At 71.1% G+C, this 57,671-nt stretch carries 48 protein-coding genes and 1 tRNA gene (1 of these 49 running past the window's edge); 24 read left to right on the forward strand and 25 right to left on the reverse strand.

The window, feature by feature from the left end; genetic code table 11:
* The first annotated feature begins 82 nt into the window (after positions 1-82).
* A complete protein-coding gene (locus ACZ53N_RS24640; RefSeq protein ID WP_469142959.1) occupies positions 83-721 on the forward strand; it encodes a hypothetical protein in 639 nt (212 codons plus the stop codon).
* 284 nt (positions 722-1,005) lie between these two features.
* A tRNA-Arg gene (locus tag ACZ53N_RS24645) sits at positions 1,006-1,124 on the forward strand.
* A gap of 540 nt (positions 1,125-1,664) precedes the next feature.
* On the opposite strand, the gene ACZ53N_RS24650 is transcribed toward ACZ53N_RS24645, so the two are convergent.
* The 7 genes from ACZ53N_RS24650 to ACZ53N_RS24680 form a co-directional block, all read right to left on the reverse strand.
* A complete protein-coding gene (locus tag ACZ53N_RS24650; RefSeq protein ID WP_469142960.1) occupies positions 1,665-2,489 on the reverse strand; it encodes an SLATT domain-containing protein in 825 nt (274 codons plus the stop codon).
* 666 nt (positions 2,490-3,155) lie between these two features.
* Positions 3,156-3,470 carry a MazG-like family protein gene (locus ACZ53N_RS24655; protein WP_469142961.1) on the reverse strand — a complete coding sequence of 105 codons (315 nt, stop codon included), beginning with the start codon at positions 3,468-3,470 and terminating at the stop codon, positions 3,156-3,158.
* Positions 3,471-3,504: 34 nt separating this feature from the next.
* Positions 3,505-4,146, reverse strand: a complete 642-nt coding sequence (gene tmk, locus ACZ53N_RS24660) for a dTMP kinase (protein ID WP_469142962.1) — start codon at positions 4,144-4,146, stop codon at positions 3,505-3,507.
* Complete coding sequence (locus tag ACZ53N_RS24665; protein ID WP_469142963.1) at positions 4,143-5,516, reverse strand: B12-binding domain-containing radical SAM protein; 1,374 nt, start codon at positions 5,514-5,516, stop codon at positions 4,143-4,145. Before ACZ53N_RS24665 ends, tmk begins: the two co-directional genes overlap by 4 nt.
* A gap of 85 nt (positions 5,517-5,601) precedes the next feature.
* The gene (locus ACZ53N_RS24670) at positions 5,602-6,222 is read right to left on the reverse strand and encodes a DNA glycosylase family protein (RefSeq protein WP_469142964.1); all 621 of its coding nucleotides are present in this window, start codon (positions 6,220-6,222) and stop codon (positions 5,602-5,604) included.
* Positions 6,223-6,875: 653 nt separating this feature from the next.
* A complete protein-coding gene (locus ACZ53N_RS24675; protein WP_469142965.1) occupies positions 6,876-7,415 on the reverse strand; it encodes a hypothetical protein in 540 nt (179 codons plus the stop codon).
* Positions 7,409-7,852 (reverse strand): ATP-binding protein, encoded by a 444-nt coding sequence (locus ACZ53N_RS24680; protein ID WP_469142966.1) that lies wholly within the window; start codon positions 7,850-7,852, stop codon positions 7,409-7,411. Before ACZ53N_RS24680 ends, ACZ53N_RS24675 begins: the two co-directional genes overlap by 7 nt.
* A 237-nt stretch (positions 7,853-8,089) precedes the next feature.
* Between ACZ53N_RS24680 and ACZ53N_RS24685 the strand changes: the two genes are divergently transcribed.
* From ACZ53N_RS24685 to recQ, 7 genes are all read left to right on the forward strand, one after another.
* Entirely contained in the window at positions 8,090-8,950 is an 861-nt protein-coding gene (locus ACZ53N_RS24685; RefSeq protein WP_469142967.1) for a helix-turn-helix domain-containing protein, read from the forward strand.
* Positions 8,947-9,159: a DUF397 domain-containing protein gene (locus ACZ53N_RS24690; RefSeq protein ID WP_365205351.1), complete on the forward strand. Its 213-nt coding sequence runs from the start codon at positions 8,947-8,949 to the stop codon at positions 9,157-9,159. The genes ACZ53N_RS24685 and ACZ53N_RS24690 overlap by 4 nt, the downstream gene beginning before the upstream one ends.
* Positions 9,160-9,259: 100 nt before the next feature.
* Entirely contained in the window at positions 9,260-9,649 is a 390-nt protein-coding gene (locus ACZ53N_RS24695; protein WP_469142968.1) for an MmcQ/YjbR family DNA-binding protein, read from the forward strand.
* Positions 9,650-9,710: 61 nt separating this feature from the next.
* Complete coding sequence (locus ACZ53N_RS24700; protein ID WP_469142969.1) at positions 9,711-9,950, forward strand: hypothetical protein; 240 nt, start codon at positions 9,711-9,713, stop codon at positions 9,948-9,950.
* Between the two features lie 85 nt (positions 9,951-10,035).
* A complete protein-coding gene (locus ACZ53N_RS24705; protein ID WP_469142970.1) occupies positions 10,036-10,350 on the forward strand; it encodes a 4a-hydroxytetrahydrobiopterin dehydratase in 315 nt (104 codons plus the stop codon).
* Between the two features lie 214 nt (positions 10,351-10,564).
* Positions 10,565-12,634, forward strand: a complete 2,070-nt coding sequence (locus tag ACZ53N_RS24710) for a restriction endonuclease (RefSeq protein ID WP_469142971.1) — start codon at positions 10,565-10,567, stop codon at positions 12,632-12,634.
* Positions 12,635-13,042: 408 nt separating this feature from the next.
* A complete protein-coding gene (recQ, locus tag ACZ53N_RS24715) occupies positions 13,043-15,112 on the forward strand; it encodes a DNA helicase RecQ (RefSeq protein ID WP_469142972.1) in 2,070 nt (689 codons plus the stop codon).
* Here recQ and ACZ53N_RS24720 read toward each other — a convergent pair.
* The 4 genes from ACZ53N_RS24720 to ACZ53N_RS24735 form a co-directional block, all read right to left on the reverse strand.
* A complete protein-coding gene (locus ACZ53N_RS24720) occupies positions 15,017-15,748 on the reverse strand; it encodes a class F sortase (protein WP_469142973.1) in 732 nt (243 codons plus the stop codon). The two genes, recQ and ACZ53N_RS24720, sit on opposite strands and share 96 nt — an antisense overlap.
* A gap of 424 nt (positions 15,749-16,172) precedes the next feature.
* Complete coding sequence (locus ACZ53N_RS24725; protein WP_469142974.1) at positions 16,173-16,724, reverse strand: hypothetical protein; 552 nt, start codon at positions 16,722-16,724, stop codon at positions 16,173-16,175.
* Positions 16,725-17,065: 341 nt separating this feature from the next.
* A complete protein-coding gene (locus tag ACZ53N_RS24730) occupies positions 17,066-18,934 on the reverse strand; it encodes an MFS transporter (protein WP_469142975.1) in 1,869 nt (622 codons plus the stop codon).
* A 205-nt stretch (positions 18,935-19,139) separates the two neighbouring features.
* Positions 19,140-21,365 carry a D-alanyl-D-alanine carboxypeptidase family protein gene (locus ACZ53N_RS24735; protein WP_469142976.1) on the reverse strand — a complete coding sequence of 742 codons (2,226 nt, stop codon included), beginning with the start codon at positions 21,363-21,365 and terminating at the stop codon, positions 19,140-19,142.
* A gap of 535 nt (positions 21,366-21,900) precedes the next feature.
* On the opposite strand from ACZ53N_RS24735, the gene ACZ53N_RS24740 reads away from it, so the two are divergent.
* From ACZ53N_RS24740 to ACZ53N_RS24750, 3 genes are all read left to right on the forward strand, one after another.
* Positions 21,901-22,692 carry a GOLPH3/VPS74 family protein gene (locus ACZ53N_RS24740; protein ID WP_469142977.1) on the forward strand — a complete coding sequence of 264 codons (792 nt, stop codon included), beginning with the start codon at positions 21,901-21,903 and terminating at the stop codon, positions 22,690-22,692.
* Positions 22,693-23,137: 445 nt separating this feature from the next.
* Positions 23,138-23,995 (forward strand): helix-turn-helix domain-containing protein, encoded by an 858-nt coding sequence (locus ACZ53N_RS24745; protein WP_469143026.1) that lies wholly within the window; start codon positions 23,138-23,140, stop codon positions 23,993-23,995.
* 259 nt (positions 23,996-24,254) lie between these two features.
* Positions 24,255-24,458 (forward strand): DUF397 domain-containing protein, encoded by a 204-nt coding sequence (locus ACZ53N_RS24750; RefSeq protein WP_130879085.1) that lies wholly within the window; start codon positions 24,255-24,257, stop codon positions 24,456-24,458.
* A gap of 150 nt (positions 24,459-24,608) precedes the next feature.
* Here ACZ53N_RS24750 and ACZ53N_RS24755 read toward each other — a convergent pair whose 3' ends face one another.
* The gene (locus tag ACZ53N_RS24755; protein ID WP_469142978.1) at positions 24,609-25,475 is read right to left on the reverse strand and encodes a hypothetical protein; all 867 of its coding nucleotides are present in this window, start codon (positions 25,473-25,475) and stop codon (positions 24,609-24,611) included.
* A 142-nt stretch (positions 25,476-25,617) separates the two neighbouring features.
* On the opposite strand from ACZ53N_RS24755, the gene ACZ53N_RS24760 reads away from it, so the two are divergent.
* Positions 25,618-26,400, forward strand: a complete 783-nt coding sequence (locus tag ACZ53N_RS24760) for an SDR family oxidoreductase (protein WP_469142979.1) — start codon at positions 25,618-25,620, stop codon at positions 26,398-26,400.
* A 73-nt stretch (positions 26,401-26,473) separates the two neighbouring features.
* Here the strand turns inward: ACZ53N_RS24760 and ACZ53N_RS24765 are convergent, their stop codons facing one another.
* The 3 genes from ACZ53N_RS24765 to ACZ53N_RS24775 form a co-directional block, all read right to left on the reverse strand.
* Complete coding sequence (locus ACZ53N_RS24765; protein ID WP_469142980.1) at positions 26,474-27,604, reverse strand: DUF8017 domain-containing protein; 1,131 nt, start codon at positions 27,602-27,604, stop codon at positions 26,474-26,476.
* 101 nt (positions 27,605-27,705) lie between these two features.
* On the reverse strand, positions 27,706-30,300 hold the full coding sequence (locus ACZ53N_RS24770) for a bifunctional FO biosynthesis protein CofGH (protein ID WP_469142981.1): 2,595 nt from the start codon (positions 30,298-30,300) through the stop codon (positions 27,706-27,708).
* A 169-nt stretch (positions 30,301-30,469) separates the two neighbouring features.
* Positions 30,470-31,327 (reverse strand): TIGR03619 family F420-dependent LLM class oxidoreductase, encoded by an 858-nt coding sequence (locus ACZ53N_RS24775; RefSeq protein ID WP_469142982.1) that lies wholly within the window; start codon positions 31,325-31,327, stop codon positions 30,470-30,472.
* A 228-nt stretch (positions 31,328-31,555) separates the two neighbouring features.
* Here ACZ53N_RS24775 and ACZ53N_RS24780 point away from each other — a divergent pair, with 228 nt between their 5' ends.
* Positions 31,556-33,076, forward strand: a complete 1,521-nt coding sequence (locus ACZ53N_RS24780; protein WP_469142983.1) for a CehA/McbA family metallohydrolase — start codon at positions 31,556-31,558, stop codon at positions 33,074-33,076.
* A 316-nt stretch (positions 33,077-33,392) separates the two neighbouring features.
* Here the strand turns inward: ACZ53N_RS24780 and ACZ53N_RS24785 are convergent, their stop codons facing one another.
* The 5 genes from ACZ53N_RS24785 to ACZ53N_RS24805 all read right to left on the reverse strand — a co-directional run bounded on the left by ACZ53N_RS24785 (position 33,393) and on the right by ACZ53N_RS24805 (position 39,870).
* On the reverse strand, positions 33,393-35,141 hold the full coding sequence (locus ACZ53N_RS24785; RefSeq protein ID WP_469142984.1) for an N-acyl-D-amino-acid deacylase family protein: 1,749 nt from the start codon (positions 35,139-35,141) through the stop codon (positions 33,393-33,395).
* A gap of 271 nt (positions 35,142-35,412) precedes the next feature.
* Complete coding sequence (locus ACZ53N_RS24790) at positions 35,413-36,540, reverse strand: LLM class flavin-dependent oxidoreductase (protein WP_469142985.1); 1,128 nt, start codon at positions 36,538-36,540, stop codon at positions 35,413-35,415.
* A gap of 157 nt (positions 36,541-36,697) precedes the next feature.
* Positions 36,698-37,459, reverse strand: coding sequence for an SDR family NAD(P)-dependent oxidoreductase (locus ACZ53N_RS24795; RefSeq protein WP_469142986.1), 762 nt, complete (start codon positions 37,457-37,459; stop codon positions 36,698-36,700).
* A gap of 193 nt (positions 37,460-37,652) precedes the next feature.
* On the reverse strand, positions 37,653-38,564 hold the full coding sequence (locus ACZ53N_RS24800) for a TIGR03619 family F420-dependent LLM class oxidoreductase (RefSeq protein ID WP_469143027.1): 912 nt from the start codon (positions 38,562-38,564) through the stop codon (positions 37,653-37,655).
* 76 nt (positions 38,565-38,640) lie between these two features.
* A complete protein-coding gene (locus ACZ53N_RS24805) occupies positions 38,641-39,870 on the reverse strand; it encodes an amidohydrolase family protein (RefSeq protein WP_469142987.1) in 1,230 nt (409 codons plus the stop codon).
* Between the two features lie 122 nt (positions 39,871-39,992).
* Between ACZ53N_RS24805 and afsR the strand changes: the two genes are divergently transcribed.
* From afsR to ACZ53N_RS24820, 3 genes are all read left to right on the forward strand, one after another.
* On the forward strand, positions 39,993-42,956 hold the full coding sequence (gene afsR, locus ACZ53N_RS24810; RefSeq protein ID WP_469142988.1) for an SARP-family global regulator AfsR: 2,964 nt from the start codon (positions 39,993-39,995) through the stop codon (positions 42,954-42,956).
* A gap of 479 nt (positions 42,957-43,435) precedes the next feature.
* Complete coding sequence (locus ACZ53N_RS24815) at positions 43,436-43,594, forward strand: hypothetical protein (RefSeq protein WP_469142989.1); 159 nt, start codon at positions 43,436-43,438, stop codon at positions 43,592-43,594.
* 454 nt (positions 43,595-44,048) lie between these two features.
* Positions 44,049-44,267: a hypothetical protein gene (locus ACZ53N_RS24820; RefSeq protein ID WP_469142990.1), complete on the forward strand. Its 219-nt coding sequence runs from the start codon at positions 44,049-44,051 to the stop codon at positions 44,265-44,267.
* A gap of 420 nt (positions 44,268-44,687) precedes the next feature.
* On the opposite strand, the gene ACZ53N_RS24825 is transcribed toward ACZ53N_RS24820, so the two are convergent.
* Positions 44,688-46,367: a FadD3 family acyl-CoA ligase gene (locus ACZ53N_RS24825; RefSeq protein ID WP_469142991.1), complete on the reverse strand. Its 1,680-nt coding sequence runs from the start codon at positions 46,365-46,367 to the stop codon at positions 44,688-44,690.
* Positions 46,368-46,520: 153 nt separating this feature from the next.
* Between ACZ53N_RS24825 and ACZ53N_RS24830 the strand changes: the two genes are divergently transcribed.
* From ACZ53N_RS24830 to ACZ53N_RS24845, 4 genes are all read left to right on the forward strand, one after another.
* On the forward strand, positions 46,521-47,672 hold the full coding sequence (locus ACZ53N_RS24830) for a lipid-transfer protein (protein WP_469142992.1): 1,152 nt from the start codon (positions 46,521-46,523) through the stop codon (positions 47,670-47,672).
* A 6-nt stretch (positions 47,673-47,678) separates the two neighbouring features.
* Positions 47,679-48,143: a Zn-ribbon domain-containing OB-fold protein gene (locus ACZ53N_RS24835; protein ID WP_469142993.1), complete on the forward strand. Its 465-nt coding sequence runs from the start codon at positions 47,679-47,681 to the stop codon at positions 48,141-48,143.
* Positions 48,140-48,907: an enoyl-CoA hydratase/isomerase family protein gene (locus ACZ53N_RS24840; protein WP_469142994.1), complete on the forward strand. Its 768-nt coding sequence runs from the start codon at positions 48,140-48,142 to the stop codon at positions 48,905-48,907. Before ACZ53N_RS24835 ends, ACZ53N_RS24840 begins: the two co-directional genes overlap by 4 nt.
* A gap of 63 nt (positions 48,908-48,970) precedes the next feature.
* Complete coding sequence (locus tag ACZ53N_RS24845) at positions 48,971-49,729, forward strand: hypothetical protein (protein ID WP_469142995.1); 759 nt, start codon at positions 48,971-48,973, stop codon at positions 49,727-49,729.
* Positions 49,730-49,798: 69 nt separating this feature from the next.
* On the opposite strand, the gene afsK is transcribed toward ACZ53N_RS24845, so the two are convergent.
* Both afsK and kbpA read right to left on the reverse strand, forming a co-directional pair.
* The gene (gene afsK, locus ACZ53N_RS24850) at positions 49,799-52,345 is read right to left on the reverse strand and encodes a protein serine/threonine kinase AfsK (protein WP_469142996.1); all 2,547 of its coding nucleotides are present in this window, start codon (positions 52,343-52,345) and stop codon (positions 49,799-49,801) included.
* A 235-nt stretch (positions 52,346-52,580) separates the two neighbouring features.
* Complete coding sequence (kbpA, locus tag ACZ53N_RS24855; protein ID WP_469142997.1) at positions 52,581-53,384, reverse strand: AfsK-binding protein KbpA; 804 nt, start codon at positions 53,382-53,384, stop codon at positions 52,581-52,583.
* Between the two features lie 282 nt (positions 53,385-53,666).
* Here kbpA and ACZ53N_RS24860 point away from each other — a divergent pair, with 282 nt between their 5' ends.
* The gene (locus tag ACZ53N_RS24860) at positions 53,667-54,314 is read left to right on the forward strand and encodes a TetR family transcriptional regulator (protein WP_184733958.1); all 648 of its coding nucleotides are present in this window, start codon (positions 53,667-53,669) and stop codon (positions 54,312-54,314) included.
* A 130-nt stretch (positions 54,315-54,444) separates the two neighbouring features.
* Here the strand turns inward: ACZ53N_RS24860 and ACZ53N_RS24865 are convergent, their stop codons facing one another.
* Positions 54,445-54,900: a nitroreductase family deazaflavin-dependent oxidoreductase gene (locus tag ACZ53N_RS24865; protein ID WP_469142998.1), complete on the reverse strand. Its 456-nt coding sequence runs from the start codon at positions 54,898-54,900 to the stop codon at positions 54,445-54,447.
* A gap of 20 nt (positions 54,901-54,920) precedes the next feature.
* The gene (locus ACZ53N_RS24870) at positions 54,921-56,234 is read right to left on the reverse strand and encodes an acyl-CoA dehydrogenase family protein (RefSeq protein ID WP_469142999.1); all 1,314 of its coding nucleotides are present in this window, start codon (positions 56,232-56,234) and stop codon (positions 54,921-54,923) included.
* An 88-nt stretch (positions 56,235-56,322) separates the two neighbouring features.
* Between ACZ53N_RS24870 and ACZ53N_RS24875 the strand changes: the two genes are divergently transcribed.
* Together ACZ53N_RS24875 and ACZ53N_RS24880 are read left to right on the forward strand one after the other, a co-directional pair.
* Positions 56,323-57,495 carry a thiolase C-terminal domain-containing protein gene (locus tag ACZ53N_RS24875; protein ID WP_469143000.1) on the forward strand — a complete coding sequence of 391 codons (1,173 nt, stop codon included), beginning with the start codon at positions 56,323-56,325 and terminating at the stop codon, positions 57,493-57,495.
* Between the two features lie 138 nt (positions 57,496-57,633).
* A protein-coding gene (locus ACZ53N_RS24880) for a pyridoxine/pyridoxamine 5'-phosphate oxidase (protein ID WP_469143001.1) crosses the window boundary here: on the forward strand, positions 57,634-57,671 show its start. The gene runs 646 nt beyond the window's last position; only the first 38 of its 684 coding nucleotides appear in the window; it begins with the start codon at positions 57,634-57,636; its stop codon lies off the right edge, out of view.

The following is a 57,671-nucleotide window of genomic DNA, read 5'->3' on the forward strand; positions in this document are numbered from 1 at the left end:
GCCGCCGCGATCTGGCACAACCACAAGACCGGCCAGCCCGTCATACGCTCCTTGATCGCTTATGACCACTGATCACATCGGAATGACTCGTCTAGCAAACCTCTACGCTGCCACCGGCCAAAGATGGCTGGAAAAGCACGGCCCAGCCATCACCGCACACACCACCAACCCCGCCATGCCCCTCCAGTTCTCCACCCGAATGCGCACCGGCCGCGCCTACACCCACCCCACCCGCGGCCTCGTCCTCCACTGGGCCACCGCACAACTGCCCACCCCCTGCCTCCGCGAGCTCATCCACCGCACCCTCGGCCTCCACAGCGTCATCAGCAAGGACACCTACGAACAGCAGCTCCGCGCCCTGTGGCTCGGCCACCTCACCACCACCGAGGACAGCACCCCCGCTGACGCCTGCCGCGCGTGCAGCGCCCCTCGCAACACCTTCCACGCCGAGAACTGCACCACCGCCCGCTGCGCCCTCACCGGCCGGCAGCGCCGCGACTGCGGCCACGAAGGGCACGCGTGCAACACCATCTGGACCGGCCAGCACCCCGGCCTCACCGAGTGCGCCGAGTACGGCTTCTTCTGCCGCCGTACCCCAGACCTGAGATACGAGCCGTGCAACGCCGACGACCCGTTCGCCGAGCCCGACCTCACCCGCCTCTACCGCGAATGCATCTGGGACATCCCATCCCAGCGCATGATCCTTCCCGCCTCACCCTGATCAGGAACACGACGCCCAGGCAGGTCCGGCACTGAAGTCGGCCTGCGGCGTCATGCCCCGTCGAAGGCGTCTATCTCCTGCGCTCGGCTGGGCGGTCTGAGAAAGATCGCGAACCTAGAGCGGTGGTCATCGGTTCGTTTCCCTGCCTGGCCTGCGGCTTCTTGTGCGGGGCCTCGTGAGCGCCTGCATTCGCCCTGGTCGTGAGGGGGCGGTGGGGACAGGATGGGGACAGCAAGAACGCGAAGGATGTCGACGGATCTCTACGGATGCCGGGCTCGGGTTTGGGCCTTATGGCGTCTGACCTGGGGTTATGGGACTACGACCGCACAAAGTCGACGCGATCACGAAAGTTCTCACCGCTCTCCTAAAGCGGGTGTCGGCAGTTCGAATCTGCCCGGGGGCACATTGCCTGACCAGGCAAAACGCCTGACGAAAGCCCCCCGGACCAAGTCCGGGGGGCTTTGTCGTCCCCCAAGGGGGACGCACTCATGACAGCCTTCGCTCTCTCGGCGCACTACCTGGGCATTCCCCCAGCGCGGGGAGCAGGCTTCACCTGGGGAAGGCGGGAGATCACCGCAGGGTCCATCCCCGCAGGCGTGGGGAGAGACACCGCAGGTCAAGGTCGTCGGCGCTCCGGAGGCGTCCTGCGTGCCGCCGGAGAGGATGGCTGCCGTCTCGGCTGGAGGCCCACTACGACGATCGTGGGCGGACGACTCTTCGTGCTCGACGAGCGAGAGGTGACCGAGGAGATCGAGCAGGTTGCTCCAGATGCGGCTGCCGAGGCAATGGACCGGGCCTTCGCGGGGGCCACTGAACGCGCGGCTGGGCCTGTTCCAACGGGAGCTGGAAAGGGCTGCCCCGCCTCAGCCCGGAGGCAGGCCTTCCGGCTACGGCTCCTCAGCGCGGATCAGGCACACATCACGCTACTGGCGCCTCCTCCGTCCTAGACAACCTCTGCGCTCCCTTCGTGCGGCTGGTCGAGCTGCTGCTCGCGCTTGCGCTGCTCGACTCTCAGGAGTTCGACCTCCTTGGCGAGCATGGCCAGCCTGGTGTGCTCGTCAGGGTGGTCGTAGGGGTAAATACCCAACTCGAAAGCAGTAGCGTGGCGTTCGATGTCGTCCGACGTCTGCTGGAGGTAGAACGCCCGCTCGCGCCACTTGTAGTAACCAGTGAAACCGGCCGCTGCACCTACGGAGAATGTGATGCCCACAGCCCAGTACTTGAGGGGAGGCGGCGTGTCGGCAAGGGCAGAGACAGCGGTTGCACTCAGCGACCCGACGATGATGATGAATTGGGCAACGTTGTGCTTTCTTCGGTATCGCTTTCCGTCTTTTCGCAGACTTTCAAGCTCTGCCGGGATTGAATCCTTGTATGAGTATTGGCGGTCTGGGACTGGAAGTCCGAGGCGAGCGGCGTCCAAGAGACGCAGTTCTTCCGCCGCTTCCAATTCGATCTTTAGATCACGTGCCGTCTTTCTGTAGTTCCCCGTTGCGCGTTCTTCCATGGAACGGACCGCCCAGAAGGTCCCGGCACTGAGCACAAAGACGGGGATGGCAAGCTTGTTCGCGAGGGCGATAGCGGACCATCCGACGGCCACGTTCGCGACAACGAAAGCGAAGAGCAGGACGACGGCAAGAACTCCGGATACCCAGCGGGCGGCCGTCTGAATTGTCCTAATCCGTAAGGCGACCCGGATTTCAGCCATTACCTTCTTGTGCTCAATTAGGGCATGCACCCTGTCCACAGTGTCCTGCGGAGCGGCCTCCATCGTCCCTAACCTTTCTCTCCGTGGGCGTTCAACTGCTGGGGACGGATGAGGCATAAGACTCTGCCTGCGGCTCGCCGATGCATCCGCCACTACGTCGCCAGGCAGGGCGCCGGAATCCCCTTCGCGCTGTACGCGACGAGCGCTTCGCTGGGCTGCAATGACGAGGAATGCTCCACCGGCGACACCGGCAAGCATGACCAAGGAGCCCACGCCGACAGCAGCGAGGAGCGGATAGGCGCCGTCCAAGACCTTCCCCGTTGATTCGCGATCACGCCGTCAGCTTCGTTGGCCGACCTGCAACGATCCCAACAACATAACGAACGCAAAGGGTAGTTGATGCCCGTTGCCGAGGAAGCTTGGATGCGGGATCCAGCCATGAGCGGCGAGATCTCTTCGGGACTGGAGTGCGCAAGCACTCGCCGTGAATGTGAGGGCACACGGGCGGAGCGCCCCAGCAGCACGATCCCCCCGCCTCGCCTGAATGACTCCCACGGAGATACTGCTGCCCCGCAGGTCAGCACTCTGAAGCGCGCGGATCGGGGCATCGAAGAGCGCCACCGACGCGGTGATGCCTCGATCTGAGATGGCAGACCCTGGACATCGGAGCGGCCCGACTTGTGATGGGCATCACAGGCCAGGCCGCCCGATCGGGAATGGGCACGCGGACTAACGGTTCAGAGACCGCTCAGCGACGCAGGCGAGCCGCTCTCCAAACACCTTCGCAGCGTCCGGCGTGATCGTCTTGAGCGCGACCATGCCTGTGAGAATCACGTCGCACAGTTCCGATTGCACGTCGTCCCACGTGTGGCTGTTGCCCTTACGGGGGTTGGAGCCGATGACGCCGTGGATCGCCTCGGCGACCTCGCCGGCCTCTTCGCTGATCTTCAGTACGCGAAGCAGGCGCGCCACTTCCGGCGACACAGTGCTTTCTGCGTCGAGCCAATCGACGAGCTGCTCGACGGTGTCCCAGGTCTCTTGCACGGTGGCGCTCCGGGGTTCTCTTCGGGGGATGCGATCAAGTGCGTTTGGTCAGGCTGACAGTGACGCTACCGGGGGATGCCCGCACTGCGGCGGCGATCCCGGCGGCTGCGTCCGACGGGGTGATCCCTGAGGTGTTGACGACCAGTACGGGCACCCCCATCCCCCGCAGTGTTTGTACGGCACGTTCGTAAAGCTCGACCTCGCGAGCCGGCGCCTCGGGATCTCGCTCGAACCGGTGGTGCGCCCCGCGAGCCGTGAGCCGGTGCGTGATCGTCTGCGGAGTGGCGGTGAGGATCACAGAGAGGTCGGGCAGCAGGATCTCGGCGTTCAGATCGAGCAGGAAGCGTTCCGGTACGCCGTCAAGGCGCTGCAAGACGAGTGTGGAAGCAAGGTAGCGGTCGCACAGGACAACTTCTCCACGGTCGATGTGCGGGCGTATCTCGGTGCGGATGTGCTCGTACCGGTCGGCGGCGACGAGGCAGGCGAGGGCACGCCCATGGATCTGGTCCGCGTTGGCCCGGGTAAAACGGCCGAGCGCGCTGTTCGACGGTTCCGTTGTGGTGTGGACCAGGTTGCCGCGTTGGCGTAGCAGGTCGGCGAGTGTGGCGAGCATGGTGGACTTCCCGACGCCTCCAGGGCCGTCGAGGCTGATGAGCCGACCGGTCTGTTGCGTCATGCCGAACCCTCCTTCCGGTGCGTGCGGGCATGTTGCTCGCGGGCGAGGCCGGCGAGGGTGGACCGAAGCACGGGCAGGGGAACGTCGCCGAATTGGATGCCGACTGAGAAGTTGAACTCATCGCGGTCGCGGAGGGACTCGTCGGCGCCTTGGTCGGTGAAGTCGACGTCGGCGTACGCAAGCAGGGCGTCGGGCGCGTAACCAGCGGCAGTGAGCTGCTGCCATACGGGCGTACCGGGGTAGGGCCGGAACTCGAAGACGGAAGCCCGGAACATACCCGGCAAGGTGTCGCCGAGGCTCCATAAGTTGTGGATGTGGCGAACGGTCGCGTTGAGGTCAGCAAGCCGTTCGCCGGGGTATCCGAGGATGAAGTATCCCTTGACACCGATGCCGCGTTGAAGGAGTCGGCGGGTGACGGTCTCAGTCATCTCGGCCGTGATGCGCTTGTCCATGGCCTTCAGCATGCGATTGCTGCCGGATTCGATACCGAGGGCGACTTCACGTAAGCCGTTGCGGGCGAGAGCGTCGAGCAGGTCATCGTCGGCGCGGTGCAGCACGTTAATGCGACCGGTTGCGTCCCAGACATACCGCTCGCCGATCCTGTGGGCGGTGAAAGCCCGCATGGTGGGGCGGATGACGCGGGCGGCGCCGAGAAACAGGTCGTCGACGAACCGGAAGGCTGTCGCGCCGTGGTCGGTGTGCAGGCGGTGCAGCTCTTCGACGATGTTCTCGGGCGTCCGGATGCGGATGGTGATGTCGGGGTTCGCGGAGACGGCGGCGCCGCAGAACCCGCAGTCGTACGGGCAGCCACGCGAACCGACAACGTTCGCCTCGGTCCGGCCGTCGTCGGCCCGGTAGGGGTCCTGCGTGAGATACACCCGGTCGACGAACGGCAGCTCGTTGATGTCGGGAGCGAGCCAGGGCGCGGCGTCCCTGCCGTGGGCGATGCCGGCGGCTGTGGTGCCGAGCAGTCGGTCTCGCCACATGACCCCGGGAAGCTCTGCGCGGCGGCTCACGTCGTCGAGCAAGGCGGCGACGCGGGTTTCCCCCTCACCCAGTACCAAGGCGCTCGTGCGGGCCAGGCGCGGGTCGGCGAGGATGCGCTGCGGCATCGCCTTGGCATGGTGTCCGCCGACCATGAGGGCGATGTTCTGGTCGAGGCCTTCCGCAATGCGCGCCGATAGTTCGTACGTGGGGGCGAGCAGGTTCATTCCGACCCAACGGGGCCGGGCGCGGTTGACGATGGCGAGGGCCTGGCTGACGCCGAGCCCATGGGCCTCGGCGTCGAGCACGCCTACGTTGTGCCCAGCACGGGCGGCATAGGTGGCGATGTACGCGAGGCCCAGCACGGGCAGGGTGTAGTCGTTCACCCGGGGACGCAGGGAGTAGTCCCGTAACGGGGCGTTGACGAACAGGGCGTCGAGGGGTCGGGAGGGGTCGGCGCCGGTGATCAGGTCAGGCGTGGTCTGCTGGTGCTCCGTCGTGCTCGGCTGTGCGGGCATGAATCCCCCAAGCGAGTGTGAAAAGCGTCAGGGCGTGGAGCTGTGCGCGGTCGGGCGCGAACCGCTGCCAGGCAGCAGCGAATGAACGGGCGTCATCAGGTAGGGATGCGTCTGGTGCTGCGCGTCGGGCCCAAGTCCGTACGGCGAGGTCGCCGTGCGGATACACGGAAAAGTCGCCGGTGAAGTCGGCGGCGGCGGCCGAGGCAGTCCATGGGCCCACGCGAGGGATGTCGTCGAGCGCCTTGACGAGGTCGTCGGCGTCGAGCGCACACCAGGCGTCGGCGTTCAGCAGGTACGCCGCAGCTGCGGCCTGCAAGGTGGTGCGGTGGAAGGCGGCGCCAATCTGACGGAACGCATCATCGGGCAGGCCGAGCACCACCTCGGGGGCAGGGGCGAACGCAACGGGGCCGCTAGGGGTGTCGAGCGTGCCGTAGGCGGTGCACCATCGGCGGTAGAGCGCGCGGGCCTGTGCGGCTCGTACAACCTGCCGCAAAATGGCGGTGGTGATTGCGTCCCACAAGGACGGGTTCGGCAGGCGCACAACGGCACCGAGGCCGAACAGAGCGCTCTGCAAGGGAGCGGGCAACGTCTTGGGTAGCTGTCCATCCGAAGTCCGGTCGACGCGAGGAGGAGCGCCCGTTGCTTCGCCTAGGGAGTCCAGTTCGAGGACGGCCCCAGCCCAACGGACGGACCATGGCTTGCCGTGAACCAGCACGGCACGAGCCATGGGCCCGCAGTCGGAAACTGCCCACGCCGGGTGATCAGTGATGAGCGTAGCCACGAGATTCCTCTGTTCCTCTGCACAGTGATGGCCCAGGAAGTTAGGGGCACGGCGGCTTCGCTGAGCTACACAGTGTGTCTCGGAATTGACCGGACCACCCTACGGATCCAGGAACGCCCGAGCTCCCAGAATCAGGAACCAGACGGCGCCCACGAGGAGAATAAGCGCTGCCAGCAGTGCACCCACATCGGTGCTCCTCGTGACAGGTCGGACCGGCAATGGCTGAGCACTCGGCCTCGGCGCTGGTTGGATGCGAGGTCCGTGCAGACAGGCGGCCTGCCTGCCCCTGTCCGCGACTCGCGTCATCTCATGGCCGCCCGTCTGCTGGGTACGACACACGGAACAGAGTGCCGCCGGACCCGAGGTATGAGGAAGGGATACGAGTCGGCCGCCCGTGGGCGTCGGCAGCACGGCTTGCTCCCGCAGATTCAATTCCTTCCATTTCCTCACCGCAGGCACGCCTCTTTTCTGGTCTCCGCCATCGTCGCGGCGTAGGCGAAGCGCAAATCATCCGCGCTGGTCAGCGCATACTCAGCGCTCGGGGCGACAACCCATGACTTCGCCCGCTGAATCCGCGGGGAAGTAAAGGAAGGGTGCGGAACGCCGATGAGATCCCCGGACTTGAGTACGGATACTCGCGGAGTGGTCCAGGCGTCTGCCGAGTCGATCGGCACGAAGACCTCGACGCTGATGCCGGTGTGCAGCACCGGTCCGACCGGAACGCGGCCCAAAAGGCCCATCACGGCCCGCCACCCGTCCGCCGCCGGGAGACGGACGACGTCCCACGCTCGCCCTACGGGAAGATGGGCGAGCTCGCCCACCCCCCAGGCGGGCAGTACTTCCTCCACCTTGGCGCCACTCTTGACGAACCAGCCGAGGCAGAGGTACCGGTCGTCGGACCCGCCCGCGACGTTGATCAGGTCAGTCCGGCGCACCAAGTGGGGTGAGCGGCTCAGAGACAGAGCCGCACCATCGACGGTCACCATGCCAGCACCGCCCAGACGATCTTCCCGAACGGTCTGTCGTCGACGCCCCAGCCGGTGGCGAGCTCGTCGACGATGAACAGGCCGCGTCCCCGCTGCCTCTCAGTGGACGCCGGCTTGAAGTATGGCCGTCGACGGCTGGGGTCGTGCACCTCGATACGCACCCTGTCAGGCGTGGCACCGACGGCCACGGCGAGGCTGTCCTCGGGCTCGGTGCCGTAGCGGACGCTATTGGTGACGAGCTCGGATACGACGAGTTGGACGTCGCTCATCCGACTAGGGGTGATGCCGGGCGCCTCGCGCCCGATGACCTCACGGACGTAGCCCCGGGCCGCCGCAGCCGACTCCGGAGTACTCGGGAACTTGACCTGCTGGAGTGCCGCACCCGCAGGGGGTTGACCTTGAGGCGGGTGCAACGGGCAAGACTGCGTGATCACCATGCAAATCCCCTCATGGACAGTGCTGACCAGCGCCGAATATCGTCACGGCAGTGATCGCACGGTGACTTTTCGTGACCCTAGAGTGCTTCCCAACTCCCTATGGCGCAAGCCGTCTCACGAACGAATGAGAATTTGCATCCTCTGGCGAGAGTGATGGCGAACAAGTGATCAGCACGCATGACACGGACGGCGGATAGGCGGCAGACTGGCCGTCAGAAGGCAATGACGGAGGGGCACGTGAGCACACCAACAGTGCGTCGGCGCAGGCTGGGGGCGAAACTGCGCGCGCTCCGAGATGCCTTGGGGCTCACCCTGGAAGACGTCGCGGAGAAGTCGGCGGGCAGGATCACCGTCGCCAAGTTGTCCCGACTGGAGACGGCGCGCAGCGCGGCAAAGTCCGGCGACGTCGAGATGCTACTCAGCCTGTACGAGGTTGACGACGGCGAACTTCGGGCTGCGTTGCTCGCCTTGGCGGCCGAGGGGGCGCGTCGCGGATGGTGGCAGTCGTACCGCGATGTTCTGTCACCGGTGCACGAGGATCTGATCTCTTTGGAAGCCGATGCCACGTCCGTGCGGTCGTGGCAGATGGGCGCGATCCCCGGCCTGCTCCAGACCGCCGACTACGCTCGCGAGATCATCGCGAGTACGGCGATGTCGGCTGCGGTCATGGAGAGAGCGGACGCATTGGTCGAGGTCCGGCTTGCGCGTCAGGCCGTCCTCACCTCGCGCGAACGACCGCTCGACCTTCAGGTGATCATCGCCGAGAGTGCACTTCGCACGCGATGCATGAGCGAGGACGTGATGCACGATCAGCTCACGCGCTTGCTCACCCTGGGCCGCCGACCCAACATCAACATCCAGGTGATGCCAGCGGGTTCCCCTCTCCACGCGGGGCAGATGGGATCGTTCTGGATCCTCGGTTTCGACGGCCACTCCGACCTCGACGTCGTCCACATCGAAAGCCTCACGTCAGCTCTTTACATCGAGGACGGCGAGCAGGTAGGCGTCTATCAAGGCGCCTTCGAACGTTTGCGCGCTGCCGCGCTCCCGGTCGAGGAGTCCGCAGATCGCATCGCAGAGATAAGGAAGACGACATGAGTCGTATAGACGATGCCTCGACTCTCCAGGTCAGATGGTGGAAGTCGCAGGCATCAGGCGCAGTGTCCGAGTGCGTCGAGTTCGGCATAGTGGACGAGGAGGTCGTCGCGGTGCGGGACAGCAAGAATCCGACGGGACCGGCCCTCCTCCTGAGCTACGGGCAGGTGCGTGGTCTCGTCACGGCGATCCGCACCGGCAGATTCAGATAACAGCGCGGGGCGTTCCGCTCGCTGCGTGGCGGAACGCAACCCGCCCGAGGTCAGGAACGCGCCGCCGCACCCCGCGACACAGCACCGGCATACTGACCCCATGACCCCGGACGAGCTCAGGGCGACGTGCCTGAACCTGAACGGCACGACGGCGGAATACCCCTTCCCGCGCCACCCCGAGGTCTGCACCTTCAAGGTCGGCGGCAAGATCTTCGCCCTGACGACGCTCACCGCTTCCCCACTGACCGTGAGCCTCAAATGCGACCCGGAACTCGCGGTGCGGCTCCGAGAGGCTCACCCGGAGATCGTTCCGGGCTACCACCTGAACAAGCGGCACTGGAACACAGTGACGCTGGAGGGCGGGTCGCTGCCGGACCTCTTCGTACGGGAAATGATCGAGGACTCCTACGACCTCATCGTCGCCGCCCTGCCCCGGGCGACACGGCTGGTGCTGGACTGGCCGGGAGAGCGGACCGAGCAGTCGGAGTAGCCTGGAATCACCGGCACCCACGCGCCCGGAGGCCGGTCCCTGCCCAAGGGATGTGAGAACCATGACGATCGTCATCAGCTTGGCCGTGATCGTCCTGATGGCCGCCGTAGTGGTCTTCGCGATCTACGCCCTGGAGGCCCGCCGCGACGAGCGCATCGTCGACTTCAAGTTCAGCAACGCCGTCCCCAACCTCCACGAGCGGCATGCGGACGAGGTCGACCACCCGGACCGCGTCCACGCCGCCCACCGGCATCACGGGCTCCACCTGCACGGCCCGTGGGGCGGCGGCCGACACGCGTAGCAAGCCACCGGGCTCGGACTATTGCGGTTCCGCCAGCCCTCGTATCGTCGACGAGTACTGACGTCTGTGACGAGTAGGGAATGACGTGGCGGAGGCAATCGTCCCACTGACGGACGCGGAGATCACGGAGCACCTACGGGAGCTTCCTGGCTGGCAGCGGTCGGGCGATGAGATCACCCGCACCTTCGGCATCCGCTATCACGGGGGCGTGGCGCTGATCGTGCACGTCGCTGACATCGAGCGGCTGATCGGCCACCACGCGGACATCGACCTCCGCTGGGACCACGTCCGCTTCGGCATCACCACCCATGACGCGGGCCACCGGCTCACTGTCGCGGACTTCGACCTGGCGGGGCGCATCGACGCAATCACGGCGGCCCACGGGGCGCGGCCCCTCTGAACGTCCGCACGGGGTGCTGTCGACCGCGCCCCGTGCTGCCAGTGCGTGGTCCTCCCGCACGAGCGCTCACCTGCCGCCGGGAACCGCATGCTCTCGCCAACCTGATGATCGCACCGCCCCAAACCGACTAAAGTCGGATCTCATTACCGCTGGTTGTGGGGCCAGTACGCGGTTCCGGGACGTCCCGCGTCCCGAGGGGAGGGCATGTTTCCGTATGAGTCGTCGCTCCAATGGACTGATCGGCGTCTGGGCCGAGGCGCAGCGGCAGCAGCAGCGGCAGGTGGAGGCTCGGCATCGGGCGGAGGTGCAGGAGCAGCGGCGGTTGGAGCGGGAGCGGCGGGCTTATGAGCGGGAGTCGGCTCGGCTCGACCGGGAGCAGCGGGCCGCCTATCGGCAGGCCCGGGAGGCCGAGGCGCGGCGGCGGACCGAGGAGATCGAGGCCCGGGTCGAGGAGCTGACCGGGCTGCTCGTGGTGGGGTGCCGGGCGCCGGGGTTCACCACGGGGGCGCTCGCGCGGGCGGAGCAGGTGGAGGCGTTCGCCCCCGGGCATCTCGCGCAGCCCGTGCCGATGCCGGATCCGGCGCAGTACCGGTTCGCACGGGCCGAGTTCGAGCGGGACTGGCACGCGGCGCAGGCCGCCGAGGCGCAGCGGCAGCAGCAGTTGGCCGCGTACCGGCGGCAGTACGACGCGTGGGCCGTGGCGCAGCTCGCGGAGATCCGGCGGTACAACGCCGGCATCGCGGAGATGGCGTCCGCGCTGCGCGAGGGGGATCCGGACGCGGTCGTCGAGTACTTCTCGGCGGCGCTGTACGCCTCGACCGCCTGGCCGGAGGACTTCCCGCATCAGCTGTCGGCGTCGTACGACCCGGGCGCCCGGCAGTTGGTGCTGAACTGGGAGCTGCCCGGGTTCGACATCGTGCCGGAGACGAAGTCGGTGCGGTACATGGTCAACGCGGACCAGGAGAAGGAGGTCGCCCGGCCGGTCACCCAGCGGCGGGCGCTGTACCGGGACGTGCTCGCGCAGTGTGTGCTGCTGGCGTTGCGTGATCTGTTCGCGGCGGACGAGTTCGGGGCGCTGGAGTCCGTGGCACTGAACGGGTTCGTCGACGAGCACGACCCGGTCACCGGGCGGCTCGCCCAGATCTTCCTCGCCGCCGTCACCGTCCCCCGTTCCGTTTTCGGACAGCTGCATCTGGAGCAGGTGAGCGCCGTCGACTGCCTCACCGAAGGGCTCGGCGGGTTGCTGTCGGCCCGTCCCGACCAGTTGGCGGCCGTCCGGCCGGGGCGGCTGCCCGACGAGGTCGGGCGGGGGGTCGTCTCGCACGGTGGTGGCGACGATCCGGATCTGTTCGCGATGGATCCGGTGGAGTTCGAGGGGCTGGTGGCCGAGCTGTTCCGGGCCCGGGGGATGCGTGCGGTCATGACGCAGCGTTCCAATGACGGTGGTGTCGACGTCGAGGCACTGGATCCGGATCCCATCAGCGGCGGGCGGATCATCGTGCAGGTCAAGCGGTACCGCAAGACCGTGCCGCCGACCGCCGTCCGTGATCTGTACGGGACCGTCCAGGGCGCGGGTGCCAACAAGGGTGTCCTCGTGACCACCTCGAAGTTCGGCCCCGGCTCGTACGCCTTCGCCAATGGCAAGCCGCTGACGCTGGTGTCCGGGGAGGAGCTGGTGGAGCTGCTCCGGCAGCACGGGCTGCGCGGGCGGCTGGGCGGAGAAAGCGGGGGAGGTACCCGCGCGACCGCATCCGCCGTGCCCGACGCCGACACCGACACCGACACCGAGTCCGCCGACGGTGATTACAACGTGCTGGGCATGTCCTGGTCCGGCGGTGTCGTTCTGGACGTGTGCGCCCTCGTCTGCCACGGCACGCGTGTGCTCAGCGACGAGCACTTCGTCTTCTACAACAACCCGCGCACCCCCGACGGCTCCGTTCGCGCCGTACCCGCACCGGCTGCCGACAAGGCCGCCGTGCGGGTCACCTTCGACGCCCTGCCGCAGGGCGCCGACCGGCTCGTCCTCGTCGCCGCGATAGACCCGGAGGCCAATCCGCAGGCGGATCTGTCGGGGTTCACCGACGCCCGTATCCGGCTGTCGGACGCCTCGGGTGCCGAGCTGGGCCGGCTGGAGGTGTCCGACGGGCGGCCCGGCGAGACCGCTCTCGTCCTCGGTTCCTTCCGCAGGCGGGCGAGCGGCGACTGGGACTTCGTCATCGGGGGGCGGGGGTACGCGGGCGGGCTGGAGGCGCTGGTGCAGGAGTACGGGATAGAGGTCGCCTAGGGCCTGTCCGACGGGCCTTCGGCTGCGAGCCGTCGTTGCCCCTCTCGTCTGACCGGCGGGCCTTCGGCTGCCGGCCACTGTGCCGCCTCTCGCCTGACCGGCGGCCCTTCGACTGCCGGCCGCTGTGTCGCCTGCGGCGGCGAGCGCCCTGCGGGCGCGTCCTCAATCTCCCCCAGCTACCGCTGGGAGGTGCCCCCGGACGGGCTCGATATCAGCCCGTCCGGCGATTGAGGACACCGCCGCGCAGCGGTGATGCGTCCCCATGACCCGCCGAACAGGCCTCAGCCGCCAGGCGCCGCCGTGCTTCGCGTCACTCCTGCCGGCCTCTTCCCTGTCCTGACCTGCCCCAAAATGGCCGATCATGATCGACCGCCCTGCGGTGTCGGTGGATCCTCGTAGACTGCCCGAATGGCCGATCCCGCTGAGCCCACCGCGCCCGCCGACACCACTGTCACCGCCCAGATCAAGGACGAGAGCACGGGCGATTCCGATGCCCTGCGCGTCCTGCGGCGCGTCTTCGGCTACGACGCCTTCCGCGGGGATCAGCAGGAGATCATCGAGCACGTCGTCGGCGGCGGTGACGCGCTGGTCCTGATGCCGACCGGTGGCGGCAAGTCGCTCTGCTACCAGATCCCGGCCCTCGTCCGGCCCGGCGTCGGCATCGTCATCTCGCCGCTGATCGCGCTTATGCAGGACCAGGTCGACGCGTTGCGCGCGCTCGGTGTGCGGGCCGGGTTCCTCAACTCCACGCAGGACATGGACGAGCGGCGGATGGTCGAGGCCGAGTTCCTCGCCGGGGAGCTGGATCTGCTCTACCTCGCGCCGGAGCGGCTCCGCGTGGATGCCACCCTGCGGCTGCTGGACCGGGGCAAGATCTCCCTCTTCGCCATCGACGAGGCGCACTGTGTGGCGCAGTGGGGCCACGACTTCCGGCCCGACTACCTCGCGCTGTCCGCGCTGCACGAGCGCTGGCCGGACGTGCCGCGGATCGCGCTGACCGCGACCGCCACCGAGGCCACCCACGGCGAGATCGCGGGGCGGCTGAGCCTGCAGGGCGCCCGGCACTTCGTCGCCAGCTTCGACCGGCCCAACATCCAGTACCGCATCGCGCCGAAGAACGACCCGAAGCGGCAGCTGCTGGAGCTGCTGCGCACCGAGCACGACGGTGACGCCGGCGTCGTCTACTGCCTGTCGCGCAAGGGCGTCGAGGACACGGCCGCCTTCCTCGCGCAGAACGGCGTCGACGCCGTGCCGTACCACGCGGGTCTCGACGCGCGCACCCGTGCCGCCAACCAGTCGCGCTTCCTGCGCGAGGACGGTGTGGTCGTGGTCGCAACGATCGCGTTCGGCATGGGCATCGACAAGCCCGACGTGCGGTTCGTGGCCCACCTCGATCTGCCGAAGTCCGTCGAGGGCTACTACCAGGAGACCGGCCGTGCCGGGCGTGACGGTCTGCCCTCCACCGCCTGGCTGGCCTACGGCCTCCAGGACGTCGTCCAGCAGCGCAAGATGATCGACGGCTCGGAGGGCGACGACGCCCACCGCCGCAAGCTCGGGGCGCACCTCGACGCCATGCTCGCGCTGTGCGAGACGGTCGAGTGCCGACGGGTCCGGCTGCTCGCGTACTTCGGCCAGCAGAGCACCGCGTGCGGCAACTGCGACACCTGCCTCACGCCCCCGACCACCTGGGACGGCACGGTCGCCGCCCAGAAGTTCCTCTCGGCCGTGCTGCGGCTGGCCCGGGAGCGGCGGCAGAAGTTCGGCGCGGGGCAGATCATCGACATCCTGCTCGGCAAGAAGACCGCCAAGGTCATCCAGCACGACCACGACGGGCTCACCGTCTTCGGCATCGGTACCGAGCTGAGCGTCGCGGAGTGGCGGGGCGTGGTGCGGCAGCTGCTGGCGCAGGGGCTGCTGGCCGTCGAGGGCGACTACGGCACGCTCGTGCTCACCGACGCCAGTGCCGAGGTGCTGGGCAAGCAGCGCCAGGTGCTGCTGCGCCGCGAGCCGGAGAAGCCGGGCCGGGCGGCGAAGAGCGCGTCGAAGAGCGGCTCGGGCAAGCGCGCCGCGCCCGTCGATCTGCCCGAGGCGGCCGTGCCGGTCTTCGAGGCGCTGCGCGCCTGGCGCGCGGCCACCGCGAAGGAGCAGGGCGTCCCCGCGTACGTGATCTTCCACGACGCGACGCTGCGCGAGATCGCGACCCTGATGCCCGATTCCCTCGACAAGCTCGGCACGGTGGGCGGTGTCGGCGAGAACAAGCTCGTGAAGTACGGCCAGCCGATCCTCGACGTCCTCGCGGGCCTGGCATCGGGCCAGTCGGGTCACTCGGGCCAGGGACAGGACCAGGGCCAGAGTCAGAGCCAGCCGAGCCGGCCCGCGCAGTCAGCGCCGAGGCCCGACTCGGCCTTCGGGCCGGACTCCGAGTTCGGTCCCGAGCCCGACTTCGGGCCCGAACCCGAGCCTGAGATCGACTGGTGAACCGGGCGCCCGGAAGAGGCTCCCGCCCCCGAACCAGGTCTTCACGCCCGTGAGATGGGCGAAGACGACGACGTTGCCGAGGTAGGACCCGGTCTCCTCGGAGAAGCCGCCACCACAGGTGATCAGCCGCAACTCCGCCCGCGCGGACGCCCCGTACACCTTCTCCGACGGGAACTCCGTGCGGTCGTAGACCTCGATCGCGTCCGTCGTGAAGACGGCCGTACGACCGTCCGCGCGCCGCACCTCGATCGTGTTGCCCTTCTTGAGGGCGCCGAGGCCGTAGAAGACGGCGGGTCCGGCGGCCGTGTCGACGTGCCCGGCGACGATCGCGGTGCCGACCGCGCCGGGCTGGGTGCCGGCGGCGTACCAGCCGGTGAGGTTCCTGTTGTCGGCCGGGGGGCTGTCGAGGGTGCCGTCCGGCAGCAGGCCCAGCGGCTTGACGGGGGCGTCGACGCGGATCTCGGGAATGCGGACGCTGATGGGGGGCGAGGGAGGCAGCGGCGCGACGGACGACGCGTTGCGACCGCCGTCGGTCCGGAGCGCCTGCGCCTTCGAGGGCTGCGGCGGCGGCGCGCCGGACTCCGTGCCGCGCTCGATCAGCCAGGTCCCGACGCACAGCGCGACCGCTGCCACCACGGCGACCACGGTCCTGTGCCGGGAAACGCGCCGCAGTCGCGGCGGCCCGGACGGGGCGGTCAGGCCATCCGGATCTGGCGGGGCAGACGGGGCCGGCGGGCCAGCCGGCCCGGCAGAGTCGGCCGCCGAGTCGGCCAAAACAGACTGACGGCCCTGGGCCGCCCGGCCAACCCGGCCGACCGAGTCCTCCCGGCCGGCCAGGCCGACCGCGCGGCGCCGCGCCGCCTGGCGCTGGTGCTCCCGGCGCCGCTGGTACTTCTTGCGCTTGTGTCGCGTCCGAGGCATCCGGGTCCTCCACCGCGGCGGAACGGGGCGATCTCAGGGCGGGCACCGGGCCCCGGCCGTGCCCGGCCCCCGGACGCCGTGCGTACGTCCGGGGAACCGGGGGCGGACTCGGCCGCCCGGGGGACGGAGGCGGCTCGCGTCAGACGCGGTCGCCGCTCTCGCGGCGGCGCAGGTACCAGGAGCCGCCGAGCGCGGCGGCGGTCAGGACGCCCGCGCCGGCCGCGATCTCGGCTGTGCCCGAGCCGCTCTCGCTCGCGCCGCCGACACCGGTCTTCATGCCGCCCTTGGGCGGCTTGGCGGGGCTGGAGGCGGACGGGGCCGGGGATGTCGCCGAGCCCTTGGTGACGACCAGGTCGCCCGTGGCCTCCCGGCCGTTCTTGCAGGTGACGCCGATGCCGTAGGTGCCGGGCTTGGCGCTCATCGGGACCTTGAACTGCCCGACCACGACTTCCTTGTGCGTGCCCGTCTTGAGCTGGAACGACGCCGGGCCGCCGACGGCGCTGGCATCACCCGTGCCCGCACCGTCGCGGCCACAGGCGGAGGTGCTCACCGTGACCGTCGCACCGGGCTGGACGCTGCCCGGCGAGACCTCCAGCTTCTCGAACGTGCCGGCGGCGAGCGCGGGAGCGCCCGCGAGAGCGACGGCGGCTATGGACAGGGCGGTCCCGGTGAACACTCGTGCTGTACGCATGCTCGTTCCTCCGCGAGCGCGGCCGCGGCACACCGATGTGCCGCATGTAGTCGGGGTTCCACGCTCCTCAAACCGAGCGAAACGGCGTTTCGCCCCGCCTGCACCCTGACGTCACATCAGAAAGACCGCCCGGGGCACGGCGGGTGGGCCCGCCCCCACACATAAGAGCTGGTCACGGGCGGCGATGGCGTGATTACCGAACGTACGTGCCCGAAAATGGCGAACGGGTGAACCTCTCCTCGGTTCACCCGCTCGCGCATCAGGCGGCCTACTTCACGCTCCAGCCGACCTACGTCACGCTTCGATCGGCCTGCGCCACACTTCGACCGGCCTCCTGCTGCTTACTTCACCAGGTCGTCCGGGCAGCCCGTGCCGCGCGGCAGCTTGTACGGGGCCGCGATCCGGTACGTACCGGCGTGCGGCGCGTGCAGGACCGTCCAGTTGTCCTCCGGCTCGTCCTCGCCCGCCTTCTCGGGGTGCTTGGTCAGACAGCCGTTGACGTTGACCGGCGGCTCGCCCTTCGGGCCGATCCGCGGCGGCTGGACGGTCTTGCCGTCCTCGTCGATCAGGGCCAGCCAGGGTGAGTACGGAATGCGGATGAGAACCCGGCCCGCGTTGTTCACGGTGACCGTCATCCCGTCCGCGTCCGTGCGCGCCACCATCGCCGGGGGTTCGGCGATGGGCTTCGGGTCCTGCACCTCGTACAGCCGCCAGTGATCGTCGGACCACACCTTCCGCAGATACGGCAGTCCCCCGGCGACCAGCTTGGCCTCGTCGACCGCCGCGTGGTCCGGCTCGTCGATGGGCAGCACCACGTGGCGCACCGCCCAGCGGTCGAGCCAGGCGCGGTAGGTGGTGGCGTTCAGCCTGCTGGGCGTGTCGTAGAAGAGGGGGTTGCGCTTCATGTCGGCCTGGCGGTTCCAGCCGCGTGCCAGGTTCACGTACGGAGAGAGGGCCGACGCCTCGCGGTGGCTGCGCGCGGGCACGACCTCGACCCGGCCGCGCTCGGCCTCGACCCGCTGCAGCCTGTCCACCAGCGGTGCCACCTCGCGGGCCCAGGACGCGGCGGGGGTGGTGTGCACGATGTCGCTGATGGAGTTGGTGGACTGCCAGGCAGTGATCGTCACGACCGCGAGGACCACCGCGGTCCACATGCGGCCCACGGTCAGCAGCTGGGACCGGGACGGCCTCTTCAGCTCCGGCAGCGCGGCGATCAGCACCACACCGCCGAAGACCATGCCGAGCCGGGAGATGTTGGTTCCGATCTGGGAGGGGATCAGCCAGACCAGCACCACACCCAGCACATACAGGGCCGAGACGATCCGCACCGTGCGCCACTGCTTGGGCGCGAAGACCCACCCGAAGACGCCGCTGAGCAGCGGCAGGATCGCCGAGGTGAACTCCATCGGCTGCTGGCCGGAGAACGGGAACAGCCATGCCGACAGCGCGACGACCACGACGGGGGTCACCCCCAGCGCGTACGCCGCCGGGCGGCGGCCGCTCAGGAAGAGCGCGGCGGCCACTATGCCCACGAACAGGCCCGCCACCGGGCTCGACGCCGTCGCCAGCCCCGCCAGCAGGCCCGCGAGCGCGGCCCGCCCCCAGCGGTACTTGCCCTCGCTGCGCCAGCGCACCGGCCACGCGAAGATGACGGCGACGGCCGCCAGGCCGAACATCATGCCGAGCCCGAAGGTCACACGCCCCGAGATCGCGTTGCAGGTCAGCGCGAAGGTGCCGTACATCGCCGGCCACAGCGGGTGACGGACGGAGCGGCTGCGCACCAGCAGCATCGCGATCAGCCCCGCCGAGAGCGTGCCCGCGATCATCATCGTCGAGCGCACACCGAGCAGCGCCATCAGATACGGCGAGATGACGCTGTACGAGACGGGGTGCATACCGCCGTACCACGCCAGGTTGTACGCCGAGTCGGGGTGCTGGAGGGCGAACTCCGCCCACGCGTCCTGCGCCGCGAGGTCGCCGCCGCTGTTCGCGAACAGCCAGAACCACATCACGTGCAGCACGGCGGCGACGATCAGCGTCGTCGCCACGGGACGCGTCAGAGCCCGCCGGCCCACCCTGCGCCACCAGGGCGCGGGCGGGCGGGTGGCGTCGGCGCCCTGCTCCGCTTTCCCTATCCGGGACGGGACGCCATCGCCTCTGTCGTCCGGATCCTGCGGCTTGTCGGCACGCGCCGGCCCCACGGTGGTCACTGCGGTTCTCCCCGTCTTCCCCCGACGTCTTCCCTTCGGTCGGGCCGTGCCATACGTCAACCTTCGCGACGCTAACACGCCGTCGCGACGGGCCCTGAACGATGAAACGGCTCCCGGCCCGTACGCACTCGTACGGGCCAGGAGCCGCGCCACCCGTCACGGCCGGGTCCGGCGGACGGACCCGGCCGTGTCACATCCGTTCCGCTCAGCCGAGGCGGGTCAGCTTCGACCCGAACGACGGCTCCGCCAGGTCCTTCTTCAGCGTCACCGGCACCCGGACCTGACCCGGCCCGCTGCCTACGGTCAGCTGTCCGACCTCGGTCCCGGCCTTCGCCGAGTGCGGGAGCTTACGGCCGGCGTCGTTGAGCGCGAGGCCCACGGTGAGGCCGGACCAGCCGACAGCCGTGACGTCCTTCGTCGCGACGACCGGCGTCGTACCGCCGAGGCCGTCGTCCACCCGGCCGACGACATCGCCCTTCTTGACTACCTTGTGGTCCCTCAGCTCGCCCTGCGCCGCGATGAGCACCTTCTTGCTGACCGCGTTGACCGTGTCGATGATCGGGGCCTTGTGCTGCCCGAGCACCGCGGCGACGATCAGCTGCGTCGTCCCGCCGATCTCCTTCTGGCCGGCGAAGAGCAGGTTGCCGCCCGCCTTCGTGGTGCTGCCGGTCTTGATGCCGATCGCGCCGTCGAAGGGGACGAGGGTGTTGTAGTTCCGGTGGGTCGTGCCGGAGGGGTCCTTCCACGAGGGCAGCTTGGTGATCGCCACCAGGGCGGGGATCTCCATCGCCTTCTTGCCCAGCTTCACCTGGTCCTCGGCGGTGCTGACCGTGGTCTCCATGAGGCCACTCGCGTCGGTGTAGGTGGTGTTCTTCATCCCGAGTTCCTTGGCGGTGACGTTCATCTTCTTGATGAACGCCTCCTCGGACTGGGAGTCCCACCGGGCGAGCAGTCGCGCGATGTTGTTCGCCGACGGGATCATGACGGCGGACAGGGCGTCCCGCAGGGAGATCTTTTGGCCGGGCTTCACGGTGTTCAGCACCGATTCGCCCTCCGACTCCTTGCCCGCGTCGGACACGGCCTTGGAGTCGATGTCGATCATCGGGCCGTTCTCGCCCTGCTTCAGCGGGTGGTTCTTGAGCACCATGTACGCGGTCATGGTCTTGGCCACACTGCCGATCGGCACGGGCTTCTGCTCGCCGAACGAACCCATCGTGCCGAGCCCCGACACCTCGACGTAGCCCTGGCCCTCGGTGGGCCACGGCAGCGACGGCTTGGCGCCGTCGAAGGCGTAGCTCTTGCTCGCCGTCAGCTTCAGCGTCGGGTCCGGCAGCGGGCGGAACGCCTGCACGGCACAGAAGATGATCAGCAGCAGCGCCACCAGCGGCGTCCAGATCTTCACCCGGCGCACGGCGGTGCGGACGGGCGTCTCCGGCGGCGGCGGGGTGTTGGTCAGCTGCGCGAGCAGGTCCAGCGGCGCGGCCGGGGCCGCCGGCTCCGCACCCGCGGCGGACTGCGGGGGCAGTGGCGTCTGCTTCGTCCGCTCGGCCTCGGCGGGCGCCTTCGGCACACCGGTCGGCGGGGTGACGCTGACCGGTATGGCGGGCTTCGCGGGGGCGGCGGGGGTGTCGGACTTCAGCGGTACGAACTGGCTCGTGCGCTCCGAGTCCGAGTCCGCGGTGTCCTTGGGCCGCGTACTGCCCGGGGCCGGGGCCTTGCCCGAGGCCTTGCCCGAGGCCGGGGCCTTGCCCGAGGCCGGGGCGGCAGGGGCCTTGAGCAGGGCGGTCGGCTGGTCGGCCGGCTTGTCGGCTCCCTTGTCGGCCGCGCTGCCGGACGGCTTGTCGACTGCCGGGTCCGCCGACTTCTTCGCCGGGGCCCCGGCGGGCTTCGCGGCGCCGTTCTTCGGCTTCACGGCACCGAAGACGGCGGTCGGCTGGTCGGCCGGCTTGTCGGCTGCGCTGCCCGACGGCTTGTCGGACGGCTTCTTCGCCGGGGCCTCGGCGGGCTTGGCCGTGCCGTTCTTCGGCTTCACCACGCCGAACGCGGCGGTCGGCCGGTCCACGGGCTTCCCGGTGGGAGCGTCTGCCGCCTTCGCCTCCTCGCCGGACTTCTCGGCGGGCTTGCCGGCGGGCTTCGCGGCAGGCTTGTCGTCAGAGGTGGCCGCTGCCTCGGCGTCGGACTTCTCGGTGGGCTTGTGGGTGGACTTCGCGGACTCCCGGGGCTTTCCGGGCTCCACGCCGTCGCTCCCGTCGGTGTCGTCGGCGTTCGCCACCCACGCGGCGACGGCGGCCTTCAGACGGTCGTCCCCGGCGGGGACCTCGCCGGGGGCCTCGGCGGGCGCCTTCACCTTGGGCTTCGCCCCGGGCTTCACCTCGGACTTGTCCCCAGGCTTGTCCCCGGACTTCGCCTCGGACTTCGTGTCGGACTCCACCCCGGAATCAGCCGAGGGCTTTGCAATCGCATTGACTACCCGACCCTTGGCCGGGGCCGCGCCGGAACCCGATGCCGTCGCCGGCTTCGCAGATGCCACCGGCTCGGAACCGGAAGCTGAGGACTCCGAGGGCTTCGGGGACTCCGAACGCTTCGGGGACTCCGAGGAAGAGGTCTTGACCGTCGCTTCTCGGAAAACTCCGAGCCTCGGGTCGCGTTCGCCGCCAGTCGTCTCCCCCGACGACTTCCGCTGCTCCGACTTGTCGGGGGACTCGCCCGCCACCGATGCCTCCTCGAATTCCCACGTCATACGCCGAGGCGGAGAACCCAGTACCCCGCTGCCCGAACTTTCCCAACGTCTACCAGTGTCCTGTGCCGCAGAAGCGCAACCGCACCGTCACAGGGCTTCGCCCGGCTTCATCCACGTGCTAGACGAGACGACATACCTACCGGTTCCCACCCGAAGCCACCACGCACTCTCGACAGACCAATGTGAGAGGGGTCACCCTGTCACTCATCCACGCGGGGAGGCATGGATGGGCAGGAGCCGCAGAACAATTCCGGAGGAGCTTCTGCTGCTCGCCTTGGACCCGGCCACGGGAACCACGGCGCAGCCGCAGTCGCTCGACCTCGGCCTGGCCGGGGCACAGCTAGTGGAGCTGGCTCTGGCTGGACGGATAGCCCCAGACGGGGATCGTATCGCCGTGGTGATGCCACGGCCGACAGGAGATCCGACGTTGGACTCCGCACTGGAGCTGCTGCGTCGCCGCGGCAGTCCGGTACGCGCCGTCCATTGGATCGGCGGGCCCCGGCTGGGGCTGCGCCAGACGTATCTCACACACCTGGAGCGGTGCGGCATGGTGCATGCCGTGGCGGGCCAGATGTGCGGGGTGCTGCCGACGACTCGCTACCAGGCGACGGACACGGCCATCAGCCGGGAGATCAGGGCCCGGCTGGACAGCGCGATCCGCACCGGCGTGCCGCCGGACCCGCGGACCGCGGCGCTCGCCGCACTGGCCCACGCGGTCGGTCTGGGCAAGCATCTGTACCCGGGCAACGAGGGCCGCTCTTCACGCTCCCGGCTCCGGGATCTGATCAGGCACGACCCGATGGGCGGGCTCGTGGCGCACGCCGTGATGGACGTGCAGAACGGGGTCGCCGCCCAGCCGCGCCGGGCACCGGCCACGGCGGGTGCGGGCGGCGGTGGCCGCGCCGGCGGCGGTTCGGGGCGCAGGTCGACCTCCGGCCGGCCCTCGGTGGAGTCCGCCGGGGTTCCCGCGCAGCCCGTGCACCAGGAGGCCGTGATGGCCCGTGCGGGGGCCTCGTAGACGGCTTGGCCGTCGGCGTTCGCCCGCTCGTACGACCAGCACCGACCTTGAGCACAATCTTGAGCAACCAAGCACACCAGTCCCATGGATCAACCGCACTACCGCTCGCTACACCCTCCGCTCCACCGACCGCACCGCAGTCCCCATGATCCGGTTCGGGAGCCGCAGCAGCACGCGGGGTGGTGGGCCGGCCCGTCCCGGACGGCGGCTCGGTCCACCACCCCGCGTGCGTGTTCGCGTTTCACGCCTCGCGCGTGGCCGGCGGTCCCGCCGCGGATGACCCCGGGTGCGCGATTGACCCGGGTGCGCGATCGCCCCTCGCCGGCGGCCGGGCACCGGTCACCGCAAGCGGACTCTGTGTCGGCATTTTCCAGCGCCGCCCCGGCCAGTGGTGGCAGGCTGCGGATCAGGAGACAGCAGCATGACGGAGCCGGAGGTGCGTCCCGTGGCGTCCAGTGTCAATCCCACCGTAAGACGGCGCCGCTTGGGGCAGGAGCTGCGCAAGCTACGCGAACTCAAGGGCATGACCGCCGAGGAGGTGGCCGAGCGGCTACTGGTCTCGCAGTCGAAGATCAGCCGACTGGAGAACGGCCGTCGCAGCATCAGTCAGCGCGACGTCCGCGACCTGTGCGGGGTGTACGGCGTCGAGGACCATCGCATCGTCGATTCGCTGATGCAGATGGCCAAGGAGTCGCGTCAGCAAGGCTGGTGGCATGCCTTCGGCGACATCCCGTACAGCGTGTACATCGGTCTGGAGACCGACGCCTCCTCGCTGCGCGTGTACGAGGCTTCCCTCGTGCCCGGTCTGCTCCAGACCCCGAACTACGCGAGCGCGGTGACCGAGGGTTCCTGGCCGGAGGCCACGGCGGCGGACGTCGAGCGGCGGGTGCAGGTGCGCATGCGCCGGCAGGAACGCATCACCGATCCGGACAACCCGCTGCGACTGTGGGCGGTCATCGACGAGTCGGCGCTGCGTCGGATCGTCGGCAACCGCGCGATCATGCGCGAACAGATGCGGCACCTGGTGGAGTTCAGCCTCCAGCCGCACATCACCGTGCAGGTGTTGCCCTACGACGTGGGCGCGCATCCGGGGATGTACGGGAAGTTCTCCATCCTCGAGTTCCACGATCCGCAGGACGCCAGCACGGTCTACCTGGAGGGGATCACCAGCGATCTCTACCTGGAGAAGCCGAACGACGTGCAGACGTACAGCGTGATGTACGAGCATTTGCGAATGCAGGCCCTCAACGCCGAGCATTCGCGGCAGTTCATGAGCCGGGTGGCCGAGGAGTGGGGCAGCTGAGGTCCGCACGTTGAACGGGGTGGGGCCCGACGAGGCCCAGGAGGCCCGATGAGGGCCCCATGAAGGCCAGGCAAGGCCCGCCGCCGTGAAGGTCGCGCACCGTACACCCGAGACCTCTGTCTGTGAAGAGGCGCCTGGAATATGCCATCCGGTCGAGTGAACAGGCCATTCATCAGGTGATGTTGGCGCGTAACGTCGAGATCGCTTCGGGAAACCGGCGTTGAACCGACAGGCAGCATTCACAGGCATCGGAGTAATCATGGCTATTCACCAGGGAAAGACCACGTGGCGCAAGTCCTCCCACTCGCTCGCCAACGGCGACTGCGTGGAGGTCGCCTCCCCTCTCCCGCAGGCCATCGCGGTCCGTGACTCCAAGGACCCGCAGGGCCCCACCCTCACCTTCACCCCCCACGCCTGGTCCTCGTTCGTGACGACCGTCAACGATGGTTCGTACGACCTCTGACCCCGGCGTTCTGATCCGGCTCTGATTGAGAATCCATACGCAGTTCCGCGCACAGCCCTCTCGTCTGAAAGCCGTCATGGCCGAGGGGGCTTGCCGTCGCCCCCCCTTGCAGGCACCGCGCGGGCGGCTTCCGTGCCTCCACGGTCGTCGTCAGCGCAGCTCGTCCACGTAGCGATCGGTGCCGGGGACGGTCGGGATGAAGGGGGCGGCGAGTTCGACCCGGCCGAGGCCGGTGCGTTCGACGTCCGCCCCGCGCCCGGCGAAGTGTTCCTCCCAGCACACGCGTGGGTCCCGTTCGAGGAACCACAGCAGGGTCAGCCGGGTGTCGACTCCCTCGACCTGCGGCACATAGCTCATACGGTCACCCGGCAGCGGTGTCGGCCGGAAGACGGTGACCATCGCGGCCGGAGATCCGGCGAGGCGCTGCGGGAGCCGCTCGGTGCTCAGCCATCGCAGCAGCCCTCCCCGCTCCCGCGGCCCGTTCGCGTCGATGACCTCCAGAACCAGGCCCGCGTAGGGGTGGTCGAGCGCGTGGAAGTCCCGCGGCCCCTCGGTGCCGTCCCGGTAGACCGTCGCCTCGTGGTCCTGGAAGGCCGTGAAGACATGGCGACGGGCCTGGTGGACACGGCCGTCGCGATTCAACCGCTTGTTGATGCCGACGGTCCACCGCATGTGCTCGTCGTAGCGCCCCTCAGTGATCCAGTAGACCGACAGATAGCAGCCGGCGGTGACCGGCCGGGCGACGGCGGACTCCGCCGGGTGTCGCAGCTCCCGCAGCTCCCGGGTGGCCACCCAGCGACGACCGGCGTAGATCCACGGCATGGCCATGGCGCCCGCGATGAAGTGATCGTCCTCGTACCAGCGGTTGTACGCGCGCTCCTGGCCCGGGTCCGGCTCGACCAGGGTGATCAGGGCGTGGCCGGGGCGCACCCCGTAGGGCCCGACGGAGGCCAGCTCGCCGTAGACCCGGCCGCGGGCGTCGTCAGCATTCACGCCCCAGGTGTCGTCAGTCGTCATGCCCCACAGGTCTAGCTGACGTAGCGTCAAATGTGGAGCCCTGTCGACACTGGGCGGGGCATGGCGCCGCCGCCGGACGCGGACCTAACCTGAAGTCCAGCTGACTTACCGTCAGCTCTGCTGTCACGGAAGGTGCCGTCCCATGCTGCTGCGCGGCAAGACCGTACTCGTGTCCGGTGTCGGCCCCGGTCTCGGCGGGCGAGTGGCGGCGGCGTGCGTCCGCGACGGGGCCCGGGTCGTCCTCGGCGCCCGGACCGGCGCGAACCTCGCCCGGACCGCCGCGGCCATCGACCCGTCGGGCGAACGCACCGCCCATCTCGCCACGGACATCACCGACCAGGCCCAGTGCGACGCCCTCGCCACTGTCGCCACGGACCGCTTCGGGTGCCTCGACGCGGTCGTCCACGTCGCGGCACTGGACCGGCACTTCGGCGGCCTGGAGGACGCGGACTTCGACACGTGGCGGGAGGTGCTCGACGTCAATCTCCTCGGCGCGCTGCGGCTGACCCGCGCCTGCCTGCCGGCGCTCGGGAAGCGCGGCGGCTCGGTCGTCCTCATCGGCACCCAGTCCTCGGTGGCCGCGCCCACCCAGGTCCGCCAGACCGCGTACGCCGCGTCCAAGGGCGCCCTCGTCTCGGCGATGTACTCGCTGGCGCGCGAGCTGGGCCCGCACCGCATCCGGGTCAACACCGTGCAGCCCGGTTGGATGTGGGGGCCGCCCGTGCGCGAGCACGTCCGGCGCACCGCCCAGAGCGAAGGGGTGCCCGAGGACGTCGTACGGGCCCGGCTCACCGACCGGATGGCGCTGCCGGACCTCGCGACGGACGGGGACGTGGCGGAGGCCGTCGTCTTCCTGGCCTCCGACCGCGCGCGGGCGATCACCGGTCAGTCGCTGCTGGTGAACGCCGGGGAAGTGATGCGCTGACCCGCGCGGCGGGCCGGATCACGCCGGGGGATTCGCGCTCGGCCCCCGCGCCGAGCGCGTCCCGCTCACGCCGTCAGTCCTTCGCGGGCCGGACCGTACTCATGATCTTGTCGATCTGGGCCTCGGTCAGCGCGTCGGGAACGCCCTGGTCGGCGTAGATCACCCAGCCGTGGAAGGTGCCGTCCGGCAGCTTCTGGGCGATGCTCTTCACGATCGCGGTGGGCGGGACGCAGTCGCTCGGGCGGTTCTTGACGGTCACCTTGGCGGTGGCGGTCCAGCCCTCGATGCCGTTGGCCTTCCAGGCCTTCTCGTCCTTGATCTCGATCTTGGGCTTGTTGTTCAGACCGCCGTAGGCCATGGTGCCCCAGTTGCCCGCCCAGTTCCGGGCGTTCTCCTTGAGGTCCAGGTCCTTGCCGCCGCCCGTGGTGCCGATGGAGGCGAGCTGGCCCTTGCCCGCCTCACCGATGGAGTCGGGGTTGGCGCTGGAGGAGCAGCCGCCCTCGCGGTAACTCGCGATCTCCCGCATCACGACGACGGGCTTGCCGTTGTCGGTGTAGGAAATGGCGGTGCCCTGCGGGGCGACGTTCCACTTGTCGGCCTTGGCGGGCACGTCGTAGCGGTAGTTGTGCTCGTCGCTGGTCTGCGTCTGCCAGCCGGCGATCTTCGGCGGCTGGCCGGACGGGCTCGCCGAGCCGTTGCCCGGGGTGGGCTCCTGGGTCGGCTGCGCCGGGGCGCCGGACGCCTGCGGACCGCCCTTGCCCGCCTCGGGCTTCTTCTCGTCACCGCCGTTGAGCAGGAAGAACGCACCGCCGCCGATGACGGCGAGGGCCACGACGCCGCCAATGACAGCGAGCACCGTCTTGTTGCCACCACCACGCGACGGCTCGGGCTGCGGAGGCGCCTGCTGGTACTGCGGAGGCATCTGCTGGTGCGGGGGCGGCTGCACGCCGTACGGCTGCGGGGGCTGCGGCGGCGTCCCGTGCTGCTGGGGCGGCTGCGGCGGCATCCCCTGCTGCTGAGGCTGCTGCTGAGGCTGGTGCGGTGGCGTCTGCTGGTGCTGGGGCGGCTGCGGCGGCAGTGACACCGCCGGCTGCTGGGCGGTCGGCGTCCACGCGGGCGGCGGACCGAAGCCCTGTTGCGGGGGCTGCGGGGGCTGTCCGCCCTGGGGCTGCTGGGGATCCTGCGGGTTCTGTGGCCAAGACATGGCCGACACCCTATGCATGATCCGTCGCCGCCCGGCGGGCGAGCAGCGACAAATCAGCAACAACCAGGCGCCAGACCTGTGCCCTGCTCCCCCGGCCTGCTCTACTCCCCCAGCACCGGCAGCAGGTCCGGAAGGTGACCGTCCGAGGCGAGCGCCGCGGCCTGCCGCTCCTCGGACACCTCGCCGTAGAGCGTCGTGCGCGGCCGGGACGGGCGGCCCGCGGCCTCCGCGATGGCGACGAGGTCCTGGATCGAGCGGTACGAGCCGTAGGAGGAGCCCGCCATCCGGGAGATGGTCTCCTCCATCAGCGTGCCGCCCAGGTCGTTGGCGCCCGAGCGCAGCATCTCGGCCGCGCCCTCGGCGCCCAGCTTCACCCAGCTCGTCTGGATGTTCGTGATGTGGGGGTGGAGCAGCACCCGGGCCATCGCCGTGACCGCGCGGTTGTCCCGGGTGGTGGGGCCGGGGCGGGCGATGCCGGCGAGGTAGACGGGGGCGTTGGTGTGGATGAAGGGCAGGGTCACGAACTCGGTGAAGCCGCCCGTCTCCTGCTGGATCGCGGTGAGCTGCCGGAAGTGGCCCAGCCAGTGGCGGGGCTGGTCCACGTGCCCGTACATCATCGTGGAGGAGGACCGGATGCCCAGCTCGTGTGCGGTCTTGACGACCTCGATCCACGTGGCGGTCGGCAGCTTGCCCTTGGTGAGGACCCAGCGGACCTCGTCGTCGAGGATCTCGGCGGCGGTGCCCGGGATGCTGTCGAGCCCGGCTTCCTTGGCCGCGGTCAGCCACTCCCGGATGGACAGACCGGTGCGGGTCGCGCCGTTGACGACCTCCATCGGCGAGAAGGCGTGCACGTGCATGCCCGGGACGCGCTCCTTCACCGCCCGCGCGATGTCGAAGTAGGCCGTGCCGGGCAGGTCGGGGTGGATGCCGCCCTGCATGCAGACCTCGGTCGCCCCGACCTGCCACGCCTGCTCGGCGCGGTCGGCGACCTGCGAGAGCGACAGGGTGTAGGCGTCGGCGTCGGTACGCCGCTGGGCGAAGGCGCAGAACCGGCAGCCGGTGTAGCAGACGTTGGTGAAGTTGATGTTCCGCGTGACGATGTAGGTGACGTCGTCGCCGACGGTCGCGCGGCGCAGGTCGTCGGCGATGCGGCACAGGGCGTCGAGGGCGGGGCCGTCGGCGTGCAGGAGGGTCAGGGCCTCGGCGTCGGTCAGCCGGGTGGGGTCGTCGGCGGCCTGCTTCAGCGCCTGCTTGACGTCGCCGTCGAGCCGGGAGGGGACCATGCCGGGGGCGGCGGCCTCGCGGAGCGCCTCCCAGTCGCCGTACACCTCGTCGAAGTCGTCGCGGCGGTCCGCGGTGCGGCCCTCGGTGTCGATGGTGTGGTGCAGGTCCGTGCGCCCCGCGGCGACGAACACGTCCTCGGGCTCCTGCCAGGGGTGGCCCTCGACCACGGCGTCCTCGCGGGCCAGGCCCGTGGCCGGGTCGGCGAGGGCGCGGACGTGCGGCAGCAGACGGGGGTCCAGCCAGGGCTCGCCGCGCTGGACGAACTCGGGGTAGACGGCAAGGCGTTCGCGCAGTGCGAAGCCGGCGGCGGCGGAGCGCTCGGCGAGTTCGTCGATGTGCGGCCAGGGGCGCTCGGGGTTGACGTGGTCCGGGGTGACCGGGGAGACGCCGCCCCAGTCGTCGATGCCGGCGCCGATGAGCCGCGCGTACTCCCCGGCGACCAGATTGGGCGGGGCCTGGAGGCAGGCGGAGGGGCCCATGATGTGCCGGGCGACGGCGACGGTGGCGACCAGTTCGTCCAACTCGGCGTCCGGCATGCCGCGCATCGCCGTGTCCGGCTTGGCGCGGAAGTTCTGCAGGATGAGTTCCTGGATGCCGTGGTAGGCGCGGGAGATCCGGCGCAGCGCGAACAGCGACTCGGCGCGCTCCTCGTAGGTCTCGCCGATGCCGATCAGCAGGCCGCTGGTGAAGGGGACGGAGCTGCGCCCGGCGTCCTCCAGGACGCGCAGCCGGACGGCCGGCTCCTTGTCCGGGGAGCCGTGGTGGGGGCCGCCGGGCTCGCTCCACAGGCGGGTGGCGGTGGTCTCCAGCATCATGCCCATGGAGGGCGCCACGGGCTTGAGCCGCTGGAAGTCCGTCCAGGTCATGACGCCGGGATTGAGGTGCGGCAGCAGCCCGGTCTCCTCCAGGATGCGGATCGCCATCGCCCGTACGTAGGCGATGGTGTCGTCGTACCCCTCGGCCTCCAGCCACTCGCGCGCCTCGGGCCAGCGGTCCTCGGGCTTGTCGCCGAGGGTGATCAGCGCTTCCTTGCAGCCCATTTCGGCGCCGCGGCGGGCGATGTCCAGTACCTCGTCCGGGGACATGAACATCCCGTGGCCCGCGCGGCGCAGCTTGCCGGGGACGGTGGCGAAGGTGCAGTAGTGGCACTTGTCGCGGCAGAGGCGGGTGAGCGGGATGAAGACGCTCTTGGAGTAGGTGATGACGCCGGGTCGGCCGGCGGCCTCGAGACCCGCGTCGCGCACGCGCGCGGCGGACGCGCACAGGTCGGTCAGGTCCTCGCCGCGCGCCTGGAGCAGCACCGCCGCCTCGGTGACGTCCAGCGCGACGCCGTCGCGGGCCCGCCTGAGCGCGCGACGCATGGCGTTCGCGGTCGGTGCTGCCTGCTCGGGTCCCTGCGCGCTCGAAGTCATTGTCCGAGCATACGAGCGGGGACCGACAACTCCAGAGTGCGCCGGGGCGGATCCGTGTGCCACTGATCACGTCAGACGGAGGCGACCTCCGGAATACTGTCGGCGTTCCCGGAAACGGCCCCTGACCAGCGGCACTTCCCCGGCTTCACCCGGGGTGGGCGCGGCCCGCCTAGAGGAATTCGGCCAGCGCGTCCAGGGCCCGCACCACGACCGCGTCGTCGGCCGACGGCAGTCCCACCACGACCTCCTCGATGCCCTGGTCGGCGAGGTGCGCGAGCTTCTCGGCCGAGGGGTGCACGGCGTACGGCACGACCGCCGGCTCCCCGGGCCGCCCGGCCGCCCGCCACGCCCTGCGCAGCGCGGGCAGGGCCTCGCCCAGACCGCCGCCGCCGATGGGCAGCCAGCCGTCCGCGTACTCCGCGACGTGCGCGAAGAGCCCCGGTCCGGCGCTTCCGCCGATCAGGGTGCGCGGCCCCACGAGCGGCTCCGCGCCCTCCCGCGAGCGCGGCGCCCGGACGGGCTTGGGGTGCGCGAGGCTCGCCCGGACGGAGCCGAACTCACCCGCGTAAGCCGTCGGTTCCTCGGTCCACAGCGCGCGCATCAGGGCCATCCGGTCCCGGACCAGCCGCCGCCGCGATGCCCACTCCACGCCGTGGTCGGCGGCCTCCTCCACGTTCCACCCGAAGCCGACGCCGAGGGTCAGCCGGCCGTCGCTCAGGAAGTCGAGCGAGGCGACCTGCTTGGCGAGCACGATCGGATCGTGCTGGGCCACCAGCGTGATGCCCGTGCCGATCGCGAGCCGCTCGGTGACGGCTGCGGCCTGCGCGAGCGCGACGAACGGGTCCAGGGCCCGGCCGTACTCGCGCGGCAGCGGATCGCCCCCGGGCCACGGGGTCCGACGGTCGGCCGGGATGTGGGTGTGCTCGGGCAGGAAGAGACCGGCGAAGCCGCGCTGCTCCAGCTCCCGGGCGAGCCGGACCGGGCTGATCGTCTCGTCGGTGAGGAAAATCGTGGTGGCGATCCGCATGCGGTGGCACCTCCGTCGTGGCGTGTCCCAACCGTATGCTCTACCACCCTCCGAAGGTCCGCGCGACAAGCGGACGAGCGCCGAGGGACACCCGGCGGCGGCAACCGTCCGCCGCGCCCCTCCCACGGCCGACCGCGCGCCGCAACTCACCCGTCCGTACCCGTTCCCCTGTGCGCCACCCGGGCGTACAACGATGACGGGGCGACCCTTCCGACCCAGGGGGCACGGATGCACCGACGCGAAATGCTCAGGATGGCGGCTGTCGCCGGCGCGGCCGGCGTGCTTACGCTCGACGGCGTGACGTTCGCCCACGCCGACGGGCCGGGCGGGACCGGCGGGGACGGCGGCGGTCCCGCGGGTCCCGCGTCCGAGACCCGCAAGGTCACCGGCCGGCTGCCGACCGGTGCGCCCGACTTCGTCCACCTCCCCGTGGAAGTGCCGCGCGGCGTCCGTGAGATCGCCGTCTCCTACACGTACGACAGACCCGCCGTACCGGCCGGTGTCCAGGGCAACGCCTGCGACATCGGCATCTTCGACGAGCGGGGCACGGAGCTGGGCGGCCCCGGCTTCCGGGGCTGGTCGGGCGGGGCCCGCACGGAGTTCGCGATCAGCGCCGAGCGGGCCACCCCCGGCTATCTCGCGGGTCCGGTCCGGCCCGGCACCTGGCACGTCGTCCTCGGCCCGTACACGGTGGCGCCGCAGGGCCTGGCGTACGAGGTGACGGTCACCCTGCGGTACGGACCGCCGGGCGTCACCCCGGCGCCGGTGTACCCGCCGCAGCGCGTCAAGGGGCGCGGCCGTGCCTGGTACCGGGGCGACAACCACCTGCACAGCGTGCACTCCGACGGCAAGCGGACCCCCGCCGAGATCGCCGCGGCGGCGCGGGCCGCCGGGCTGGACTGGATCACGACGACCGAGCACAACACCACCTCGTCGCACGGCGCGTGGGAGGGGTTGTGGGCGGACGACTTCCTCGTCCTCACCGGCGAGGAGGTGACGACCCGCAACGGCCACGTCGTGGCGCTCGGCACGGACCCCGGCGTGTTCGTCGACTGGCGCTACCGGGCCCGCGACAACGCCTTCGGCCGGTTCTCCCGCCGGATCCGGCAGGCGGGCGGGCTCGTCGTCCCCGCCCACCCGCACGCCACCTGCGTCGGCTGCAACTGGAAGTTCGGGTTCAACGAGGCCGACGCGGTGGAGGTCTGGAACGGCCCGTACACCCCGGACGACGAGATCGCCCTCGCGGAGTGGGACAACGCCCTGGTCGCCGCGGTCCGGCGGGGCAGGCCCTGGTTGCCCGCGATCGGCAACAGCGACGCGCACCGCGAGCCGCAAGTCGTCGGGCATCCGCAGACCGTCGTCCTGGCCGAGGAGCTGTCCCGGACCGCCCTGCTGGCCGGCATCCGGGCCGGCCGCTGCTGGATCGCGGAGTCCTCGGCCGTCGGCCTGTCCTTCTCCGCCGCCGGCGGGCGCGGCGCCCACGCGGGCATCGGCGAGCGGCTGCGCGTGGACCGGGACGCGCCCGTCACCGTCCGGCTGGACATCACCGGGGCGGCGGGCTGTTCCGCCTCGTTCGTCACCGACCAGGGCCGGCTGTTCACCGCCCCGGTGCCCGCCGACGGGAAGGTGGAATGGCGAACGACCGCCTCGTACGCCGCGTACGTCCGGGCGGAGGTCCGCCATCCGCCCACCGACGGCGGGGCGGGGGCGCTTGCCGCGCTGACGAATCCGGTCTTCCTGGGGCCGTAGCCCGCCCGGCTGGTCTTGGCGGGCTGCTCACCCGCCGTTTCGTCCTCAAGCGCCGGACGGGCTGATTGCAGCCCGTCCGGCGCTTGAGGACACAGCACAGCAGCCCGTCCGGCGATTGAGGACACAGCACAACAGCCCGTCCGGCGATTGAGGACGCGCCCGCAGGGCGCTCGCCGCCGCAGGCGGCACAGCGGTCGGCCAGTCGAAGGAACTGCCGCTGCCGCTGCCGTAGGAGGGGTCCCACATGTCTTAGGGGAACCGCACCGGAGCCCCTTTTGCCCCGGTTCGAAAATGTCCGGCGCTCGTACGGCACCCGTCACGTCCCCACGGTCTGCGTGTCCCGCCCCGACCGCAGCACCACCCCGGGTACCGCGCCGGTCGTCACGTCGTGCCGGACCGTCTCGACGCCGTTCACCCGGACGCTGACCACCCCGCGCGCCCGGGCGTCCAGCCGGGGGCCGTCCCCCGGCAGGTCGTGGACGAGCGTGGCCGGGCCCGCGTCGATCCGGTCCGGGTCGAACAGCACGAGGTCCGCGTGCCAGCCCCGCGCGATCCGGCCTCGGTCGCGCAGCCCGAACAGCCGCGCCGGGTCGTCCGTCAGCATCCGCACGGCCCGCTCCAGGGGCACCAGCTTCCGGCCGCGCAGACAGTCCCCGAGGAAGCGCGTCGTGTACGGCGCCCCGCACATCCGGTCCAGGTGCGCCCCCGCGTCCGAGCCGCCGAGCAGTACGTCCTCGTGCTCCCAGGTGCGCCGCCGCAGCTCCCAGCTGGCGGGGTCGTTGTCCGTCGGCATCGGCCACAGGACCGTGCGCAGCTCGTCGGCGGCGCAGATGTCGACCAGGCACGTGAAGGGGTCCGTGCCGCGTTCGGCGGCGATGTCGCGCACGACCCGGCCGGTCAGGCCCTCGTTCTCCTTCGCGTACGTATCGCCGATCACGTACCGCCCGAAGTCGGTCAGCCGCCGGAAGACCCCGGCCTCCTCGCTGTGCGCGCACCGCAGCAACTCCGCCCGGACGGAGGCCTCGCGCAGCCTGGCGATGCGCCGCGGCACGGGCAGGGCCAGGGTCTCGCCCCAGCCGGGGATGAGGTTCAGGGCGCAGAAGGTGCCGAGCGACATGTTCATGGGGGTGAGGATCGGCATGGTCAGCGCGACGATCCGGCCGCCCGCCGCGCGGGCCCGCGCGCTCGCGGCGAGCTGGCGCGGCACGCGCTCGGGGACGGCGGCGTCGATGGTGAGGACGTTCCAGTTCAACGGGCGGCCGGCGGCGGCCGTCATCCCCACCAGGAGGTCGATCTCCTCGTCCGCGAACCGGTCCAGGCACCCGGCGACGATGGCCTCGATCTGGGTGCCCTCGTGCTCGCCGACGGCCCGGGACAGCGCGAGCAGCTCCTCGGGGAGCGCGTGCCGGGAGGCCACGGGCCGGCCGTCACCATCGGTGTGGGTGGTCGACTGGGTCGTGGAGAGCCCCCAGGCGCCCGCGTCCATCGCCTCGTGGAGCAGGGTGAGCAGCTGCTTCGACTGCTGCGCGTCGGGCCTGCCGCCGATGGCGGCGGGGCCCATCACGTGCCGGCGCAGCGCGCAGTGCCCCACCATGAACCCGGCGTTGACGGCGATCCGGCCGTCCAGGGCGTCGAGGTACTCGCCGAAGGACGACCAGGTCCAGGGCGCGCCCTCCTCCAGGGCCGTCAGCGACATGCCCTCGACCTTGCTCATCATCCGCCGGGTGTAGTCGGCGTCCGCGGGGCGGCCGGGGTGGAGCGGGGCGAGGGTGAAGCCGCAGTTGCCGCCGACGACGGTGGTGACGCCGTGGCTCATGGACGGGGTGGCGTAGGGGTCCCAGAAGAGCTGCGCGTCGTAGTGGGTGTGCGGGTCGATGAACCCCGGGGTGAGGACGAGCCCTCTCGCGTCCTCCTCGGTCCGGGCCCGGCGGTTCACCCGCCCGCCGACCACCGCCGTCGTGCCGACCACCGCGATCCGCCCGTCCTCGATGCCGACGTCCGCGACGAACGGGGGTGCCCCGGTGCCGTCGACGACGGTGGCGCGCCGGATCAGGTGGTCGAGCATGGTGGGTCCTCTCTGCGGTCCGGGGCGGAGGCTGCCGACGGTCAGAGGGCGGGATCAGAGGGCGGGAAGGGCCGGGGCGGTGGGCGAGGGGTGAAGGGCCGGGTGGTGTGCGGGGGCAGTGCACGCGCGCGTGGCGGGCGGGCGGTGTACGGGCGCGCGCCGGGAAGGGCGGTGGGGCGGTTTCCGGTGGACGGGCGTGGGGCACGCGCGCGTGCCGGGAAGGCCGGGGCGGCGGCCCGGGAGGCGCCGCCCCGGTGCGGGTGGGCGTCGCTCAGGACCCGGCGGCCTGGCGGAAGCGCGTCGTGCGGTGCACGGGGTCCGTGTCGATCTTCGGGATGACGTGCTCCCCGATCAGCCGGATGGTCTCCATGGTGTGCTCGTACGGCACCCCGATCGGCAGCCCGAACGACAGCTGGTCCGCGCCCGCCTGTTCCCAGCGCTTGCACTGGCGGAAGACCTCGTCGGGGTCACCGCAGATCATCAGCTCCTCCGCGATGAGCAGCTCGATGATCTCCTCGGTGTACTCGGGCAGCAGCTCCGGCCACTCGGGGATGCCGTCGGGCCGGGGGAAGGTGTCGTGGTAGCGGAAGAGCAGCGACTGCAGGTAGTTCAGCCCGCCGTTCACCGCGATCTCGACGGCCTTGGCGTGCGTCTCCGCGCAGATCGCGGTCGAGGTCACCATCACGTTGTCGTTGACGAAGGCCCCGACGGCCTCCGCCTGCTCGACCGCCGTCTTGTACGACTCGACGACCCACTCCATGTCGGAGACCTTCTGCACGCTGAAGCCCAACACGCCCAACCCTTTGCGCCCCGCCATGGCGTACGAGGACGGCGCCCCGGCGGCGTACCACATCGCCGGATGGGACGGCCCGTACGGCTTCGGCAGGATCTTGCGGGCGGGCAGGGACCAGTGGGTGCCCTGGAAGCCCTCGTACTCCTCCTGGAGCCACATCTTGGGGAACTCGGCGATGGTCTCTTCCCAGATCTCCTTGGTGTGGTTCATGTCGGTGATGCCCGGCAGGAACCCGAGGATCTCGTGGCTGCCCGCTCCCCGCCCGGACCCGAACTCGAACCGTCCGCCCGAGAGGTGGTCGAGCATGGCGACCTTCTCGGCGACCTTGGCGGGGTGGTTGACCTGCGGCAGGGGGTTGAAGATCCCCGAGCCGAGGTGGATGCGCTCGGTCGCGTGCGCGAGATAGCCGAGGAAGACGTCGTTGGCGGAGAGGTGCGAGTACTCGTCGAGGAAATGGTGCTCGGAGGCCCAGGCGTATTTGAAACCCGACGCGTCCGCCTGGATGACGTACTCGGTCTCCTCCATCAGCGCGTGGTGCTCGGCCCCGGGGTCGGCCGCCGAACGGCTCGCCGGCACATATCCCTGCACAAAGATCCCGAATTCCACGGAGGTTCACCGTCCCTGTAATTCTGACGCATCGTCAGGTACGCAGACTCTGGCACCGGTGGCATAGGGCGTCAAGATGGCGGGAGGGGGGCCCGGGGGCGGGTCCCGGGCGGTGACCCGGGATGGGTCCCGGGCGGGCCCTTGGGGCAGGCTCTCGTCATGAGGGGAGCGGCACCCCCGCCAGCCATCCGCCGTCGATGACCACCGGCTGTCCGGTGACGTACGAGGAGTCGTCCGACGTCAGGAACAGCGCCGCCCGCGCCACCTCCTCCGGCCGCCCGAGCCGCCCCAGCGGCACGAGCTTGTGGAACATCTCCTCCAGCCCCGCCCCCGCGTCACCGCCCGGGTTCGTCATCGGGGTGTCGATCCCGCCCGGGCACAGCGCGTTGACCCGGATGCCCCGGCCCGCGAGCTCCAGCGCCGCCACCCGGGTCATCGCGACGACGGCGGCCTTGGTCGCCGCGTAGGCGGTGAGGGTGGCCATGCCGGCCATGGCCACGTACGAGGCCGTGTTGACGATCGTCCCGCCGCCCGCCGCCGCCAGCTCGGGCGCCGCGGTCCGCATCCCCAGGAACGGGCCGGTCTGGTTGACCCGGACGACCTCCTGGTACGTGGCGAGGGAGGTGCTTTCCAGTTCGCCGTGGCGCAGGATGCCGGCGTTGTTGACCAGCCCGTCCAGCCGGCCGAAGGCCTCCTTCGCGAGGGCGACGGCCGCCGCCCAGTCCGCCTCGTCACCCACGTCGAGGTGGACGTAGCGGGCACACTTCCCCAGGTCCCCCGCCACGGCCGTGCCCGCGTCGTCCAGGACGTCCGCGAGGACCACCTTCGCCCCCTCGGCCGCGAAGAGCCGCGCTTCCCACTCGCCCTGCCCCCGCGCCGCGCCGGTGATGAGCACGACGCGCCCGTCCAGCTTGCCCATGAGGGACGTCCCCCTTCGATCCTGGTTGGCGGCTCACCCGCCGTTTCGTCTGCTGTCTGCGGGGCGTTCTCACATCGCCGGACCGGTCTGATTCAGCTGAGGCCAGCCAGAATCAGCCCGTCCGGCGCTTGAGGGCACCACCGCGCAGCGGAGGTGCCCACTGTCCGGCCCGGCAGGATCCACCGGGCACTCCCTAGTCGTCGAGATGCGGAGCCACCGCATCCACGAAGCCCGCCATCTGGTCGAGGAGTTCGGGCAGGTCGCGGCAGCGGAACCGCACCTGGATCTGGTCCGCGCCGATCGTCCGGTAGGCGCGCAGCGACTCCGCGAGCGCCTCCGGCCGCCCGGTCAGCGTGCGCGGGCCGATGTCCCAGCCGGGCGTGCCCACGTACAGGGGCTCGGTGATGACCCCGATCGCGAACGGCCCGTCCTTCCCCGCTTCCGCGCGCAGCCGCCGCAGCCGGGCCACGCGGCTCGGCAGCTGCTCACGACGGTCGCCCTGCGACAGCCAGCCGTCGCCCCTGAGCGCGGCCCGGCGCAGGGCGACGTCGGAGGAGCCGCCCACCCAGAGCGGCGGCCGGGGTGTCCGCGCCGGCCGCGGGGCCTGGCCGAGGCCGCGGAAGGAGAACCGCTCGCCGTGGAACTCGGGGAACTCCCCCGGGCCCAGCGCCGCCTTCAGCGCGTCGATCGTCTCGTCCAGGACCGCCCCGCGCCGCCCGAAGTCCGCGCCCAGCGCCGCGAACTCCTCCTCGACGTGACCCGCGCCGACCCCGAGGACCAGCCGCCCTCCCGAGAGCCGGTCCACCGTCGCGTACTGCTTGGCGGTGATCAGCGGGTGCCGCAGCCCGGCGACGGCCACATGGCTCATCAGCAGGGTCCGCTCGGTGGCGGCGGCGAGGAAGGCGAGGGTGGCCACGGGGTCGTACCAGACGGTGCCCATGGTGGCGGCGAGACGCGCGGGGACGGCCACGTGGTCACACGTCGCCAGGTAGGCGAACCCGAGCCGGTCGGCGGTCCGGGCGATCTCCAGCAGTTCGGCGGGCCCGGCGGCGGCCTCCCAGGGCTCGGCGTAGAGGGTGCTCTGCGACTGGACGGGCAGCTGCATGCCGTACGACAGCCGGTCGGGCGGCAGGACGCGCAGTCCGTGGCGGGGGGCGTGCCCGTCGCCCGGCACCGTCGTGTCAGGCACGGCCCGCTCCCGCCCACAGGCCGTCCGGGGTGAGCCCCAGCAGGTCGATCGCGTTGCCCCGCACGATGCGCTCGACCACCTCGGGCGCCAGGTGCCCCATCTGCTCCTCGCCGATCTCCTTCGACCTGGGCCAGGTGGAGTCGGAGTGGGGGTAGTCGGTCTCGTACAGGACGTTCCGGTCCCCGATGGCGTCGAGGTTGCGCAGGCCGAAGGCGTCGTCGAAGAAGCAGCCGTACACGTGCTCGGCGAACAGCTCGGACGGGGGACGGAGCACCTTGTCGGCGACGCCGCCCCAGCCCCGGTTCTCCTCCCAGACCACGTCCGCGCGCTCGAGGATGTACGGGATCCAGCCGATCTGGCCTTCGGCGTACATGATCCGGAGGTTCGGGAAACGGTCGAACTTCCCCGACATCAGCCAGTCGGTCATCGAGAAGCAGCAGTTGGCGAAGGTGATGGTCGAACCCACCGCGGGCGGTGCGTCGGCGGAGGTCGACGGCATGCGCGAGGAGGAGCCGATGTGCATGGCGATGACGGTCCCGGTCTCGTCACAGGCGCGCAGGAAGGGGTCCCAGGCGTCGGTGTGGACGGACGGCAGCCCCAGATGCGGCGGTATCTCGGAGAAACAGACGGCCCGCACCCCGCGGGCGGCGTTGCGCCGCACCTCCTCGGCGGCCAGCTCCGCGTCCCACAGCGGTACGAGCGTGAGCGGGATCAGCCGTCCGTGCGCCTGGGGGCCGCACCACTCCTCGACCATCCAGTCGTTGTAGGCCCGCACGCCCAGCAGCCCCAGTTCACGGTCGCGCGCCTCGGTGAAGGTCTGCCCGCAAAAGCGGGGAAAGGTAGGAAAGCAGAGCGCCGACTGCACATGGTTGATGTCCATGTCGGCCAGCCGCTCCGGCACGCTGTAGGAGCCCGGCCGCATCTGCTCGTAGGTGATTCCCTCAAGCTTGATGTCATCCCTGGAGTATCCGACGGCGGTATCAAGCCGAGTGAGAGGACGGTGCAAATCCTCATAGACCCACCAGTCCGCCACCGGTCCGTCGTCGCCGGGAGCGCCCATCTTCGGCGCGAACCTGCCGCCGACGAAGGTCATCTCCTTCAACGGCGCCCGTACGATCCGGGGTCCGACGTCGTGGAATTTCGTCGGAAGTCGGTCCCGCCAGACGTTGGGGGGCTCGACCGTGTGGTCGTCCACCGAGATTATCTTCGGGAAGCTTTCCATGGCCGACACGGTAGCGCCGAACTGACGGGCCGTCAGCTATGCGGTGAGGTGGTCCTTGGCAGGCCTTGTGGAGAGGCCGGACCCCTGCTGACGTAGAGGCCTCGAACAAGGCAGACTGGCCGGTGCGACCGAGCAGGACACAGGGGGTCACAATGGCCGGCGACACAGGGCACGGGCAGCAGCTGCGCTTCACCGTGCTCGGGCCCGTCCGCGCCTGGCGCGGCGACGAACTGCTGCACAGCGGCTCACCCCAGCAACGGGCGCTCCTCGCTGCCCTGCTGCTGCGCGGCGGCCGCACCGCCACCGCGCCCGAACTCGTCGACGCACTCTGGGGCGAGGAACCCCCGCACGCCGCTCTCGCCGCCCTGCGGACGTACGCCTCCCGGCTGCGCAAGGCGTTCGGCCCCGACGCCGACGCCCTGGTCAGCGAGTCCGGCGGCTACGCGATACGCGTGGGCACCGGCGGCCTCGACATCGACACGGCCGAGCGCCTCGCCGCCGAAGCCGAGAAGGCCCGCGCCGCCGGCGACCGCTGCGGCGCCCGCCGCCTCATCAACGACGCGCTCGACGTCTGGGACGGCGAGCCGCTCGCGGGCCTGTCCGGCCCGTACGCCGACACCCAGCGCACCCGGCTGGAGGAGTGGCGCCTGAGCCTGCTGGAGACCCGCCTCGACCTGGACCTGGAGGTCGGCTGCCACGCCGAGGCCGTCTCCGAGCTGACCGCCCTGACCGCCGCGCACCCGCTGCGCGAGCGGCTGCGCGAACTGCTGATGCTCGCCCTCTACCGCAGCGGCCGCCAGGCCGAGGCCCTCGCCGTCTACGCCGACACCCGCCGGCTGCTCGCCGACGAGCTGGGCGTCGACCCCTGCGCCGAGCTCTCCGAGCTCCAGCAGCGCATCCTCCAGGCCGACGCCGACCTCACCATCCACTTCAGCGCGGACGACCGCCCCACCGCCGGGCCCACCTTCGTCCGCCCCGCCCAGCTCCCGGCGACCGTCTCCGACTTCACCGGCCGCACCGCGTTCGTCCACGAGCTGAGCGACCAGCTCGCCACCGCCGAGGGCCGCGTCATGGCGGTGTCCGCGGTCGCGGGCATCGGCGGCGTCGGCAAGACGACGCTGGCGGTGCACGTCGCCCACGCCGCCCGCCACCACTTCCCGGACGGGCAGCTGTATGTGGACCTCCAGGGCACCGGGCCCGTGGTCGCCGAGCCGGAGGCCGTGCTGGGCTCCTTCCTGCGGGCCCTCGGAATCCCTGACTCCGCCATTCCGGACGGTGTCGAGGAGCGGTCCGCGCTCTTCCGCTCCACCCTCGACGGCCGCCGGGTGCTGGCCCTGCTGGACAACGCCCGGGACGCCGCCCAGGTCCGCCCGCTGCTGCCGGGCACCGAGGGCTGCGCGGCGCTCGTCACCAGCCGCTCCCGCATGGTCGACCTCGCCGGCGCCCACCTCGTCGACCTCGATGTGATGAGCCCCGAGGAAGCACTCGTCCTCTTCACCCGCATCGTCGGCACCGAGCGCGTGGGCGCCGAGCGCGACGCCGCCATGGACGTCGTCGCCGCCTGCGGGTTCCTGCCGCTCGCCATCCGCATCGCTGCCTCCCGGCTGGCCGCCCGCCGCACCTGGACCGTCTCCGTCCTCGCCCGCAAGCTCGGCGACGAGCGCCGCCGCCTCGACGAGCTCCGCGCCGGCGACCTCGCCGTCAAGGCCACCTTCGAGCTCGGCTACGGCCAGCTGGAGCCCGCCCAGGCCCGCGCCTTCCGCCTCCTCGGCCTCGCCGACGGCCCCGACATCTCGCTCGCCGCCGCGGCCGCCGTACTCGACCTCGACCCCGACGCCACCGAGGAACTGCTGGAATCGCTGGTCGACACCTCGCTCCTCGAATCCGCGGCTCCGGGCCGCTACCGCTACCACGACCTCCTGCGCCTCTACGCGCGTGCGTGCGCCGAGCGCGACGAGCAGCCGCCCGCCGAACGGGACGCCGCGATGTCCCGCCTGCTGGACTTCTACCTGGCCACGGCGGCCGGCGTGTACGTCCTCGAGCGCCCCGGCGACCAGCTCCTCGCCCACCTCACGCCCACCACGCACCCGGGCCTGACGTTCACCGACCGGGGCGCGGCGAGCGACTGGCTCTTCGCCGAGGCCGGCTGCCTGCTCGCCTGCGTACGGCAGCACGCGAACACCGCCGGGCTCACCCTGCGCCGCGCCGTCGACCTGCTGCTGGCCGCCAAGGACCTCGCCGAGTCGGGCGCCGACTCCCGCCAGTACGAGCAGGCCGCGACGGCCCTACTGGCCGCCACCCAGACAGCGGGCGACGGGCAGGCGGAAGGGCGCGCGCGGACCGTGCTCACCCATGTGCACAGCCTGGCGGGCCGGTTCGACCAGGCCGACGAGCAGGCCCGGCACGCCGTACTGCTCGGCAGGGCCTGCGCCGACCCCATTCCCTGCTGCTACGCCTCGAACAACCGCGGCATCATCGCCATCTACCAGCACCGCCACCAGGACGCCGAGACCTACATCGGCCAGGCCCTCGCCGCGTTCCGCGCCGACGGCAACCGCCCCGGCGAGGCCAGCGCGCTCAGCAACCTCTCCCGGACGCACCTGGACATGGGCCGCATCCAGTCCGCGGTCAGCCTCGCCGAGCAGGCACTCGCCATCTACCGCGAGATCAACGTCTCCTGGCGGCACGCCAACGGCCTCTACGCCTACGGAGTGGCCCTGACCCGCGCCGGGCGGCACGACGAGGCCCTGGCACAGCTCACCGAGGCCCTGCCGGTCTTCCGGGACAACCGGCAGCGGCTGTGGGAGGGCATGACGCTCTTCCGGATGGCCGAGCTGTACTTCGCGGTCCGCAAGCCCGCCCAGGCGGCGGCCCACGCGGAGCAGGCCCTGGCGCAGCTGCGCGGCATCGGCGGCGAATGGCGGCGCGGCAACGTGCTGACCGTCCTCGGCCGCTGCCTCGACTCCCTGGGCCAGCCTGGGCGCGCCCACGCCTGTTGGGCGGAAGCGCTGGCCATCTTCGAGCAGCTCGGCTCGTCGGAAGCGGCGGACGTACGGGGATTATTGGCTCCGGCCGCGGCGGCGTAGGGCTTGCCGCTGGTGGCGGGTACGGGGTTGCTGCGGGCGCCGTTGGCGCGAGGCGTCCTGTTTCACGCCGGGCGTGCCGCCGGTGGCGACGTCCGCACGCGGAGCCGCGTCGGCCGCATGTGAATGTTGTGGGGCGCACCGGGCGCGTTTCAGGGGCGTATCGGGAGCGCGGCGCCTGGTTTTCGGGGGCTTGTCGGCGGCGTTTCGAGCCGTGCCACAGCCGGTCCGGAGGCCGCCCCCGGCCGCACAGCCCCCGCCAAAACCCTTTCACGTGGCCGTTCATCGATCGTTTATCGCGGCACGCCAGTCTGATGCATGTCGATCCGTCGCGTCGGGGGGCAGGCGGGTCGTAGGTGAGGCCTCACCTCTAGGGTGAACAGCCCTTATGCCCGTCCGGCGGTCCTCGGGGGAGTCGCCGGGCGGGTTGCGCAATCCCCATCACACCAAACGACTCGCACTGACCATCGGAGTTGATCGCCATGAGCGACGACAAGAAGACGCTCAAGCCCGTCATCGCCACACCGCAGGACGACCACGCCACCGGCGGCACGCTCGCCGTTCCGCTGGACGACCACGCGACGGGTAAGCCGCCGTTCGTGGTGCAGGACGATCACGCCACGACCGAGAAGCCTTTCTGAACGAGCGCATCTGATCGCTGAGCAAAATTGATCGAGCGCACCTGATCGGTCGGGAGTCCCGACCCGGGGGGGCATGCGGACCTCCCGGCCGATCAGCAGTCCCTCCCGGTGGAGCACGGGGGAACACGGGGGAGCACGGGGGAACGAGTTCCACCGGGGGGACGTGTAACGGGGGACCGACAGGGGCCGGCGTCGACGGCACGGAGGGGGAGCCGTCGACGCGGGCCCCTGCGGCGTTGTCGCCCACGCGGCGTACGGGCGTACGTGAGCCGGTGCCCATACACACCGCCCACGCCCGTACGCCGCGAAGCCGCGATCTCGCGGCCCCTCGCTGCGACGCGATGCTCAACATGGCCCGGAGCCGCTGCTTTCCGGCCCGAAACCGCGTATGCCCGCTTCCCCGCCGATACGTTCACTGAAGAAGTGCACAGCCACCCCCAGCAGAGGAGTCACCATGACGCGCACGATGACCCGCACCAAGAAGGCTCTCGCCATATTCGCCCTCGCGGCGGTCGGTGTGGCCGTCGCCACCCTGCCGGCCGCGGCCGACGACCACACCACCTCCCAGGGGCGCGGCGTGCTGGCCCTGCAGTCGCCTGCGGGCAACGGTCCGCAGGACGACCACACCACCGGGGGCGCCGACGACCACACCACCGATGTCCGACTGGGCTGACGCGCGCCCGTCCACATCGTCGATCCGGTAAGGCCCCTGGCCGGTCCGGTAGGACCGCGGCCGACCCGTTAGGCCCCCGGCCGACCCGGCTCCGGTCCATCCGGTTCTGGTCTGTCCGGTTCCGGTCTGTCCGGCGATCGCTCCGGGCGGTCGGCGCGCGAAGCGCCCGGCATCGGCGAAGGTCGCACCCTGCGGGAGGCGCGGCCGGTCAAGAACATCGCGGCTCCGCCCGGTCGACACAAGGACCGGACGGGGTACGTCCACCCGACCGCGCCCCTCCCACCCGACGCCGGGGCGAGTGCCGCCACAGGCGCCCCGGCAAGGGCGCCCGTTCGACGGGCGCCTCCGACAGGCACGTTTGCGGGGCTCCCACGGAGGCCGCCACCCTTCGACGGACGGCGACATCAGGCCACGGGACCACTACCCGCCCGAGCCCGGACCTTCCGGCCCGTGTGCCGCTCCCATGGCCCCACCACGCTCCCGCAACTGCCTCTTGAGAACCTTCCCCGAGGCGTTCCGCGGTAGCCCGGTGACGAATTCGACCGCGCGCGGGACCTTGTAATGGGCCATCTGCCGACGGGCCCAGACGATCAACGTGTCGGCCGTCAGGGCCTCTGCGGCCGCCACGTCCGACGGCTGTGCCCGTCGCACCACGAACGCCTTGCCCACCTCGCCGAGACGCTCGTCGGGGACTCCGACGACGGCGACCTCCGCGATCTGCGGGTGCCGGGCCAGCGATTGCTCGACCTCGGCCGGGTACACGTTGAAGCCGCCGACGATGAACATGTCCTTGAGCCGGTCGGTGACCCTGAGGTTGCCCTCGGCGTCCAGGACGCCGATGTCGCCGGTGTGCAGCCAGCCGGCGGAGTCGATGGCTTGGGCGGTGGCCTCCGGATCCTCGAAGTAGCCGCACATCACCTGGTATCCCCGCACGAGGATCTCGCCGGGCTCGCCGGGCGGCAGCGCCGTGCCGTCCGGCCCCACCACCTTGACCTCGGTGTCCGGGATGGGCCGGCCCGATGTCCCGGCGACGACCTCGGCCGAGTCACCGCGCCGGCACATCGTCACCACTCCGGTCGCCTCGCTCATGCCGTAGGCGGTCAGCACCGTCGCGATCCTCAGCTCGGCACGCAACCGGTCGACCAGACGGCGGGGCACGACGGCCGCTCCCGTCACCACCAGCCGCAGGGGCGACAGATCGTGTGCACGCCGGGCCGGATGGTCGAGCAGCGACTGGTGCAGTGTGGGCGGACCGGGCAGCACCGATATGCGCTCGGCCGTGATGTTGGCCAGCACCGTTTCCGCCGTGAAGACCGGCTGCGGGATCATCGTCGCGCCACGCATGAGGCTGGCGATGACGCCCGCCTTGTAACCGAAGGTGTGGAAGAAGGGGTTGACGATCAGATAGCGGTCCCCTTCCACCAGTCCGGCCAGCTCGCTCCAGACTCCGAAGGTCCGCAGCGTCTGCGCGTGGGTGACGACCGCCCCTTTGGGCTCGCCCGTGGTGCCGGACGTGAAGATGATGTCGGAGGGGTCCTCCGGCCCGATGGTGTCGGCCCGGGCCCGTACGGCCGCACCGGGTATCGCCCCGCCGGCGGTGAGGAACTCCTTCCATGTGCGGAAGTCCGCCGGTGCGTCCTCGGCCAGGACGACGACATCGCGCAGATGCGGCAGACCGGACAGCGGGCCGCCCTTTCCGCCCTCCGCCGCACCACCGGCGGCGGCGCGCAGCGCGGCGACGTACGACGTGCCGAGGAAGGTGCCGGTGATGAACAGCAGCCGGGCGCGGGTGCGCGCCAGGACCTGAACCGCCTCGGCACCCTTGAAGCGCGTGTTGACGGGGACGAGGACCGCACCGGCGGTGACGGCGCCCAGGGCGGAGACGATCCAGTCCAGGGAGTTGGGGGCCCAGATCGCGACGCGGTCGCCACGCTCGACCCCGGCGGCGAGGCACGCGGCGGCCGCCCGCTCGACGCGCTCCCCGAGCCGCCGGTAGCTGAGCCGGGTCCTGCCCTCGACCACGGCCTCCCGGTCGGCATGCCGCCGGGCGGCTGTGCGGACCAGCAGGGGTATGGAGGTGAATTCCAGATCGCCGCGCATCGCATGCCCTCCCCCGCGCCTGGCCGGGTCGGCCCCTCGGGCGGGCAGCTCTCCGACCGGCCGGCCACCCGGCCCCATAGCTGACTCGTCGTCAGATTAGCGATACCCTTCCGCGCTGTCAGCAGTGTGCACACCGACAGCACGGAGGTGGCGATGGCGGCAACGCTCAAGGACGCTACTGCGATCGTCGGCATAGGACAGACCCCCTTCGCCAGACAACTTCCCGCCGCTGAAAAGACCTTGGCCTGTCGCGCGATCATCGCCGCGCTCGATGACGCGGGCATCCGGCCCTCCGAGGTCGACGCCTTCGCCTCCTACACGATGGAAGAGACCGACGAGGTCGAGATCGCCAAGGCCATCGGGGCGGGTGATGTCACCTTCTTCTCCCAGGTCGGCTATGGAGGCGGCGGCTCCTGCGCGACCATCGCGCACCTGGCCCTCGCCGTCGCCACCGGACAGGCGACCGTCGGCGTCGCCTGGCGCTCCCGCAAGCGCGGCTCCGGCCCCCGGCCGTGGCGCAACACCCGGACCCAGCTCCCCACCCCCGGCCAGTGGACCCGGCCGTACGGGCTGCTGAGACCTGTCGACGAGATCGCGATGCTCGCCCGCCGCTATATGCACGAGTACGGCGCCACCCGCGACCATCTCTTCAACGTCGCGCTGGCCTGCCGCAACCGTGCCAACCAGAACCCCGCGGCGATGATGTACGAGCGACCGCTGACCCGCGAGATGTACATGGACTCGCGCTGGATCAGCGAGCCGCTCTGCCTTTTCGACAACTGTCTGGAGACGGACGGGGCCCTGGCCTGCGTCGTCGTCTCCGCGCAACGCGCCCGCGACTGCCGCCGCCGCCCCGTGTACGTCCATGCCGCGGCCCAGGGCCTGCCCGCCCAGCACCACGGCATGGTCAACTACTGGACCGACGACCCGCTGACCGGCCCCTCCTGGACCGCCGCCCGCCACCTGTGGAAGAACGCCGACTTCGGCCCGCAGAGCGTGGACGTCGCACAGATCTATGACGCCTTCACCCCGCTCATACCGCTCTCCCTGGAGGGCTACGGCTTCTGCGGGCGCGGAGAGGGAGCGGCCTTCTCCGAAGGCGGTGCGCTCGAGATCGGCGGCCGGCTCCCGATCAATACGGCGGGCGGCGGGCTCAGCGAGGCCTACGTCCATGGCTTCAACCTCATCAACGAGGGCGTCCGGCAACTCCGCGGCAGCTCCACCGCACAGGTCCCCGACGCCACGACATGCCTGGTCACGGCAGGCGAGGGAGTCCCCACTTCGGCACTTCTGCTGAGGAGTTGAGTGCTCATGTCCTCCATCATGAAGGGCACCACTGACAACGGGCCGCTGCTGCCCGTGCCGGACGAGGACGGCTCGCCCTTCTGGGAGTTCGCCGCCCGCGGTGAGCTGCGCGTTCAGTTCTGCGCCGGGTGCCATGAGCCGCGATTCCCGCCCCGGCCCTGCTGCCCGCGCTGCCAGTCGTTCGACAGCGAGTGGCGTCTGACGAGTGGCCGCGGCCGCATCTGGTCGTTCGTCCGGCCCCACCCACCCCTGCTGCCCCCTTACACCGACCAGGCCCCGTACAACGTGATCGTCGTCGAGCTGGCCGACGATCCGCGCATCCGTCTCGTCGGCAATCTGGTATCCGCACCCGACGCGGCACTCGACTCCGTCGACCCGGCCAGGCTGCGCATCGGCGCCCCCGTCGTCGTCGCCTTCACCGAGCTGGCCGAGGGCGTCAGCGTGCCCCGCTGGCTGTTGGAGCGCCCATGACGGTGCGCACGGAAGCCGCCGGGGACGGCGTCACGCTCGTGAGCCTCGACCGGCCCGAGCGGCACAACGCCATCGACCTCGCGACGGCCGCCCGGCTGAGCGCCCTGTGGCGCGACCTCCGTCGCGACGACACCGTGCGGGCGATCGTGCTCACCGGCGCCGGGGACCGCGCGTTCTGCACGGGTCTCGATCGTGCGGCCCGCGTCCCGCAGCCGGCCTCCCCGTACTGCCTGGACGACCCGCTGCTGACGATCGGCCCCAAAGCCGCCGACCTGTGGAAGCCGGTCGTCGCCGCGGTCGGCGGCATGGCCTGCGGCGGGGCGTTCTATCTGCTCGGCGAGGCCGAGTTCATCGTGGCCTCGGAGAACGCCACGTTCTTCGACCCGCACACCTCGTACGGCATGGTCAGCGCCTACGAATCAATCTCGATGGCCCAGCGCATGCCCTTCGGCGAGGCGGCCAGACTGGCGCTGATGGGCACTGCGGAGCGGCTCTCCGCGCGCCGCGCGTACGAGATCGGCCTGGTCTCCGAACTGACCCCGTCCGGCGAGGCCGTCGCCGCGGCCCTGCGCGCCGCCGCCGTCATCGCGTCCTACCCGACCGAGGCGGTGCAGGGCACCGTGCGCGCCGTGTGGGCGGCGAGGGAGGCCGCACGCGAACGGGCGCTCGCCCTGGCACCCCATCTGATCTCCCTGGGCAATCTGCCGCCGGACCGCCAGGCGGGGCTCTTCGCCGCCCGTGACCGGGAGTACCGCCTGCGCTGAGCGGCGGCGGACGGTCAGCGGCTGCGGATGGCGGGGGCCACGGCGCGGACGTAGCGTCGTGTCATGGCGACGTTGCGCAACGCAATCGGCTCCCTGGTGGCGCTCGCCGGCGTGGTGGCCATCGTCTGGAGCCCCTTCCGCCCCTGGTACGGCGACCGGCGGGGGAAGGACTACCTCGTCGTGGACCTCTTTCGCGCCGACGGTGTCACCGGGGACCACGCCCGGCTGGTCAGCTCGCTTCTCGCACCGATGCTGATCACGGCACTCGTGACGCTGATGGGGCTGGTGCTGCGGTCACGGCTGCTCGTCGGCCTGACGGGCATGGTGGTACTCGCCCTCACGGTGCTGTGGGCCGTCCGGCAGGGCCAGGCGGCGGGCTCCCTCACGGTCGGGGCCCGCGGCGAGGGGCTGAACACCGGTGTGGCCACGGCCGCCGTCGGCGGCGCCGCGCTGCTCCTGGCCGCCCTCGTCATGCCCGGCCGCCGTCCCCGCCACGCCGACGCCTTCGCGCCCGCCCCGATTCCCGAGCCGCCACTCGGCGCGTACGACCCGATCCCCGAGCCGTCGCCTGACGCGTACGACCCGATCCCCGAGCCGCCGCCCGGCGCGTACGCCCCGACGTCCGAGCCACCGCCCGGCCCGTACGACCCGATCCCCGAGCCACCGCCTGACGCGTACGCCCCGTACGGCGACCAGAACAGCACGCACAGCGCGCCCGGACCCTACGACGATCCGCAGGCGCCCTACGACACCCAGCCTCTCCCCTCCCCTCCGGCGGCCACCCCGCCCCCTTGGCCCGCCCCGCCTCCCGACACCCGGTGAGACGCCGGTCCCGACACCCGATGACGTCCCGGCGGCGGGCACATGGCGGGGCCGGCCGACCAGGTCGGCTCAGCGGCGGGACAGCCCCGTGCCCTTGGCCGCGTCCAGGGCGTAGACGCAGCGGTCCTTGCTGCACGCGTAGACCACACCTCCCGTCGCCACGGGTGAGCCCGTGATCTCACCGCCCGTCGCCAGCTTCCAACGGAGCTGTCCGCCCGCCGCGTCGACCGTGTACAGACAGTGGTCGGCGGAACCGAAGTGGACCCTGCCGTCGGCGACGACGGGGGCACCCACGACATCGCCGCCGGCGGCGAAGCGCCACTTGGGTGTGCCGGTGACGGCGTCCAGGGTGTACAGCGCCCCGCCGCTGCCCAGGTGCACGGATCCGGCCGCCACGAGCACCGGCTCCGTCGACTGGCGGGCCTCCGTCGCGATGCGCCAGCGGTCCCGGCCGGTCGCCGCGTCCAGGGCGTAGACGGTGCCCAGATAGTCGGCGATGTAGACGCCGCCGCCCGTCACAGCGGGTCCGGGCGCGAAGGCGGGCGGGCTGAGGAAGACGGCCGGCGCCTCGAACCGCCAGCGCACGTCCCCGCGGGCCACGTCGATCGCGAGCACGCGCGTGCCCGCCGCGACGTACACGACCCCGTCCGGTGCCGCCAGCAAGCGCACCGGCACACCACCGCACGAGGCGGCGTCGCCGATCGGGTACGACCAGCGCTCCGCGCCCGTACGGGCCTCGAGTGCCTTCAAGCGGGCGTCGGCCCACACGTACACCGTGCCGTCCTGGACGAACGGCCCGCAGTCCGGCGTCTCGAAGTCGGTCTGGAGACCGCCCGCCTCCCACAGCAGTTCGCCGTTGGCGGCTTCCCACGCCTGCACGCCCCCGCCGCGCGTACCGGTGACGATCGTCCCGTGGTCGGCCTTGAGGGAGTAGACCCAGCCGTCCGTCGCCAGCCGCCAGTGCTCGGCGCCGTCGGTGGCGTCCAGCGCGTACAGCGTCGGCCCGTCCGAGGCGTGGATGCGGCCGTCGGCAACGGCCATCGCCCAGGCGACGTCCCGGGTCTTGAACTGCCGCCGACCGCTGGCCACATCGAGGGCGTGCACCTCGAAGGACGTGACGTACAGCAGATCGCCGGCGACCGTCGGGGTGCCCCAGACGTCATTGGACATCCTGAACCGCCAGGGTCGCCAACGCCCCGGCTCGCCCTGGGCGTTGGCTCCGGTGTCCGGTGTGGGCGCCGGGTTCTGCACGGGCACGGCCGCGGGCGCCCCGGCCGGGGGACGCACCCAGCCGGTCGCGGGCCCGGTGCCCGTCTGGGCTTGCGACTCGCGCGCGTCGGCGACCCGGGGGCCGGGGCCGATCGGCACCTGCGAGCCCGGGAGCCGCACGGCGCCGTCGGGGGCGGACGCGACGGGCGCGGCGGCGTGCCGGCCCTGCGCGCCGACGGGTCCGGTGGCGGCGGCCACGTGCGGGCCGCCCAGGCCACCGCGCGGGTCCCGCGCGCCGACCATGCCGGACCGGCCGGAGGCAGCACCGACGGCCCCGGCTCCTGCCGCGTGTCCCTCGCCCCAGCCCGGGCCGCTCCTCGCGTGCCCGCCCTGCGGGTCGTACGACGCGGCGGGGCCGGGCGCCGGGGTCGGCGGCTGCGGAGGCCGCGGCGGGGCACTGGGACGGCTCCTGGCGCCCCTGGCCCCCGCGCCCGCCGCCGCGGGCCGGTGCCCGGCCCGGCGCTGCTCGATCAGGGAGACGGCGTTGTCCGGCAGCCAGGCCGAGGCGGTGCCGCTGTCGTCACCGCCGCCGGAGGCGAAGAGGTGCGGAGCCAGCTGCGACTGCAGGTCCGCGGGGCTCGGCCGGTGCTCCGCCGTCATCTGCATGCACGAGTCGATGAGCGGGCGCAGCTCGTCCGGCAGCCCGCCGAGGTCGGGGCCCTCGCGGAGCAGCATGAAGACGGTCTCCACCGGGTTCGCGCCGTGGAAGGGCGCGTGCCCGGTCGCCGCGAAGACCAGCGTCGAGCCCAGCGAGAAGATGTCGCTGGCGCCCGTCACGCTCCGGGAGTCCCGCGCCTGCTCGGGTGACATGTACGCGGGGGTGCCGACCGCCACGTTGGTCATCGTCAGCCGGGTGTTGGACACACCGGAGGCGATTCCGAAGTCGATGACCCGCGGCCCGTCCTCCACGACCAGCACGTTCGACGGCTTGAGGTCGCGGTGCACGAGCCCCGCACCGTGGATGGACTGGAGCGCTTCCGCGATCCCGGCCGCCAGCCAGCGCACCGCCTGGGCCGGGAGCGGCCCGCACTCATTGATTATTTCCTCGAGCGAGGGGGCGGGCACATACGCGGTGGCCAGCCATGGCACGGCCGCCCGTGGATCGGCGTCGACGACGGCGGCGGTGTAGAAGCCGCTGACCGCGCGGGCCGCCTCCACCTCGCGGGTGAAGCGCACCCGGAAGAGCTGGTCCTCCGCGAGCTCCGTGCGCACCGTCTTGATCGCGACCCGTCGGCCGGACGCCGAGCGGGCGAGATAGACCAGCCCCATGCCGCCGGCACCGAGTCGGCCGAGCACCTCGAACGGGCCGATCCGTCTCGGGTCGTGCTGCGTAAGCTGCTCCACCACTTGCCTGCCACCTCCCCGTGGGGGCTTGAAGGGTTCCAGCCCCGTGCAGCGCATCACCGCGAATTATCCCGGGGTACGCAACCTGATTCTTCCTGGCGAAGGCCACGGTTGCGAACCCGGGGCACGCTTCGCCGTGTCTCCACCACATGCGGAACGTCCCGTCCCGCACCCCTCCCCGTCGTCTCGGTCGCTCCCGTCCCCAGCTCTTCGCACCGGCCCGTGGGCCGTCGCTCCGCTATCCCTGCAGCACCCGTGAGAGGTCGATGACGGCGAAGCTCGCGCCCTGGTCGTCGGCCAGCACGGCGAAGCGTCCGTAGGGCGTGTCCTGCGGCTCGCGCAGTATTCGTCCGCCCAGGCCGACCGCCGCGTGCGCCGCCGCGTCGCAGCCGTCGACCACGAAGTACGTCAGGAAGTGCGCGGGCATCTCCGCCGGGAAGCTGTCGTCGAGGACGGCCCGGCCCCCTACAGCATGCTCCGAGGCGGCCGGTTTCCCGGCGGGTGTCCACATGGCGAACTCCATGCCCGCCTCTTCGCTCAGATCCGTCGAGGTGAAGCCGAAGGCCGCCTCGTAGAAGGCGTCGACCGACTTCGGGTCGCGGGTGTACACCTCGGTCCAGCCGTAGGAACCGGGCTCGCCGCGCAGCTCGAAGCCGTGGTGGCTGCCCGCCTGCCAGACGCCGAAGACCGCCCCGTCCGGGTCCGCGGCCACCACCATTCTGCCGAAGTCGGCTATGCCCATCGGTCCGACGATGATCCGGCCGCCCGCGACCTCGATCCGGCCGGCCGTGGCCACGGCGTCGGACGAGGCGAAGTAGACACCCCAGGCCGTCGGCATCCGGCCGTCGGTCTTGGGCACCAGGGCCGCGACCTTCTTCCCGTCGCGGGAGGCCTGGGTGTAGTAGCCGAACCGGGCGGTGCCGACGTCGAAGGTCCAGCCGAGGAGCTCACCGTAGAAGCGCTTGCCCGCTTCGAGGTCCGGCAGAGTGACATCCGCCCAGCACGGCACGCCGTCCGGGAATGCGTCCGAGTCCGTACTCATGGGTCGGCTCCTTCCATGCCCGTTCCCGAGGTGTTACGACTGCCACGCTATAGGGGGATCATGGATCTCGCGCGGCCTGTGGATAACCATGGGGCGGTGCCGCTCGACGGCGTTGTCCACAGCCTGTTGATAAGAGGATTCACCGGTACGGGCCAATCCGCTCCGCCCTCCCTCACAACCCCCACAACCCCCCTGATCAGGGGGTACACCCCGCCCCGCACCCCCGCCCCCATTTGCATGCGGCCGAATCGCGCTCCGATCACCCCTCGGTAAGCTGACGGCATGACAGGACAAGTACGCACCGTCGACGGCCGGGTGGCCGGACGACGCGGACAGGCGACGCGGCAGAAGCTGCTCGACTGCCTCAGCGAAATGCTCAGCTCCTCGCCCTATCGCGACGTCAAGGTCATCGACGTCGCCCGTAAGGCCGGCACTTCTCCCGCGACCTTCTACCAGTACTTCCCCGACGTCGAGGGCGCTGTCCTCGAGATCGCCGAGGAGATGGCGAAGGAGGGCGCGACCCTCACCGAACTCGTCGCCGGGCGTTCCTGGGTCGGCAAGTCCGGCTGGCAGGCCGCGGAGGAACTCGTCGACGGCTTCCTCGGCTTCTGGCGCAAGCACGACGCCATCCTGCGCGTCGTCGATCTGGGAGCGGCCGAAGGCGACAAGCGGTTCTACAAGATCCGCATGAAGATCCTCAACGCCGTCACCAACTCCCTCACGGACTCGGTCAAGGAACTCCAGTCGAAGGGCAAGGTGGACAAGGACGTCAGCCCGGCGGCGGTCGCCGGTTCGCTCGTCGCGATGCTCGCCGCGGTGGCCTCGCACCAGAAGGGCTTCCAGAGTTGGGGAGTCAAGCAGGCTGAACTGAAGCCCAACCTGGCCCTCCTCGTCCACCTCGGCATCACGGGCAAGAAGCCGACCAAGTAGCGCCGTAGCGCGCCTCGCACGTCCTGTCATCGCAGCGGCGGGCCATCCGGGGCTCGGCCCCGGGCGGCCCGCCGCGGCGCGATCCGGCAGCGGACGTCACTTCCCGCGCACCGCTCACGATGTCGCGCGGCTACCTCTGTTCCAGCCGGAAGAGCCGGATCTCCCGCTCCACACGCGCCTGATAGCGCGCGTACGGAGGCCAGAATTTCACCACCGCCGCCCACGCGGCCTCCCGCTCCGCCCCGCGCAACAGCCGCGCCCGTACGGCGATGTCCCGCCGCCTCCAGCTGATCTCCGCGTCCGGGTGCGCCAGAAGATTCGCCGTCCAGTCGGGATGGCCGGGACGGCCGAAGTTGCTGCCGATCAGGATCCAGCTGCCGGGACCGTCGCCCTCGGGCATGCAGGCGAGCGGCGTCCGCCGGGGCAGTCCGCTCTTCGCACCCCTGGCCGTCAGCAGGAGACTCGGCAGCATCTGGGCGCTGAGCAGCACCTTTCCGCCGGTCAGACGGTGCAGGGTCCGGTCGAGCGCCGGCACGAAGTGCGGCGCGACCCGGGCGAACGCGCGGCTCGAGGACAACTTCTGCACGAGGCGTACCACTACGGCCGTCACAGGGCCACCGCTTCCCGGCCCGCACCCGCGCCAAACAGCCCCGCCGCCTCCGCCGCGCAGTCCCGCAGCCGGTACACGGGCCCGAAGAGCAGCTCGTCCGATGCGGCCCGCTTGAAGTACAGCTGCACATCGTGTTCCCACGTCACGCCGACACCTCCATGCAGTTGGACGGCTTCTCCCGCCACGATCCGCGCCGCTTCCAGCGCTTGGGCCAGCGCGAGCCCGGCGACGACCTTGGCGCTCTCATGCCCCGGCGGCGAATCGGCCGCGGCCGGAGCCTGGGGCCGCCCCTCGCCCCGCCCCGGACGAGCCCCGACATCCGGCCGGCGGCCCACGGCCCATGCGGCGTAGTACGCCGCCGAGCGTGCCGCTCGCACCGCCACGTAGAGGTCCGCCAGCCGATGCTTGACCGCCTGGAACGACCCGATCGGCCTGCCGAACTGTTCCCGCACGCGCGCGTACTCCACCGTCCGCTCCAGCGCCCGCTCCGCCGCTCCCACCGCTTCGGCCGCCAGCACGGCCGCCACGAGCTCTCCCACGGCTGCCAGGGCGCCACACACGTCGTCGCGGAGGGCGGGGGCGGAGTCCGGGTCCGCGCCCAGCAGCTCGGCCTCCGTGTCCCGCAGCTCTATCCGGGCCTGCGGCCGGGTCTCGTCCAGGACGGTCTGCCGCGTACGGACCACACCGCGCGCGTCCGTCGGCCGCACGGCGAACAGCAGGGTGCGGCTGCGCGCGTACCCGCCGACATGCGCCGCGACGAGCAGGAGGCCGGCACTGTGACCGTCGAGCACCTGCCGGGCCTCGCCGTACAGCCGCCAGCTCCGGCCGCCCTCCACCGGCCGCCCCTGTACACCGCCCGCCCGGCCGCCACCGGACCATGCGCCGTTGTTCGGCCCGGTGAGCCCGAGGGCCGCCGGCAGCGTGCGGCCCGGGACCGCGAGCGTCGCCGTCAGCTCCCCGGCCGCGAGCCGCGGCAGCAGCTCCGCGCGCTGCCGGGACGTGCCCAGGGCCGCCACCAGGGGCGCCACCAGGCCCGCCGTCGCCAGCAGTGGCGAGGGCAGCAACGCCCGGCCGGTCTCCTCGCCTGCCAGCGCCAGATCGGTCGGCCCGCACCCCACACCCCCGTACCGCCGCTCCACCGCCAGGCCGGGCAGCCCCAGCTGCTCACCGAGACAGCGCCACAGGCTCTCGTCGTAGCCGATCCCGGTGCGGACCGCGGCCTTGACGTCGTCCGGGCCACAGCGTTTGAGCAGCAGTTCACGCAGAGTGCGCCTGATCCGGTGCTGCTCCTCGCTCAGCGAGGCGTCCATCGGCGAGCTCCTCCCCTGGCTGACGGGGCGTCATGTTAGGCAGCCCAACCGCACATTCACAGCCCCTTGCTGATGTACCGTCAGATTTATGAGCCACGGACCTCGCAAGGTCGCCGTCGTCGGCGTCGCCCTCTCGGACTGCGGCCGCGTCGACACAGCCACGCCCTACGCCCTGCACGCCCAGGCCGCCCGCCGCGCCGTGGCCGACTCGGGCCTCGACAAGGGGATCGTCGACGGCCTCGCCTCGGCCGGGCTCGGCACACTGGCTCCCCTCGAGGTCGGCGAGTACCTGGGGCTGCGGCCCACCTGGGTGGACTCGACCGGCGTCGGCGGCTCGACCTGGGAGGTCATGGCGGCCCACGCGGCGGACGCGATCGCGGCGGGTCACGCGAACGCGGTGCTCCTGGTCTACGGCTCCACCGCCCGCGCCGACCTCAAGGCGGGCCGCCGCAGAGCGAACCTGTCCTTCGGCACACGGGGGCCCTCGCAGTTCGAGGTGGCATACGGTCACACCCTCGTCGCCAAGTACGCGATGGCGGCCCGCCGTCATATGCACCAATACGGCACCACGATCGAACAGTTTGCCGACGTCGCCGTTCAAACCCGCGCCAACGCCGCCCACAACCCCCATGCCATGTACCGCGATCCGATCACGGTCGACGACGTCCTCGGCGGGGCGATGGTCGCCGACCCCTTCACCACACTCCACTGCTGCATACGGTCGGACGGCGGCTGCGCGGTCCTGCTGGCGGCGGAGGAGTACGTAGCGGACACGGCGAAGCCCCCGGTGTGGGTGCTGGGCGCCGGTACGGCGGTCTCCCATACGACGATGTCCGAGTGGGCCGACTTCACGGTGTCCCCGGCGGCCGTCTCGGGACGGCTGGCGTTCGAGCGGGCGGGAGTCACCCCCCAGGACATCGAGGTGGCGGAGGTGTACGACGCCTTCACCTATATGACGCTGGTGACGCTGGAGGATCTCGGTTTCTGCGCGAAAGGCGAAGGTGGTGCCTTCGTGGCGGGAGGGCGACTGCTGGTCGGCGGCGAACTGCCGGTCAATACCGACGGTGGCGGTCTTTCCGCCTGCCACCCCGGCATGCGCGGCCTGTTCCTGCTGGTCGAGGCCGTACGGCAGCTGCGCGGCGAGGTGGAGACGGCCCGCCAGGTGCGCAAGGGCGGCGGACGGCTCCCCCGGCTCGCCGTCGCCTCGGGGACGGGCGGCTGGTTCTGCTCGTCGGGCACCGTGGTCCTGGGCCGGGACTGACACCGAGGCCGGGCCGGGCCGCCCGCCCGCCTGCCCACCCGCCGAGGCGCGTCCGCCTGCCGAGGCGCCCGCCCGCCGAGGCGCGCCGAACCGCACAGCCGACGAGCCATGCGGGGCACGGCGGGTTAGATGGGTCTCATGAGCAGTCATTCGGACAACAGCCGGCAGGAGTCCTT

This window comes from Streptomyces sp. NPDC033229 (assembly GCF_055576875.1).

Bases quoted from the DNA above. Each gene is read 5' to 3' on its own strand.
- ACZ53N_RS24640 (WP_469142959.1), top strand. From the start codon at position 83: ATGACTCGTCTAGCAAACCTCTACGCTGCCACCGGCCAAAGATGGCTG.
- ACZ53N_RS24650 (WP_469142960.1), bottom strand. From the start codon at position 2,489: ATGGAGGCCGCTCCGCAGGACACTGTGGACAGGGTGCATGCCCTAATT.
- tmk (WP_469142962.1), bottom strand. From the start codon at position 4,146: ATGACGCAACAGACCGGTCGGCTCATCAGCCTCGACGGCCCTGGAGGC.
- ACZ53N_RS24675 (WP_469142965.1), bottom strand. From the start codon at position 7,415: ATGGTGACCGTCGATGGTGCGGCTCTGTCTCTGAGCCGCTCACCCCAC.
- ACZ53N_RS24680 (WP_469142966.1), bottom strand. From the start codon at position 7,852: ATGGTGATCACGCAGTCTTGCCCGTTGCACCCGCCTCAAGGTCAACCC.
- ACZ53N_RS24690 (WP_365205351.1), top strand. From the start codon at position 8,947: ATGAGTCGTATAGACGATGCCTCGACTCTCCAGGTCAGATGGTGGAAG.
- ACZ53N_RS24695 (WP_469142968.1), top strand. From the start codon at position 9,260: ATGACCCCGGACGAGCTCAGGGCGACGTGCCTGAACCTGAACGGCACG.
- ACZ53N_RS24700 (WP_469142969.1), top strand. From the start codon at position 9,711: ATGACGATCGTCATCAGCTTGGCCGTGATCGTCCTGATGGCCGCCGTA.
- ACZ53N_RS24710 (WP_469142971.1), top strand. From the start codon at position 10,565: ATGAGTCGTCGCTCCAATGGACTGATCGGCGTCTGGGCCGAGGCGCAG.
- recQ (WP_469142972.1), top strand. From the start codon at position 13,043: ATGGCCGATCCCGCTGAGCCCACCGCGCCCGCCGACACCACTGTCACC.
- ACZ53N_RS24725 (WP_469142974.1), bottom strand. From the start codon at position 16,724: ATGCGTACAGCACGAGTGTTCACCGGGACCGCCCTGTCCATAGCCGCC.
- ACZ53N_RS24740 (WP_469142977.1), top strand. From the start codon at position 21,901: ATGGGCAGGAGCCGCAGAACAATTCCGGAGGAGCTTCTGCTGCTCGCC.
- ACZ53N_RS24750 (WP_130879085.1), top strand. From the start codon at position 24,255: ATGGCTATTCACCAGGGAAAGACCACGTGGCGCAAGTCCTCCCACTCG.
- ACZ53N_RS24755 (WP_469142978.1), bottom strand. From the start codon at position 25,475: ATGACGACTGACGACACCTGGGGCGTGAATGCTGACGACGCCCGCGGC.
- ACZ53N_RS24760 (WP_469142979.1), top strand. From the start codon at position 25,618: ATGCTGCTGCGCGGCAAGACCGTACTCGTGTCCGGTGTCGGCCCCGGT.
- ACZ53N_RS24765 (WP_469142980.1), bottom strand. From the start codon at position 27,604: ATGTCTTGGCCACAGAACCCGCAGGATCCCCAGCAGCCCCAGGGCGGA.
- ACZ53N_RS24770 (WP_469142981.1), bottom strand. From the start codon at position 30,300: ATGACTTCGAGCGCGCAGGGACCCGAGCAGGCAGCACCGACCGCGAAC.
- ACZ53N_RS24775 (WP_469142982.1), bottom strand. From the start codon at position 31,327: ATGCGGATCGCCACCACGATTTTCCTCACCGACGAGACGATCAGCCCG.
- ACZ53N_RS24780 (WP_469142983.1), top strand. From the start codon at position 31,556: ATGCACCGACGCGAAATGCTCAGGATGGCGGCTGTCGCCGGCGCGGCC.
- ACZ53N_RS24785 (WP_469142984.1), bottom strand. From the start codon at position 35,141: ATGCTCGACCACCTGATCCGGCGCGCCACCGTCGTCGACGGCACCGGG.
- ACZ53N_RS24795 (WP_469142986.1), bottom strand. From the start codon at position 37,459: ATGGGCAAGCTGGACGGGCGCGTCGTGCTCATCACCGGCGCGGCGCGG.
- ACZ53N_RS24800 (WP_469143027.1), bottom strand. From the start codon at position 38,564: ATGCAGCTGCCCGTCCAGTCGCAGAGCACCCTCTACGCCGAGCCCTGG.
- ACZ53N_RS24805 (WP_469142987.1), bottom strand. From the start codon at position 39,870: ATGGAAAGCTTCCCGAAGATAATCTCGGTGGACGACCACACGGTCGAG.
- ACZ53N_RS24815 (WP_469142989.1), top strand. From the start codon at position 43,436: ATGAGCGACGACAAGAAGACGCTCAAGCCCGTCATCGCCACACCGCAG.
- ACZ53N_RS24820 (WP_469142990.1), top strand. From the start codon at position 44,049: ATGACGCGCACGATGACCCGCACCAAGAAGGCTCTCGCCATATTCGCC.
- ACZ53N_RS24825 (WP_469142991.1), bottom strand. From the start codon at position 46,367: ATGCGCGGCGATCTGGAATTCACCTCCATACCCCTGCTGGTCCGCACA.
- ACZ53N_RS24830 (WP_469142992.1), top strand. From the start codon at position 46,521: ATGGCGGCAACGCTCAAGGACGCTACTGCGATCGTCGGCATAGGACAG.
- ACZ53N_RS24835 (WP_469142993.1), top strand. From the start codon at position 47,679: ATGTCCTCCATCATGAAGGGCACCACTGACAACGGGCCGCTGCTGCCC.
- ACZ53N_RS24840 (WP_469142994.1), top strand. From the start codon at position 48,140: ATGACGGTGCGCACGGAAGCCGCCGGGGACGGCGTCACGCTCGTGAGC.
- ACZ53N_RS24845 (WP_469142995.1), top strand. From the start codon at position 48,971: ATGGCGACGTTGCGCAACGCAATCGGCTCCCTGGTGGCGCTCGCCGGC.
- kbpA (WP_469142997.1), bottom strand. From the start codon at position 53,384: ATGAGTACGGACTCGGACGCATTCCCGGACGGCGTGCCGTGCTGGGCG.
- ACZ53N_RS24860 (WP_184733958.1), top strand. From the start codon at position 53,667: ATGACAGGACAAGTACGCACCGTCGACGGCCGGGTGGCCGGACGACGC.
- ACZ53N_RS24870 (WP_469142999.1), bottom strand. From the start codon at position 56,234: ATGGACGCCTCGCTGAGCGAGGAGCAGCACCGGATCAGGCGCACTCTG.
- ACZ53N_RS24875 (WP_469143000.1), top strand. From the start codon at position 56,323: ATGAGCCACGGACCTCGCAAGGTCGCCGTCGTCGGCGTCGCCCTCTCG.